We start from the raw sequence: 53,984 nt of genomic DNA, 5'->3' as shown, positions 1-53,984 counted from the left end.
GGCGGCTCTGGTCGTTCACCATCGGGAAGAAGCCGAAGTTGAACTCGTCGAGCGTGAGCTTGGGTGCGCGGTCGGCATCGTCGGGCAGCGCAAGCATGTACGTGCGGTCGGCGGCGAAGGCCAGCTCGGCCAGCGTGCCGGCAAAGCACGAACCTGCCTCGACCAGCGCGAACAGGCTGCGCGAAGAAACATCGAGGCGTGCCAGCGTGCGACGCAGCGCACCGATGGTTTCGCGCACCAGCCAGTGGTCCTTGTTGGCAAGCATCACGGCGTCCGACGCGAGCACGGCGGCGGCATCGCCTTCGGTCTTGAGCAGCCAGGTGCCGGTGTCGAGTTCGTTGGTGCGCAGGTTGAGGATGGCGTCGTCGAGTTCGCGGCACATCGCGAGCGGCCACCAGGCGGCGCCTGCGGCTTCGATGGCGGCGATGTCGGCCGGCTGCGCGCCGGTGGGCGCCTTGACGGTGATCGTGGCGGTGCGCTTGCTGCGGTCGATCTGCACGTTGACGTGCGAATAGGCGATGCCGTCGGCGCTGTCGGTGCGCTCGAGGCGGGTCAGGGCCACGCCCTTGCCGCCGGCGGGGCGGTCGCTGCCTGCGGCGAGCTGCGAAGCACGGTCTTGCACCGCAGCGGCGAACTGCGCGGGCTTGGCCACGGCGTCGACCAGGCGCCAGTCGACCGCGCGCTGGCCGCGCACGCCTTCGACGCTGGTGCAGAAGATGTCAGCGAGGTCATGGCGCACGTGGCGCTTGTCGGTCACGCGGGTCAGGCCGCCGGTGCCGGGCAGCACGCCGAGCAGCGGCACTTCGGGCAGCGACACGGCGGAGGAGCGGTCGTCCACCAGCAAAATCTCGTCGCAGGCCAGTGCCAGTTCGTAGCCGCCGCCCGCGCAGGCACCATTCACGGCCGCGAGGAACTTCAGGCCCGAATGCTTCGAGGAGTCTTCGATGCCGTTGCGCGTCTCGTTGGTGAACTTGCAGAAGTTGACCTTCCACGCATGGCCCGAGACGCCGAGCATGAAGATGTTGGCGCCCGAGCAGAAGATGCGGTCCTTGCCGCTGGTGACGATCACGCTGCGCACTTCGGGGTGCTCGAAGCGCACGCGGTTGAGCGCGTCGTTCAGCTCGATGTCCACGCCCAGGTCGTAGCTGTTGAGCTTCAACTTGTAGCCGGGGCGGATGCCGCCGTCTTCCGCAATGTCGAGCACGAGGCGCGCGATGGCACCGTCGAAGCTCAGGGACCAGTGGCGGTATTGGCCGGGCTCGGTGCGGTAGTCGACGCGCGGGGGCGCCTGGAGCGTGGTGGTGTCGGTCATGCGGAAGTCTCCTGTGGGGCAGTGTTCGGAAACCGTGAACAGGAAAGATAGTGCACTTTCTTGCTCCGATGACATGCATCATGCTGCATGCAAATAGGCAAGTCAATGCCTAGTGCACTTTTTTTCAGATTTCAGGCGCCTAGACCAGTCCCATGGACTGCCGGGCGACGGAGCGCAAGGCCTGGAAGCTCTGCGACAAAGTCCTGCCGCTGGTGTCCACCGACAGATCGGCCTTCGAATAAAAGGCGGCCCGGCCGTTCAGGATGCGGCGCAGGTCTTCCATCGCTTCCTTGCTGGCGGCCATCGGGCGGGTGTCGCCCTGCGCGGCCACGCGACCCATGTGCTCCTCGGGCGCGGCCTGCAGCCACACGGTGGTGCAGTGCGCGAGCAGTTCGTTGAAGGTGGCCGGGTCTGACACGATGCCGCCGGGCGTGGCGATGACCACCTCGCTGTAGATCTGCACAGCCTCCTCGAGCGCGCGGCGCTCGTAGCGACGGTAGGCGTTGGTGCCGTACAGGTCGTGGATCTCGCGCACGCTGCAGCCGGCGAGCTTCTCGATCTCGCGGCTCAGCTCGATGAAGGGCAGCTCCAGGTCTTCGGCCAGCATCTGCCCCAGCGTCGACTTGCCCGCGCCGCGCAGCCCCACGAGGGCGATGCGCCGGTGCCGCGCCGGGTCGACCGAGGCGGTGCCCAACAGCTCGCCGAGCGCCACGCGCACGCGGCGCAGGTCGGCTTCGCTGCGGTGCTCGAGCAGTTCGCGGATCAGCAGCCACTCGGGCGAGCTGGTCGTGACGTCACCCACCAGTTCGGCCAGCGAGCAGTGCAGCGCACCGGCCACCTGCTGCAGCACCAGGATCGACGCGTTGCCGATGCCGTATTCAAGATTGGCCAGGTGGCGCTCCGACACGTCGGCCGAAATAGCCACCGCCTTGCGCGTGAGGCCGCGCTGCGCGCGCAGGTTGCGCACGCGGTCACCCAGCGCCACCAGCAGCGGATTCTTCGCCTCCCCTGCGACGGCGTGGCCCTGGGCACCGTTGCTGCCGTTGCCGCTTTCCAGCGCGGCGGCCAGCCCCGCGTCTACATGCTCATTCATGCAATTCCTCGTTCTTCGCCGGGATTGTGCGCGCTCAGGGTAAACACCATAGATGCACTATATTGCTTGACACTCATTGTCTCGATGCTTATTGTTCGGCCACACGCAAGATACTGCACGCGCAGTGATCCTGCAAGGTAGTTCCAAAGTTCGAGGCCCCACGATGTCCGACAGCAGCACTCCCGCCACCGGCAAGGAAGCATTTCACCAGCTGATCGCCGGCCTGACCGCCGAGATTGCCAGCAGGCCGCTCGACGGCACGCTCGACCAGTGGCTCAACGCCACCCACGGCGCGGGCAGCGCCAGCTTCGAACAACTGCGCCAGGCCTGCATCGGCGGCGTCGCCGAAGGCTGGCTCTGCGAACGCGAAGGCGGCGGCATCAGGTACGGCCGCGTCTTCAAGGCCGAAGACGCGCTGCATCGCTTCTCGGTCGACGTGGTCGACATGAAGGACATCGCCGGCCCGCACCACACGCATCCGAACGGCGAGATCGACCTGATCATGCCGCTCGACGACAGCGCCGCCACCTTCGACGGACGGCCCGCGGGCTGGTGCGTCTACGGGCCCGGCACCGCGCACCGCCCGACCGTGGCCAGTGGCCGCGCGCTCGTCCTGTATCTGCTGCCCGAAGGGCAGATCAAGTTCACCGTATGAAGCACTCCCCCAGGCTTGCCCACTTCGTGTGGCCGCCAACCCCCTCGCCGGGGGCAACACCAGCGGCCCGGCAAAGCCGGTTCCGCGGTGTTCCCCGAACCTGCCCACGTTGAGACCCATCGAATGACCGAGCTCCTTTCCAACTACGTCGCCGGCCGCTGGCAAAGCGGATCGGGCGCCGGCACGCCCCTGTTCGACCCGGTGCTGGGCACCGAACTCGCGCGCGTCGATGCCACCGGCATCGACCTGCCCGCGGCCTTTGCCTTTGCACGCGAACAGGGTGGCGAGGCGCTGCGCGCCCTCACCTACCGCCAGCGCGCCGCCTTGCTCGCAGCCGTCGTGAAGGTGCTGCAAGCCAACCGCGACGCGTACTACGAGATCGCCGCCGCCAATTGCGGCACGGTGAAGAACGACTCGGCCGTCGACATCGACGGCGCGATCTTCACGATCGGCCAATACGCGAAATGGGGCGACGCACTGGGCGACGTTCGCGCGCTGCGCGACGGCGAAGCCGTGAAGCTCGGCAAGGAACCGGTGTTCCAGTCGCAGCACCTGCAGGTGCCAACACACGGCGTGGCGCTGTTCATCAACGCCTTCAACTTCCCCTCTTGGGGCTTGTGGGAAAAGGCTGCGCCCGCGCTGCTGTCGGGCGTGCCCGTGATCGTGAAGCCCGCCACGGCCACCGCCTGGCTCACGCAGCGCATGGTGAAGGACGTGGTCGATGCAGGCGTGCTGCCCACTGGCGCGCTCTCCATCGTCTGCGGAAGCTCGGCCGGCTTGATGGACGCGCTGCAGCCCTTCGACGTGGCCTCGTTCACCGGTTCGGCCGAGACGGCCGCAGTGATCCGCTCGCACCCCGCCGTGGCCGAGCGCTCTGTGCGCGTGAACATCGAGGCCGACAGCCTTAACAGCGCCCTGCTGCTGCCCGGCGCCGCACCCGGTAGCGAGGCCTTCAACCTGCTCGTGCGTGAAGTGGTGCGCGAGATGACGGTGAAGTCAGGCCAGAAATGCACGGCCATCCGCCGCATCCTGGTGCCAGCCGAGGTGTACGACGCGGCGGCCGAAGCCATCGGCGCCAAGCTCGCGGGCATCACGGTCGGCAATCCGCGCAACGAGAGCGTGCGCATGGGTTCACTCGTGAGCCGCGCGCAGTTGAACGCAGTGCGTGAAGGCCTCGACGCACTGGCCGCGCAAACAACTGTGCTGCACGATGGCCGCAACAAGCCGCTGATCGACGCCGACCCGAACATCGCCGCCTGCATCGGCCCCGTGCTGCTTGGCGCGCGCGATGCAGATGCAGCGCAGCGCGTGCACGACGTGGAAGTGTTCGGCCCCGTGGCCACGCTGCTGCCCTACCGCGACCTCGCGCACGGCATTGCGCTGGCGCATCGCGGCCAGGGCTCGCTCGTCACCTCTCTATATGGCAGCGACGACGCAGCTCTGGCGCAAGTCGCGCTGTCGGTCGCGTCGAGCCATGGCCGCGTGCACGTCATCACCCCCGAAGTGGCACAGGCCCATACCGGCCACGGCAACGTGATGCCGATGTCGCTGCATGGCGGCCCCGGCCGCGCGGGCGGCGGTGCAGAGCTCGGCGGGCTGCGAGCGCTCGATTTCTATCACCGCCGCAGCGCGGTGCAGGCGAGCCCCGGCGTCATCGCCGCGCTCGGCCTCTAGAACAAGAACACGGCCGAAGGAGACAAGACCATGACCCTGCCCACACGATTCAACTTCGCCGAGCATCTGTTCGCCCTCAACCGCGGCCGCGCCGAACGCACCGCCTACATCGACGACCGCGGCACGCTGAGCTACGGCCAGCTCGAAGACCGCGCGCGCCGCCTGGCCGCCGCGCTGAAGGCAGCCGGCATCCGCCGCGAAGAGCGCGTGCTGCTGCTGATGCTCGATGGCAACGACTGGCCTGTGAGCTTTCTCGGCAGCCTCTATGCCGGCGTCGTGCCGGTCGCTGTCAACACGCTGCTCACGCCCGACGACTACGCCTACATGCTCGACCACAGCCGCGCGCAGGCGGTGCTGGTGTCGGGCGCGCTGCTGCCCACGCTGCAGGAGGCGATGGCGCGCGGCGGCCATGAAGTGCACACGCTGATCGTGTCGCAGCCCACGGGCGCCCTGCCTGACGGTGCGAAGGAATTCAATGCCGCGCTCGCCGCCGTCGAGCCCCTGGCGTCGCCCGTGACAACCGCTTCCGATGACCCGGGTTTCTGGCTGTACTCCTCCGGCTCCACCGGCAAACCCAAGGGCACGGTGCACACGCACGCCAACCTGTGGTGGACGGCCGAGCTCTACGGCAAGCCCGTGCTCGACCTCACCGAGAACGACGTGTGCTTCTCGGCCGCCAAGATGTACTTCGCGTACGGCCTCGGCAATGCGCTGACCTTCCCGCTGTCGGTCGGCGCTACCGTGGTGCTGATGGCCGAGCGACCCACGCCCGACGCCACCTTCCGCCGCTGGGTGGAGCACAAGCCCACAGTGTTCTTCGGCGCGCCCACGGGCTTCGCGGGCATGCTCGCATCGCCCAAGCTGCCTGCGCGCGAAGCGGTGGCGCTGCGCATGTGCTCATCGGCCGGTGAAGCCTTGCCGGGCGAGATCGCTCAGCGCTTCAAGGCGCACTTCGGCTGCGAAATCATCGACGGCATCGGCTCGACCGAGATGCTGCACATCTTCATCTCCAACCGCCCCGGCGACATCCGCTACGGCACCACCGGCAAGCCGGTGGACGGCTACGAGGTCGAGTTGCGCGGCGAAGACGGCCGCCCGGTGTCCGACGGCGAAGTGGGCGACCTCTACATCCGCGGCCCCAGCTCGGCCCTGATGTACTGGGCCAACCGCGAGAAGTCGCGCGAGACCTTCCAGGGCGGCTGGACCAAGAGCGGCGACAAGTACACACGCGACGCGGATGGCTACTTCACCTACGCCGGCCGCAGCGACGACATGCTCAAGGTCAGCGGCATCTACGTGTCGCCCTTCGAGGTCGAGGCCACGCTGATGCAGCACCCGGCCGTGCTCGAAGCGGCAGTCATCGGCAAGGAAGACGCCGAAGGGCTGACCAAGACCAAGGCTTTCGTGGTGCTGAAAGACGGCAGCGCGGCAACCGAGGAAGAGCTGAAGGCCTTCGTCAAGGAACGCCTCGCGCCATATAAATACCCGCGCTTCCTGGAGTTCGTGAGCGAGCTGCCGAAGACGGCGACCGGCAAGATCCAGCGCTTCAGGCTGCGCGAGCGCGAGAAGCAGGCATGAGCACGCCCGAGTTCGCCGCCATCGACTGGCGCGGTCGCACTGTGCGCATCGAGTGCCAGTGGATTGCCCCTGAGCGCACCGACGCTCCGCTCATCGTGTTCCTGCACGAAGGCCTCGGCTCCGTCGCCATGTGGAAGGATTTCCCCGCGCGAGTCTGCGAAGCCGCCAGCGCGCGAGGCCTGGTCTTCTCGCGCCCCGGCTACGGCCGCTCCACCCCGCGCGCCGACGACGAGATCTGGGACGTCGACTTCATGCACCGCCAGGCGCACGAAGTGCTGCCCGCCCTCTTCACCGCGCTGGGGCTCGGCGATGAAAAGCTCTGGCTCTTCGGCCACAGCGACGGCGGCTCGATCGCGCTGCTGTACGCCTCGCGCTTTCCCGAAAAAGTCGAAGGCCTGATCGTGCTCGCTCCGCATATCTTCGTGGAAGACAAGACCGTCGCGAACATCGAGATCGCCCGCACCGCGTACCTGGGCACCGATCTGCCGAAGAAGCTCGGCCGCTACCACGACAGCGCCGACTCCGCCTTCTGGGGCTGGAACCGCATCTGGCTGCACCCGCCCTTTCGCGACTGGAACATCGAGGCGGAGCTCGACACCATCCGCTGCCCCGTGCTTGCCGTGCAAGGCATCGACGACGAGTACGGCACGCTTGCGCAGATCCGCGGCATCGCCGCGCGCGTCAGTGGTTGCGAGCTGCTCGAAATCCCTGAATGCGGGCATTCCCCGCATCGCGATCAGCCGGATCGTGTCATCGTCGCGGCCACTTCTTTCATCACCAAAAACAGGAGACAGACACCATGACCATTCCCACCTCCGTGCGTACAGCCCGACTGGCCCTCACGGCCATCGCTTTCGCCGCGCTGGCCTCGGCCGCCGGCGCCCAGGGCACCGGCAAGCTCAAGGTCGGCCTGATGCTGCCCTACAGCGGCACCTACACCGCCCTGGGCGTGGCCATCGAGAACGGCTTCAAGCTCTACGTCGACGAGCAAGGCGGCAAGCTCGCCGGCCGCGAGATCGAATACTTCAAGGTCGACGATGAGTCCGACCCCGCCAAGGCCACCGACAACGTCAACAAGCTCATCAAGCGCGACAACGTCGACGTGATCGTCGGCACCGTGCACTCGGGCGTCGCGATGGCCATGGCCAAGGCCGCCAAGGAAAGCGGCACCGTGCTGATCGTGCCGAATGCCGGCGCCGACGCCGTGACCGGGCCGATGTGCGCGCCCAACATCTTCCGCAGCTCGTTCAGCAACTGGCAGCCGGCCTTCGCCATGGGCGAAGTGGCGGCCAAGCAGCAGGGCAAGAAGAAAGCGATGACCATCACCTGGAAATACGCTGCCGGCGACGAGTCGGTCAACGGCTTCAAGGAAGGCTTCGAGAAGAACGGCGGCAAGGTCGACAAGCAGCTCACGCTGCCCTTCCCCAACGTGGAGTTCCAGGCGCTGCTGACCGAGATCGCGGCGGCCAAGCCCGATGCGGTGTACGCCTTCTTCGCGGGCGGCGGCGCGGTGAAGTTCGTGAAGGACTACCAGGCCGCAGGCCTGAACAAGACCATTCCTCTGTACGGCCCCGGCTTCCTGACCGACGGCACGCTCGATGCGCAGGGCGAATCGGCACAAGGCATGCTGACCACGCTGCACTACGCCGACGGCTTGAACACCGCGCGCGACAACGCCTTCCGCGTCGGCTATGCCAAGGCCTTCAAGCTGCAGCCCGACGTGTACGCCGTGCAGGGCTACGACGCGGCGCAGATGCTGGGCGTGGGCCTTGCCGCCACCAAGGGCGACATCGGCAAGAAGGCCGAGTTCACGGCCGCCATCGAGAAGGCCAGGATCGACAGCCCGCGCGGCACGTTCACGATGAGCAAGTCGCACAACCCGGTGCAGGACATCTACCTGCGCAAGGTCGAGGGCAAGGAAAACAAGCTGGTGAGCACGGCCATCAAGGGACTGGCCGACCCAGCCCGCGGCTGCAGGATGTAAATAGGCTCACCCCCAGGCTTCGCTCACTTCGTGTGCTGCGCCAACCCCCTTGCAGGGGGCGACACCTGCGGCCCGGCAAAGCCGGTTCCGCGGTGTCCCGCGCAGTGCATTCCCATTGAACAACGATCCCGCCCAGAGAGAACCTCCTCGTGGATTTCGGCACCTTCCTGGTCCAGTGTCTGAACTCGGTTCAGTACGGACTCCTCCTCTTCCTGGTGGCCTCGGGGCTGACGCTGATCTTCGGGATCATGGGCGTCATCAACCTCGCCCACGGCAGCTTCTACATGATCGGCGCGTACATGGCGTTCGCGCTCGCGCCGCTCTTCGGCGACCAGTTCCTGCTGATGCTGGTGGCCGGCGTGGTGCTGGCCGCCGTGTTCGGCTACCTGCTCGAATGGGCCTTCTTCAGCTACCTCTACCAGCGCGACCACCTGCAGCAGGTGCTGATGACCTACGGCTTGATCCTGGTGTTCGAGGAACTGCGCTCCATCCTGGTGGGCAACGACGTGCACGGCGTGAAGGTGCCCGCATGGCTCGACGGAAGCTTCGCGCTGGGCAACGTCATGAGCTACCCGTGGTATCGCCTCTTCGCCTCGGCCGCCTGCATCGTGCTGGCCGTGGGGCTGTACTGGGTGGTCAACCGCACGCGGCTGGGCATGATGATCCGCGCCGGCGCGAGCAACCGCGACATGGTGCGTGGCCTGGGCATCGACGTGAAGCGGCTCTACCGCATCGTGTTCGCGGCCGGCGTGGCGCTGGCGGCGCTGGCCGGCATGATCGCCGCGCCGATGTCCTCGGTGTACCCGAACATGGGTGCGAGCGTGCTCATCATCTGCTTCGTGCTGGTGGTGATCGGCGGCATCGGCTCGATCACGGGCGCGCTGGTGGCCTCGCTGCTGGTGGGCTTCGTCGACACCTTCGGCAAGGTGTTCTTCGCGGACCTCAGCGGCATCGGCATCTATCTTCTGATGGCCATCGTGCTCATATGGAAGCCCGAGGGGCTGATGGGGAGGCGGCCATGACAGCCATGAAAAAAAACGCCTTTCTCCTGCCCGTAGCCTGCGCGGTGGCCATCGGCATCGCCGGTCCGTTGCTGGGCAACTATGCGTCGGACTTCATCGTGAAGGTGATGATCCTGTCGATCTTCGCGCTGAGCCTGGAGCTGCTGGTGGGCATGACGGGTCTCGTGAGCCTGGGCCACGCGGCGTTCTACGGCATCGGTGCGTACATGACCGTGCTCGCCTCGGGCAGCGAGGGCGGCAACTTCGCGCTGCTGCTGCCGCTGGCCATGGGCGCGGCGGCGCTCTATGCGCTGTTCGTCGGCGCCCTGAGCCTGCGCACGCGCGGCGTGTACTTCATCATGGTGACGCTGGCCTTCGCGCAGATGGCCTTCTTCGTGTTCCACGACACCAAGGTCGGCGGCGGCAGCGACGGCATCTACATGTATGTACGCCCTGCCATCGGCGCGCTCGACATGGAGAACCGCACGGTGCTGTTCTACGTGGTGCTGGCGTCGCTGGTGTTCACCTACGGGCTGCTGGCACTCATTCGCCGCTCGCGCTTCGGCGCAGCGCTGGCCGGCATCCGCGTGAACGAGCAGCGCATGCGCGCGGCAGGGTTCGCGGTGTATGGCTACAAGCTCGCGGCCTTCGTGCTGGCCGGTGCGCTGGCCGGGCTCGCGGGTTTCCTGCTGGCCTCGCGCGACGGCGTGGTCAACCCGGAGCTGATGGCATGGCACAACTCGGGCGAAGTGCTGCTGATGGTGATCCTCGGCGGCCTCGGCCATCTGCGCGGCGCGGTGATCGGCGCCATCGCGTTCACGCTGCTGAAGGAAATCTTCTCGACGCATGCGGTGATGGGCCCGCTGGCGGACCACTGGCAGCTGACGCTGGGGCTGACGATCATCGTGTTCGTGGCGCTGCTGCCCAAGGGGCTGATCGGCCTGGTCCAACGCCTGTCGCCGAAGGGGGCCGCATGACGACCGCACTGCTTTCCGTCGAGGGCCTCACGCGCCGCTTCGGCGGCCTCACGGCCGTCAATGCCGTCACGCTCGACCTGCACGTTGGCGAAGTCCATGCGGTGATCGGCACCAACGGCGCGGGCAAGTCGACGCTGATCAACATGCTCTCCGGCGAGATCGAAGCCTCCGAAGGCCGCATCGCGCTCGACGGCGTGGACATCACCGGCCGCGCCCAGTCGAAGCGTGCGCGCGACGGCGTGGGCCGCAGCTACCAGCGCACGACCATCTTCCCGGAGTTCAGCGTGCACGAGAACTGCCGGCTCGCCGCGCAGGCGGCCACGCCCAAGCCCTGGGCGTTCTGGCAATCGTCGAAAGATTGCGCCACCAGCAACGCATCGGCCGACGCGGCGCTCGAAGCTGCCGGCCTCGCCCATGAAGCGGGCCGCATCGCCGGCACCATGAGCCACGGCGCGCAACGCCAGCTCGAAGTGGCGATGTGCCTGGCGACCAACCCGCGCGTGCTGCTGCTCGACGAGCCGCTCGCCGGCATGGGCGCGGAGGAAACCGACCGCATGCTCACGCTGCTCGCGCGGCTGAAGGCCACGCATGCCATCCTGCTGGTGGAGCACGACATGGACGCGGTCTTCCGCATTGCCGACCGCATCACGGTGATGGTGAACGGCACCGTCATCGCCACAGGCAACCCCAAAGAGATTCGCGAGAACCCCGAAGTGCGCACCGCCTACCTCGGAGAAGACCACTGATGCTCATCGTCCGCGACCTCAACACCTACTACGGCAACAGCCACATCCTGCGCGGCGTGCACGCCGGCATTCCGGCGGCCACATCGGTCGGCCTGCTCGGGCGCAACGGCATGGGCAAGACCACGCTGATCCGCACGATGATGGGCTACGTGCGCCCCGCCTCGGGCGAAGTGCAGGTCGACGGCCGCACCGTCACCGGCCTGCCGCCCGAGAAGATGGCGCGGCTGGGCATCGGCTACGTGCCCGAGGGCCGCGGCATCTTCCCGAACCTGTCGGTGCGCGAGAACCTCGTGATGAGCGAACGCGCCGGCATCGACGGCCGGCGCGAGTGGACCTTCGACCGCGTGATGGCCACCTTTCCGCGACTTGCCGAGCGGCTGTCGCACGGCGGCCAGCAGCTGTCGGGCGGCGAGCAGCAGATGCTGTCCATCGGCCGCGCACTCATGACCAACCCGCGCCTCCTGATACTCGACGAGGCCACCGAAGGCCTGGCGCCGCTGATCGTGGCCGAGATCTGGCGCGTGATCGGCGAGATCCGCGCGACCGGCATCGCGACGCTGATCGTGGACCGCGACTACCGCAAGGTGTTGGCGCACACCGATCTTGCGGTGGTGATGGAGAAGGGACAGATCGTGCGGCACGGAGCCTCGGCCGATCTGCTGGCCGAGCCGCAGGCGCTGGAAGAACTGCTGGGCGTGTAGAAGGGGTGCGCCCGCATGCGGTTGCGGCTGACGCAGTGAGCAATCAGGCCACGCGCTGCTTGAGAACTGCCGGTTCGATGGCCGGCGCTGGCCAGAGCTGCAGGTGGTAGCGATCGCCGCCTTCCAGTCCGTCTTCGGAAAGCGTGTCCAAGCCCGCATAGCAGGCACGCAGCCTGTAGGTTCCGGGCGCAACGGGGATGCGCGCTGCATCGGGAAAGTAGTCGGTACAACCGGCAATGACCAGGTTGGCGCTCTGCGTCACCAGCGTGCATTCGACGACATGCTCCCACTGATCGAGATCGAGCGGGCTTTCCGTATCGAGGATCTCGACGGTGACGGGCACGTCCATGTTGCGAACGGTGCCGATGCCGACGACGCCGGCTTCGGTCGCAAGCATGCGTTCCACGGCTTCGTCTGTCCACGCATCGGAGAGGTCGCCATCCGCGGCCTCGTCCTGGATGTAGAACTGGAAGTAGTCGGCAAAGATGCTGAATTCATGCATGGGGCGTACTCCGATTCCCTTTTGCTATTCGATGAAGCGCCGCAGCCCTTCAAGATCGATCACGGTGATGCCACCGTACTCGATCCGCAGGAAGCCCGCTTCCTTCAGCCGGTTCAGCGCCGCATTGCACCGCTGACGCGACACGCCCGAGAGATTCGCAATCTCCTCCTGCGAGGTCTGCAGGTGCGGCTCGCTGCCCGGATGCAGCCACGGGTGGAACAGCCCCGCCAGCGCGCGCGCCACCTGGCTGTCGGCATCGAGCAGCCGGTGCGCCGCGTAGTTGCCCATGAACCAGTGCAGCCGCTCGTTGATCTGCTGCAGCAGGAAGTGGTCGAAGCCGCGCTGCGTGCGGTGCAGCCACTCGAAGGTTTCGAGCGGCAGCTGCGCCACGCGGCTCGGGCGCAGCGCGATGATGTCGGCCGAGCGCGGCAGCGCCCGCAGCAGCGTGCCTTCGCCGAACCAGCTGCCGACCGAGAGCCCGCCGAAGGTCACGGAGCGTCCGTCGCTCGAGGTGATCGACCACTTGAGCAGCCCTTCGAGCGTGCCGTACCAGTGCAGCGGCGTGTCGCCGCGCCGGCACAGCGCGGCACCCGCGGCCACGTCGACCTCGCGTATCTCGTCGAGCACGCGCTCGCCCGCCGCCACGTCGAGCAGCGGGAACCAGGCCGAGCCCTGGAGCAACTGGGGAATCGTGAGCGATGCCGCCTGGATGGCGGGCCTGGTCGTGGGCATCTTCTTTTTACTGCGCGCCCTTGAGCTGTTGCAGCTCGGCCTGCGCTTCACGCAATTTTTCTTCGCGGTCTGCGATCTTGTCGGCACGGCCCTTGTGCTGGGCCTCGCGCAGGTCACTCTCGCGTTCTGCCACCTTGCGTTCCTGGCTGCGAATGCGCCGCTGATGCTCTGCCGCCAGCTTCGCGTCGCTGCAGGTGCGGCGCACTTCGCCCAGCGCCTTTTCGAGCCCGCGCACGCGCTGCTTCTGGCCCTTGGCCTTGGCCGCCTCGATGTCGCGGCCAATGGCCTCGCGCTTGGCTTCGCAAGTGGTGGGGTCTGCCGGTTGCGCGAGCGTCCAGGTCGAGGTCAGCGCGGCCGCGGCGGCCAGGAGGATGGGCAGTAGTCTCATTGGTTCTCCTTGATGCGCGCAATGGCGCTGGGGCGACTTTAGCGTTTGGCGCAGCGTAAACCCTGCCCCCAAATGTCGTCGCGATGACTGAGTGCAAATGCGCTCCAAAAAATAATGACGCGCCCCCATGAAAGACACCAGGAGTCCCCGAGCATGTCGAAGCGCAAAGTGATCGTGACCATCGCCCCCACCGGCGGCATGGCGCACAAGTCGCAGAACCCCCACCTCCCCACGCAGCCCGCCGAAATCGCTGCCGACGTGCTGCGCTGCTGGAACGCCGGCGCCAGCGTGGTGGCCATCCACGCGCGCCGCCCGGACGACGGCGCCACCTGCAATGCCGACGTGTACCGCGACATCAACAGCCGCATCCGCGCGGGCGGCAGCGACATCGTCATCAACAACTCCACTGGTGGCGGCGTGCACGGCGACATGGTCAAGCCGCTGGCCGGCGAGCGCTGGGAGATCGCGTGGGAAGAGCGCATCAAGGGCATGGACGCCGGCGCCGAGATGTGCACGCTCGACGCGACCACGCTCAACCTGAGCTTCGAAGGCAAGCAGATCCTGATGGACACGCCCATCACCCGCGGCCGCGAACTGGCCGCCGGCATGAAGGCGCGCGGCATCAAGCCCGAGTGGGAGGTGTTCAGCCCCACGCACATCCTGCAGGACACGACCACGCTGATCCAAGAGGGTCATGACGACGAGCCCTACTTCATCAACCTGGTGATGAACGTGCACCGCAACTTCCAGAACGCGATGCCCTACTCGCCGCGCTTCCTGCAGATGATGGTCGACATCCTGCCCAAGGGCAGCATCTTCTGCGTGAGCGGAATCGGCCCCTCGCAGCTTGAAGCCAACGTGGCGGCGCTGCTGCTGGGCGGCCATGCGCGCGTGGGCCTGGAAGACAACCTCTACTTCCGCCAGGGCGAGCTGGCCACCAACGTGCAGCTCACCGAGCGCATCGTGCGGGTGATACGCGAGCTCGACATGGAGGTGGCCACGCCAGCCGAGGCGCGGCAGATGATGGGCCTGCCGCGCGTGGGCACGCCACGGCCCGAGTTCGCGCTGGGCTGACGACGAAGAAGAACCAGAACAACGAACGAACGGAGACAAGCACATGAACATTTCCCGCACCGCCCTGGCCCTCGCCCTGGGCACGGCTTTCGCAGCAAGCGCCTCTGCCCAGGTGTCCGACGACACGATACGCATCGGCTTCATCAGCGACATGTCGGGCATCTACCGCGACTACGACGGCCCGGCCGGCGCAGAGGCCATCCGCATGGCCATTGCCGACATGGGCGGCGCCATCGGCGGCAAGAAGATCGAGCTGGTCACGGCCGACCACCAGAACAAGCCCGACATCGCCGCCGCGAAAGCACGCGAGTGGTTCGACGTGCAGAAGGTCGACATGCTGATCGCCGGCGTCAACTCGGGCGCGGCCATTGCGATGGCTGGCGTGGCAGCCGACAAGAAGAAGCCGTACTTCGTGGTGGGCTCGGGCGCGTCGAGCCTCACCAACGAGTACTGCTCGCCTTACACGGTGCACTACGCCTACGACACGGTGGCCATGGCACGCGGCACTGCGAGCGCGGTGGTCAAGGCTGGCGGCAAGAGCTGGTACTTCGTGACGGCCGACTACGCCTTCGGCGCGGCGCTGCAAAACGACGCGGCCAAGATCGTGCAGGCCAGTGGCGGCACGGTGGCGGGCTCGGTGAAGCATCCGCTGGGCGCGAGCGATTTCTCGTCGTTCATGCTGCAGGCGCAGGGTTCGAAAGCGCAGGTGCTGGCGCTGGCCAATGCGGGCGGCGACACGGTCAACGCCATCAAGTCGGCGGCGGAGTTCGGCATCAGCAAGAACATGAAGCTGGCCGGCATGATCATCACCATCAACGACGTTCATGCGCTGGGCCTGAAGAGCTCGCAGGGCATGTACCTCACCGACAGCTGGTACTGGAACCAGAGCCCCGAGGCGCGCGAATGGGCGCGCCGCTTCTTCGACAAGCACAAGCGCATGCCCTCCTCCTTCCATGCCGGCGACTACTCGGCCGCGCTGCAGTACCTGCAGGCCGTGAAGGCCGCGGGCAGCGACGATGCCGACAAGGTGATGGCGCAGTTGCGCAAAACGAAGTTCAATGACATGTTCGTCAAGGGCGGCTGGCTGCGCGACGACGGGCTGATGGTGCACGACATGCACCTGATGCAGGTGAAGACTCCGGCCGAGTCGAAAGAACCATGGGACTACTACAAGGTGGTCGAGCCGATCCGCGGCGAGGCCGCATGGACCACGAAGACAGAAAGCCGCTGCGCGCGGTGGAAAGCAGCATGAGCACATCTTCTGTTTCGAGCGTGAAGCGCGTGGCGGTGGTCGGCACCGGGGTGATCGGTGCGAGCTGGGTCGCGTACTTTCTCGCGCACGGGCTCGACGTGAACGCGACCGATCCGTCACCCGGCGCCGAAGACCGGCTGCGCGCTGCGGTGGCGCAGCACTGGCCCACGCTGGAGCGCTTCGGCCTGGTGCCGGGTGCATCGGTAGACCGGCTGCGCTTTCACGACAGCCTGGAAGACGCCGTTTCGGTGGCCGACTTCGTGCAGGAGAACGGCCCCGAGCGCATGGATTTCAAGATCGACCTGTTCCGCCGCATGGATGCGGCGGCGGCGCCGGAAACGACTCTTGCGTCGAGCTCGTCGGGCCTGGCGATCAGCGGCGTGCAGTCGGGGTGCGTGCATCCACAGCGCGTGGTGCTGGGCCATCCGTTCAATCCGCCGCACCTGATTCCGCTGGTGGAGGTGATCGGTGGCGAGCAGACCTCGGCCGAAGCCATCGAGCGCACGATGGCGTTCTACGCCGCCATCGGCAAGCGGCCGATCCACGTGAAGCGCGAGGTGAAAGGCCACATCGCGAACCGGCTGCAGGCGGCGCTGTGGCGCGAAGCCTTCCACCTCGTCAACGAAGGCGTGGCGAGCGTGGCCGACATCGACACGGCCATCGCGCACGGACCCGGCCTGCGCTGGGCGGTGATGGGGCCGTTCATGAACCTGCATCTCTCGGGCGGTGCGGGCGGTATCGAGCACGTGCTCGCGCACCTGGGTGGGCCGATCGAGGACTGGTGGAAGGACCTGGGCGCGCCGTCGATGACGGCAGATCTCAAGCAGAAAGTGACGCAAGGCGTGGCCGACGAACTGGGCTCACGCCGCACCAGCGACCTTGAAGCTGCGCGCGACACCCTGCTGTTAAACCTGATTCGCGCGAAGGCAGAGACCGGCAAGCTCGACTAGATGAAAGCTTGCTTTTCGATTTTTCGCGTTGTTCGTTCGGGGTGCGATCACGCCGACGGGGGACATTCGCGGAGGGGAGTACCCGGTGTCATTCGCACTAGCCCTGAACAAACCCCGGAACACTGAAATGACCGACTTCCTCAATGACGAGAGCCTGATCGCCCCACCCCGCACGGTGCGCATCGACTTCGACGACGGTTCGTTCGCATTGCGCTCGCCGATGGCGCTGAAGCCTTACGCACGCTGCATCGGCGAATGGCTGGAACGCTGGGCCGCGGAAACGCCCGACGCACTGGCCTTCGCCGAGCGCGACGAAACAGGCGAAGGCTGGCGCAAGCTCGACTACCGTGCGCTGCGCCAAACAGTCGGCTCCGTGGCGCAAGGCCTGCTCGACCTGAACCTGCCGGCAGACCAGCCGGTCGTGATCCTCTCGGACAACGCCATAGACCACGCCGTGCTGATGCTCGCGACCATGCACATCGGCCGCACCGCGTGTTCGCTCTCAAGCGCCTATTCGCGCATGGCCAAGGACCCTTCGCGGCTGCACGGCATGCTGCAGGCGCTGAAGCCCGCGTTGATCTATGCATCCGACGCCAAGATATACGGCGCATCGCTCGCGGGCTGTGGCGTGGAAGCGGTCACGGTGTTCAGCCGCAACGCCGATGCGCATCCCGGTGCGATCGGGTTTGAACGATTGCTCGCAGCGAAGGAAACACCCGCCGTCATGCAGGCCTTCGCCGACGTGCTGCCCGATACGCACGCCAAGTACCTGCTGACCTCCGGCTCCACCGGCAAGCCCAAGGTGGTCATCAACACGCACCGCATGCTTTGCGCCAACCAGCAGATGATGGCGCAGACCTGGCGCTTCCTCGCGCAGGAAAAGCCGGTGCTGGTCGACTGGCTGCCCTGGAGCCACACCTTCGGTGCGAACCACAATCTGCACATGGTGCTGTGCCACGGCGGCGCGCTCTACATCGACGAGGGCCGGCCCGCGCCGGGGCTGATCGAGAAGACGGTGCGCAACCTGCGCGAGGTGAAGCCCACGCTGCTGTTCAACGTGCCGCGCGGCTTCGACATGCTGCTGCCCTTTCTCGAAGCCGACGACGCGCTGGCCGCCGAAGTGTTCTCGCGGCTAAGGCTTGCCTTCTATGCGGCGGCGGCGCTGGCGCCCTCCACCTGGCAGCGGCTCGAAGCGGTGGCAAAGCGCGTGCGGCCCACGCGGCCGCTGTGGCTCACCACCTCGTGGGGCGCGACAGAGACCTCGCCCGCCATCACCTCCGCGCACTGGAAGCTCGACGGTGCCGGCTGCATCGGCGCGCCGCTGCCGGGGCTGGAGCTGAAGTTCGTGCCCAACGGCGAGAAGCTGGAGATGCGCGTCAAGGGCGTCTCGGTGTTCCCCGGCTACCGCGATGCGCCGCGCGAAACGGCGCAGGCTTTCGACGAAGAGGGCTACTACCGCATCGGCGACGCCGGCTTTCTCGCGAACCCGGCGCAGCCCGCGCATGGCGTGATCTTCAACGGCCGCGTGGCGGAAGACTTCAAGCTCTCGACCGGCACCTGGGTGTCGGTGGGCACGCTGCGCGTGAAACTGGTGTCGATGCTCGCGCCGCATGCGCAGGACGTGGTGCTCACCGGCCACGACCGCGACGAGATCGGCATGCTGGTGTTTGCGAGCCCGCAAGGCGCGGTGCTGCCGCCGGAGGCCATGGGTGAGCGCATCGCCGGCGTGCTGCGTTCGCTGCGCGACGAAGGCGCGGGTTCCTCGCAATGCCCGGCCTGTGCACTGGTGCTGGCCGAGCCGCCGAGCCTCGATGCGGGCGAGATCACCGACAAGGGCTACATCAACCAGCGCGCGGTGCTCACGCGACGCGCGGCGGACGTGGCACGCCTGCACGCCCTTGCCGATGACGACCCGCAGGTGGTGCGGCTGCGCGTCTGATCAAGAAGATCACGAAGGCTGCTCGAACAGCGCCAGCAGTGTGTTCTTCAGCCACTGGTGCAGCGCGGAGGTCTCGTGCCGCTGGTGCCAGAACAGTTCGATGACGCGTGCCGGCGCCTCCAGCGGTACGGGCATGCGGCGCAGGCCGGCCAGGCGCGCAGGCTCGAACTTCTCGGACCACGGCAGCACCGCGATCAGGTCGGAGCGGCGCACCACTTCGTACGCAGCTCCGTAGTGGTTCACCGTCGCGACCAGGTTGCGCTGCAGCCCTCGACTGTGCAGGAACAGGTCGTAGGTCGGCGTAGTCTTGCCGACAAGGCTCACGTCCACATGGCGCGCCGCGAGGAATTTCTTCAGCGGAATCCTGTCGGCGCGCGCCAGCGGATGCCCGGTGCGCATGACGCAGACGAAATCGGGTGACCACAGCGCCCTCGACTTGAGAAACGCCGGCCGCTGCACTTCCTCGTTGTAGACGCTGATCGCGAAGTCCGCCTTGTTGTCGGCCAGCACCTTGTCGAAATCCACCAGTGTGTTGGGAATCGCGTGAATCAACATCGACGGCGCCGCCTTGCTGAGCTTGCTGGCGAGCCGCGGCACCACGATGCCCGAGACGTAATCAGACATCGCGATGCTGAGGCTGGCGGTGCTGCGCAGCGCATCGAAGCGCTCCAGGTCGAGCGTGCCGCGAATCGCATGCAGCGATTGCGACAGCGGCTCCCACAGGTCGATGGCCCGCCGCGTCGGGTTGACGCCAGCCCCGCTGCGCACGAACAGCGCGTCGTCGAAGGTCTCGCGCAGCCGGCGCAGCGCATTGCTGACCGCGGGCTGCGTCAGCGACAGCTTGCTGGCGGCACGCGTGACGTTGCCCTCGGTCATGAGGGCCTCGAACACCTTCAGGAGGTTGAGATCGGCGGAGCGGTAGTTCATCGTGCGGCCTGACCATTCACTGAATCAATAAACACAATCACACGTATAAATTTGTCGTGATATCCCCGCGATCCTACGATCTGCCGCTTCTCTGCACCACCGAAGTCGAGGGATTCACATGACCATGCTGTCGGCCCGCATCGAGCGCCTGCCGTTCTCCGGTTTCCATCGGCGCCTGCTCCTCATGGGAGGACTGGGCTACACCTTCGACGCGATGGACGCCGCGGTGATCGCCTTCGTGCTGCCGGTGCTGCGCACCGAATGGGGGCTCAGCAGCGTGCAGATCGGTGTGCTGGCCAGCGCGAACTTCATCGGCTTTTTCTTCGGCGCCCTCGCGTCCGGCACCTGCGGCGACCTGTTCGGGCGGCGCGTGGTGATGATGTCGGCACTGGCGATCTACTGCGTGGCGTCGCTCTTCAGCGGCATGGTCGACAGCTGGACGGTGTTTCTCGGGCTGCGCATCGTGGCCGGCTTCGGCGCCGGCGCCGAGAGCGCGATCATCGCGCCCTACCTGTCGGAGTTCGTGGCGCGCCGCTACCGGGGCACCTTCACCGGCGCGCTGGCGGGCTTCTTCTCGTTCGGCTTCGTGGCGGCGGCGCTGCTGGGCTACTTCATCGTGCCGGCGCATCCGCAGGGCTGGCGCATCGTCATCTTCATCACCGCGATGCCGGTGGTGCTGCTGCTGTGGTGGCGGCGCGCGCTGCCCGAATCGCCGCGCTGGCTGGAAAGCCAGGGGCGGCAGGCCGAGGCCGGGACCATCGTGGACGCGATGGAGTCCGAGACCGTGCAGCGCGGCCTTGCGCTGCCGGCGCTCAACGCAGAGGACGTGGCCGCGCCGCCGCCCAGCAACAGCCGCGGCAGCCTGCTGAAGAACTACGCCACGCTGGTCTCCAGCAAGCTCATCCGCATCAGCACCATGACCTGGCTGATGTGGCTGGCGATCACCTTCAGCTACTACTCGTTCTTCACCTGGATTCCGAGCCTGCTGATCCAGAACGGCATGACGATCACCAAGAGCTTCGGCTACTCGCTGGTGATCTACCTCGCGCAGATTCCGGGCTACTTCTCAGCCGCGTGGCTCAACGAGAAGATCGGCCGGCAGGCCACCATCGTGAGCTACATGCTGCTGGGCGGGCTCTCGGCGCTGGGGCTGGCCTTCACGCACAGCGACGGGCAGATCATGGCGGCGGGCGTGCTGCTGTCCTTCTTCATGAACGGCACCTATGCGGGCGTCTATGCCTACACGCCGGAGGTTTTTCCGACACAGGTACGTGCGACGGGCTCCGGCCTGGCGTCGGCCATCGGGCGCATCGGCGGCATCACGGCGCCGATCCTGGTGGGCTTCATCTATCCGGCGCTGGGCTTCGCGGGGGTGTTCGGCATGACGACGGCAGTGCTGCTGCTGGGCGCGGCGGCCGTCACCTTCATGGGCATCCCGACGCGCGGCCGTTCGCTGGAAGACATTGCGGCCGCCGAACTTTCCTGACTCAGGGCATCCATGCAACCCAAGCTTCTCGATGAATCGCTGTCGGCCGTCGCGCGCGCGCATGCCGACACGCAACAACCCCAGGCCACCTTCGACGCGCTCGAGAAGGCGGTGGCCGCGACCATCGGCCACCGGCTCTTCACCATCCTGGTGCACCACCGCGAGGCGCGCGAGTCGGAACGCATCTACACCAACATGCGCGAGGCCTACCCGGTGGGCGGGCGCAAGCCGATCACCGATTCCCCGTGGATGCAGCAGGTGATGCAGCGCGGCCTGCCCTACATCGGCCGCAACGCCGACGACCTGCGCGACGTGTTCTACGACCACGAACTCATCGTGTCGCTGGGTTGCCACAGCGTGCTGAACATTCCGCTGCGCTGGCGCGGCGAGACACTGGGCACGCTCAACATGCTGCACGAGGAAAACTGGTACGACACCGGGCACGTCGAGCCCGCGCGCGTGTTCGCGCAGCTGGCGCTGCCCGCCGTGATGGCACAACAGACCAAGGAGTCCATGGCATGACGAACACCGTGCTTTTCAAGAACGCCAACCTGCTCGACCCGCAGCGCCCCGAGCTGCTGGAAAACCACCACATCCTGGTCGAAGGCGGCGTGGTCCGCGAGGTTTCCGACAAGCCTATTCACAGCCCCTCGGCCCGCACGATCGACGTGAAGGGCAAGACCGTGATGCCCGGCCTCATCGACCTGCACGTGCACGTGATCGCGGTGGAGCTCAATCTCTCGCGGCAGGTGCACATGCCCAACGTGCTCATCACGCTGCGCAGCGTGCCCATGCTGCGCGGCATGCTGCGCCGTGGCTTCACCACGGTGCGCGACGCGGGCGGTGCGGGCTTCGCGTTCAAGCAGGCGGTGGAATCGGGGCTGGCGCAGGGTCCTCGCCTGTTCGTCTCCGGCCGCGCACTGAGCCAGACCGGCGGGCACGGCGACATGCGCGCGCGCTCCGACTACCTGATAAGCAACGACGGGGCGTGCGCCACCTGCGTGCGCGTCGGTGCGCTGGCGCGCGTGGTCGACGGCGTGGACGCGGTGCGCCGTGCCGTCCGCGAGGAGCTGCAGATGGGCGCGGACCAGATCAAGATCATGGCCTCCGGCGGCGTGGCCTCCCCGACCGACCCGGTGGGCGCCTTCGGCTACAGCGAGGACGAGATCCGCGCCATCGTCGAAGAGGCCCGCGGGCGCGGCACCTATGTGATGGCACACGCCTACACCGCCGAGGCCATCGCGCGGGCCGTGCGCTGCGGCGTGCGCACCATCGAGCACGGCAACCTTGTCGATGCGCCCACGGCCGAACTCATGGCGCAGCTCGGCGCGTATGTGGTGCCAACGCTGGTCACCTACGACGCATTGGCCAACGAGGGCGAGAGCTTCGGGCTGCCGAAGGAAAGCGTGGCCAAGGTGGCCAGCGTGCGCGAGGCCGGCCTGCGCTCGCTGGAGATCTACAAGGCAGCGGGCGTGAAGATGGGCTACGGCTCCGACCTGCTGGGCGAATCGCAGCGCCTGCAGAGCGACGAGTTCCGCCTGCGCGCTGAAGTGCTGTCACCCGCCGAGGCCATTGCCAGCGCAACGACGGTCGCGGCCGAGGTGCTGGGCATGAGCGACCGCCTGGGCCGGCTGGTGCCCGGCGCGCTGGCCGACCTGCTGGTGGTGGACGGCAATCCGCTGCGCGACGTCGGCTGCCTGCTGGGCCAGGGCGAGCGCATCCCACTGGTCATGAAGGAAGGCGTGGTGCAGTTCGACGAGCTGGGCACCGTCCACTGAAGGGCTACGGCAGCGCCAGCCACTTGCGCCAGAGGACCAGCGCCTTGTCCTGGTAGCGACGGGTGGCGGCGAGCAGCGCGGCGCGCGGTTCGGGCGACATGAGTTCGGCCGGCAGCAGCGGATCGCGGATGAGGTGCGCGATCACGGCACGCCCCAGCAGCAGCGACTCGCGCGTGGCCACTTCGAGCCGCTGGGTGCGCAGCCGCCTCTCGCTGCGTTCCAGGCCCGCCTGCAGGCGGCTGCAATCGGCCGTCAGCGCGCGCACATTCCAAAGCTTGCGTGCGGCGGCCTGCGCGGCATCGTCCAGATCGGCCAGCCGGAACACCAGGGCGGTACGCGACAGGCCCAGGGCCGCCAGCTGCACGCGCTCGCCTTCCAACCCACCCGCGAGATTGTCGGGCCGGATGTTCAGCCCCGGCCGGAGCGCCGCAAAGCCGCGCAGCGACAGCGCAAGAGCGTGATGGCGCCACGCTGTCTTGTCGGCGCGCGGCACGCCGGCGTCGTGCACGGCGAGCCAGTCGCCGTGCCATGCGACGGCCTGCGCCTGCTTGTGCCGCCAGTCGTCGACCGCGCGCGACAGTGCCGGGCCCTTGCGGTTGAGTGCGTAGCTGCCTCGCTCGCCGCGCGCGATCTTGCCCTCGGCCGCGAGCCGCGTCAGGCCCACGCGCAGCGTCGATTCACCGATGCCCATGAGCTCGCCCGCGCGGCACAGCGCCTGCGAACTCAGCGTGCCGCCGTCAGCCACCAGCAGGTCGAGAATCAGCTCCGGCGCGCTGGGGATGGCGACCGGCACATTACATACTTTGTCCATAATTGCGAAACAGAGAAATATTTCCTACGATGCAACCGAGCGACCGCTAATGTAATTTAGCCCGAAAGGATGCACGCATGGCCATGCAGTACGTGGCGTACGACGTGGACCGCACGGTCTGCACCATCACGCTGAACCGCCCGGAAAAGCGCAATGCGGTCGATGGCGTGGTGGCCGCCGAACTGCGCGAGGCTTTCGAGCGCTTCGAGGCCGACGACGCGCTGCGCGTCGCGGTGCTGGCCGGCGCGGGCGGCAACTTCTGCGCGGGCGCCGACCTCTCGGCCGTAGGTGACCCGGCCCGACGCAACGAGCTCGATACCGAAGGCGGTGGCAGCGGCCCGATGGGGCCGACGCGCATGGCGCTGTCGAAGCCGTTGATCGCGGCGGTGAACGGCTATGCGGTGGCGGGTGGCCTCGAGCTCGCGCTGCTGGCCGACCTGCGCGTGGCCGACGACGACGCGGTGTTCGGCGTGTTCTGCCGCCGCTGGGGCGTGCCGCTGATCGACGGCGGCACGGTGCGGCTGCCGCGCATCGTGGGCATGGGGCGCGCGCTCGACATGATTCTTTCGGGCCGTCCGGTGGGCGCGCCCGAGGCGCTGGCGATGGGTTTGATCAACCGCGTGACGCCGCCCGGCGGTGCGCTGGCCGCCGCGCAGGAGCTGGCTCACCAGCTCTCTGCATTCCCGCAGCAATGCATGCTGGCCGACCGCCGCTCCGCCTACGCGCAGTGGGACATGCCGCTGGCCGAGGCGCTGCGCCGCGAGGGTGCGCAGGGCGTGCCGATGGTTTTCGCCGAAGGCGAAGCCGGCGCGGCGCGCTTCGCCGGTGGCGCCGGTCGCCACGGGGAGTTCAAGCGCTGAAGAAGCGCAGCGTGCTACGCAGCGCCTTGGCGAAGCGCGGGTCGGCCATGGCGCCCACGTTGAAGCGCGACCAGCGCGACACCTGCGTCGAATCGACGCTGAAGATGCGCCCCGGCGCCATCACGATCTTGCGTGGCAGCAGCTCCTTCGCAAAGGCCAGTGAGTCGGCCACGCCGGGCAGCGCGGCCCACACGTAGAGCGACTGCGGGGTTCGCGCGAACACCTCTGCGTCGACCGAGTCGAACAGCTTGATCGCGTTGCGCGTGGCTTCGCCGAGCCGCGCCTGCAGGCGATTGAGGTGCCGCTGGTAGTGGCCCTCGCTCAGGATGACGTCGACCGTGCGCTCGCAATACTCCGAACTGCTCACGTGGATCAGTGCCTTCAGGTCCGCGAGGTCGCTCGCCAGGTCGGCGCCGCAGGCGATGAAGCCCACGCGCAGCGCTGCGGAGAACGACTTGGAGAAGCTGCCGATGTAGATCGTGCGTTCCAGCTGGTCGAGCGCGGCCAGGCGCGGCAGCGAGGTGGGCTTGAAGTCGGCCAGCGGATCGTTCTCGACGATCAGCAGGTCGTGCTTCTGCGCGAGCTGCAGCACGCGGAAGGCCTTGGCGGGCGAGATGTCGGAGCCCGTGGGGTTGTGCGCGATCGACTGCGTGAAGAACAGGCGCGGGCGCTCGGCAACGAGCAGGCGCTCCAGCGCCTCGAGGTCGGGCCCGTCGGCCAGACGCGGCACGCCCAGCACCTGCGCGCCCGCGAGCTTGAGCTTGCCGAAGAGGGGGTAGTAGCCAGGGTCGTCCACCAGCACCTTGCCGCCGGGAGGCACGAAGTAGCGGATGACGATGTCCATCGCCTCGTTGGCGCCGTGCGTCAGCACGATCTGCCGCGGCTCGGCGCCGATGCCGAAGTCGGCCAGCTTGCGCACGAGATGGTCGCGCAGCGGCGCATAGCCGAAGCGGCTGCCGTAGCGGAACAGCGCGCCGAGCCCCGTGCGGACCACCTTCGGGTGGTACTTGTCGAGCCGAACGTCGGCCAGCCATTCGACCGGTGGAAAGCCATCGCCCACCGCAATGGCGTCGGGCTGGGTCTTGAGCTGCTCGCGCATGAGCCACACGATGTCCATGGCGCGACCGAGACTGCCGGCGTCTTCTTCCACCGGCTTGACCACCTGCTGCGGCAGCACGAAGTAGCCCGAACCGCGGCGCGGCTCGACCAACCCGCGCGACACCAGGAGCTCGAAGGCGGCCACGACGGTGTTCTTGGCGTAGCGATGAAGCTGCGCAAGCTCGCGCAGAGAAGGAAGCTTGTCGCCGGCCTTGTAGGCGCCGCTGGCGATCTGGCGCGCAAGAGTCTCTGCGAGCGAATCGGCAATCGTGGTCATGGGCGCCGACTGTGACACAGCGGCCCGCTTTCGCGCACCACTGTCCGCACTGTCCCGCCAAACTGTGCCTTCCACCGGCGGTACAGCCGACCTAAATTGCCTGCTCCCAAATTCATCTTCCGAAGAGACAAGCAACGATGGTCGCCGATTCCCGCATTCCCAACTTCCGCGCACTCACGCCCGCGCAGCGCCTGGCCCACATCGCGCAGGCCGCATCGCTCTCCGGGGATGAAGTGGCACTGCTTTCCCAGCCCGGCGCCCTCCGCGTAGACCGCGCCAACGGCATGGTCGAGAACGTGATCGGCACCTTCGAGCTGCCGCTGGGCGTGGCCGGCAACTTCACCGTCAACGGGCGCGACTACCTCGTGCCCATGGCGGTGGAGGAGCCCTCGGTGGTGGCCGCCGCCTCCTTCATGGCCAAGCTGGCGCGCGAGGGCGGCGGTTTCGAGGCTTCGAGCACCGGCCCGCTGATGCGCGCACAGGTGCAGGTGATCGGCATCACTGACCCGTACGGCGCGCGACTGGCGCTGCTGCGCGCGCGCGACGAAATCCTTGCCGTGGCGAACAGCCGCGACAAGGTGCTGATCGGCCTGGGCGGCGGCTGCCGCGACATCGAGGTGCATGTGTTCGGCGACACGCCGCGCGGCGCGATGGTGGTGATGCACCTGATCGTCGACGTGCGCGACGCGATGGGCGCGAACACGGTCAACACCATGGCTGAGGCGGTTTCGCCGCTGGTCGAGAAGCTCACGGGCGGCACGGTGCGGCTGCGCATCCTGTCGAACCTGGCCGACCTGCGGCTGGCGCGCGCACGCGTGCGGCTGGCACCCTCGGTGCTGGCCACGCGCGAGCGCAGCGGCGAAGAGGTGGTCGAGGGCGTGATCGACGCATACACCTTCGCGGCCATCGACCCCTACCGCGCGGCGACGCACAACAAGGGAATCATGAACGGCGTCGATCCCGTGATCGTCGCGACCGGCAACGACTGGCGCGCAGTGGAAGCCGGCGCGCATGCCTATGCCTGCCGCAGCGGGCGCTACACCTCGCTGACCACCTGGGAGAAGGACACCGCGGGAGCGCTGGTCGGCACCATCGAGATGCCGATGCCGGTGGGCCTGGTCGGCGGTGCAACCAAGACACACCCGCTCGCACGGCTCGCGCTGAAGATTCTCGACGTGAAGTCGGCACAGGAGCTGGGCGAAGTCGCGGTGGCCGTGGGCCTCGCGCAGAACCTCGGCGCGCTGCGCGCGCTCGCCACCGAAGGCATCCAGCGCGGCCACATGGCGCTGCATGCCCGCAACATCGCGCTGGTCGCGGGCGCCACCGGAGACGAGGTCGACAGCATCGCGAAGCAGATGGCGGCCGAGCACGACGTGCGCACCGACCGCGCGGTCGCACTGCTCGAAGCGCTGCGCAAGAAGTAAGCAGACGAGCACCGCGGCGGCCACGCAAGACGGCCGTCAGATAACCACAGACGGAGACATCGAAAAATGAGTGCAGACAGTACAACGCCCGCCCGCTGGCGGCTGGTGGAGATATGGGGCGACACGGCCGACCTGGGCCACCTCGCGTGGTCGATCGTCATCGGCATCGCGGTGAGCCTCACGGGCTACCTCGTGGCCAGCCGCGTGCTCATGAGCACTGTCGGCACGCCCGAGCTGGCACGGGCCTACGCCATGCTCGCCGGCCTGGGCGGCTGCGTGGTGTCGGGCCTGATCTGCGCAAAGCTCTTCACGCCGAAGCGCGAAGTCGTCGAAGGAGCAGCGGCCGATCCGCGCTGGCGCGAAGAGGTGCTGGCCGAACTGGCCGGCGAGCAAGGCGACCTCGGCTCGGTGGACGAACTGCCGCCTGCCGTGGTGCGCGAGATGAAGGAACTCGAAATCCACGACCTGTTCGCGTCGTACAAGCCCCGCGCTCGCCGTACCGAAGGAGCCGCGCCATGATCGATGCCGCACTCCTGAACCAGATCCTCGTGGCCACCGGCATGGGCCTGGTCGGCGCCGTCGTGTTCGCGGCCATCGGCCTGGTCTCGGGTACCGACGAGACCACCACGCTCGCGCCGCTCACCCAGCTGGTGGTGCTGCTCGGCGTGCCGCCCGAAGGCGTGTTCACCTTCTTCCTGGCGGCGGCCGTGGCCAAGCACATGACGCATGCGGTGCCCACCGCGCTGCTGGGCATTCCGGGCGACACCATGGCCACGCCGCTGCTGCAGGATGCGAACGTGCTGCGCAACCTCGGCGTGCCGCACATCGCGCTGCGCAAGATGGTGTCGGGCGCGATCATCGCGGCCTTCATCGCGGTGCCGCTGGCCGTGCTGTTCGCGGTGCTGCTGGCGCCCTACGGCGCGGCCATCACCAAGGCGGCCCCGTGGATCTTCGTGGTGGCGGCCGTGGCCATCGCGTACTTCTCCAGCGGGCGCTGGGCCTCGGTGGCCACGCTGGTGCCGTTCGTGATGGTGATCGTGGCGCTGCAGGCGCTCACCGGCAAGTACGGCGTGAAGCTCGGCATCAGCTACTTCCTGGGCATCGCCATCGGGCCGCTGGTGGCCGACCTGTTCTCGGTGATCTCGCCGGCGGCGCGCGCACGCATGAAGCGCGACAAGGTCCGCACCTTCTCGCTCGCGCCCGACGTGAAGGGCTGGTCGGGCTACTTCCCGAATCCGTTCAAGGTGCTGGACCGCACGCAGGTGAAGTGGACCTTCGCGACGGCCGCGATCTCCAGCGCCACCTTCGTGTTCAGCCCGGTCGCGATGACCGTGGTGCTGGGCGAACTGGTGGGCTCGCGCATCAAGCATGCGTACCACCGGCTCACCACCACTCTGGCCGCGCGCAACGGCGTGACCGAGGCCACCTACATCGCCGAGGCGCTGATCCCGCTGATCGCCATCGGCCTGCCGCTGAGCCCTGTGGCGGCCGGCCCGGCCGCGCCGCTGTTCAACGCGCCGCCGGTGTTCACCATCGATGCGGCCACCGGCCAGACGCACAACCTGCACAACCTGCTGAACCACTGGGAGTTCCTGGGCTACGGCATGCTGGCGGTGGTGCTCGCTGCCCTGGTGGCCTATCCGTTCACGATGAACTTCGCGCGCCGCGCGGCGCTGTTCGTGTCGCGCAAGGTGAGCCACGAGGCGATCATCGCGACCTTCGTCGGGCTGATCGTGGTCATCAGCGTATGGGAAGGCCAGCTGCTCGGGCTGCTGGTGATCCTGACGATGGGGCTGCTGGGCGGGCTGCTGTCGCGCGCGATCGGGTTCAACACCGGCGTGCAGTTCATGGGGTACTACACGGCGGTGCTGACGGTGCCGGCGGCGATCAAGGCGTTTGCCTAGGGCCGGTGCGCGGCCTGGGCGCCGGCTTGGGCTTGGGCTTCGGCTTGCTCCCGCCGAACATCTTCTCCACCTGCTGCCCCACGCGCGCCCCGATGGCCGTGCCCACGCCCGGCAGCACCGCGCTGCCGATGGCCGCGCCGGTGAGCGCGGCGCCGGTCAGCGAGAGCTCGGGGTCGCTCGCGGTGCCGCCGATCTTCAGCGGCACGCCGATCACGCCGTCGACAAGGTCCACCGCGATCTCGCCGTCGAGCTTGCGGTTGAAGAGCTTCAGGTTGCCGCTTGCCGTGAGCACGCCCGAGCGGGCCTTGAGGTTGGTGTACTGGATCACCACGCCGTCTTCCGTGCCCTGGGTGTCGACTGTGCCGGTGAGCTCGTCCAGCTGCGTCGTGCCCCCGCGGCTGACGCCTGCAGTGGCGACGGCCTTGGCCACGTCCAGCTTGGTGAGCGTGGCGGGCTGCACCGAGAAGGTGGTGCGGGTGTGCAGGCTGCGGATCAGCGCGCCCAGTTCCTCGGAGCTCCCGGCCTCGGCCACGAGCGTGGTGTTGCCCGAGAACTTGCCAGCCACCGAGGTGCGGCGGTCGAAGGCCTGCACCAGGCTCTCGATGTCGATCTGGCGCGGCTCCAGTTCGGCGGAAAACTGCAGCTTGCCGTCGGGCAGTGTCTCCAAGCGGGAGACGCCGTTCCAGGTGCCTCCGCCCGCGTCGATGCGGGTGCGCCAGCGGTCCTGTCCGGCCTGGCGGTCCAGGCGCAGGCGCACGGGTGGCGTGACACTGGCGCGCTCGAGCCGGGCCTGGCGCGGGCGCCAGCCGGGGTCGAAGCGGACGTCGCCGTCGTAGGCCAGCGAGATGTCGCGCCGGTCGATCCAGACCACGTCGCGCCAGCGCAGCAGTTCCACGGGCACGGGTGCGAGCGTCCATGGCGCGGGCAGCGCGACGACGTTGCCGCTGCCCTCCTGCGGCTTGGGCCCCTTGCCGCGGAACGCCCGCACCGAGGCGCGCGGCAGCACCAGGCTTTCGATTTCGATCTCGTCCACGGCAATGACGCGCTGCAGCAGCGGCGCAAGCTGCAGCCGCAGGGTGGCTCGGCGCAGGGTGATGGGGCGCGGCTGGTCGGTGGCGATGTCGGACAGCACCAGCACGGGCACCGGCAGCAGCGACCAGTGGGCGCCGCCCACCTTCAGGGCAACGCCGAAGCGCTTCTCGAAGCCCTCGGCGATCTTCGCGGCCACCTCGTCGTCGGTGGGCAGGCGCGCGCTCACCACCCACACCAGCGCGCCCGCGCCCAGCAGCAGTGCGACGGCAATGCCAATGAGCCAGCGGCGGACGGGGTGCTTCATCGATTCAAGGTAACACGCAAAGGCGACTCGGTTTGTCAGTCGCCATCGCTATAGTTTTGGCCACTGTTACAGGCACAAAGAAAGAAGCACGCCATGCGTATCTGGAAAAAAGAAATCTCCGTCGAGGCGCTGACACGCAACCACGTGGGCACCGTCGTATCGGCACTGGGCATGGAATTCCTGGAGGTGGGCGACGACTTCATCCGCGCCCGCTGTCCGGTGGACGAACGCACCCGCCAGCCCTACGGCATCCTGCACGGCGGCGTGTCGGTGGTGCTGGCCGAGACGCTGGGCTCCTGCGGCGCCCACTACTCGGCCCCCGAAGGCGACCGCGCCGTGGGCCTGGACATCAACGCCAACCACATCCGCTCCGTCACCAGCGGCTGGGTGATCGGCACGGCGCGGCCGGTGCACCGCGGACGCACCACGCAGGTCTGGCAGATCGACCTGACGAACGAGGCGGGCGAGCTGACCTGCGTGTCGCGCATCACGATGGCGGTGCTGCAGCCGCGCTGACCGGCGGGAGCGCCTGCCGCTCCTTCCTTCTTCTCCTGCGGGTGTGGTGTTCAGCGCGGGGTTCATCGACCACAATCACGCCCCACCAACAACCAACAAGAGGAGACAAGAAATGTTCAACTGGACTGAACGGCCCGCGTCCTCGCTGGCCAACGGCGCGGTCATCGCGCCTGACGAGCGGCTGCCCTGGCTGCAGACCGGCGCCATGGGCGTGCAGCACGTGATCGCGATGTTCGGCGCCACGGTGCTGGCGCCGATCCTGATGGGGTTCAGCCCCAACATCGCGATCCTGATGAGCGGCATCGGCACGCTGATCTTCTATTTCGTCACCGGCGGCAAGGTGCCCAGCTACCTGGGCTCGAGCTTCGCCTTCATCGGCGTGGTGATCGCGGCCAGCGGCTATGCGGGCAAGGGGCCAAACGCCAACATCGCGGTGGCTCTGGGGGGCATCGTGGCCTGCGGGGTGGTGTACATCCTGATCGGGGCCATCGTGCAGGCCGTCGGCACGGGGTGGATCGAGCGCTTCATGCCGCCGGTGGTCACGGGCGCGGTGGTGGCGGTGATCGGCCTCAACCTGGCGAGCGTACCGATCAAGAACATGGCGGCCAGCAACTTCGACTCGTGGATGCAGGCCGTGACCTTCCTCTGCGTGGGCCTGGTGGCGGTGTTCGCGCGCGGCATGCTGCAGCGCCTGCTGATCCTGGTGGGGCTGATCCTGGCCACCGTGGTCTATGCGGTGCTGACCAACGTCATGGGCATGGGCAAGCCGGTCGATCTGAGCGGCATTGCCAACGCGGCGTGGTTCGGCCTGCCGACCTTCACGACGCCGGTGTTCACGGCCAACGCGATGCTGCTGATCGCGCCCGTGGCGATCATCCTTGTGGCGGAAAACCTCGGCCACCTGAAGGCGGTGACGGCCATGACGGGCCGCAACCTCGACCCGTACATGGGCCGCGCCTTCATCGGCGACGGCATTGCCACGGTGGTGAGCGGCGCCGCAGGCGGCACGGGCGTGACCACTTACGCCGAGAACATCGGCGTGATGGCGGCCACGCGCATCTACTCGACGGCGGTGTTCGTGGTGGCGGCCGTCATCGCGCTGGTGCTGGGCTTCAGCCCCAAGTTCGGCGCGCTGATCCAGGCGATTCCGCTGCCGGTGATGGGCGGGGTGAGCATCGTGGTGTTCGGCCTGATCGCCATTGCCGGTGCCAAGATCTGGGTCGACAACAAGGTCGACTTCTCGCAGAACAAGAACCTGATCGTGGCGGCCATCACGCTGATCATCGGCACGGGCGACTTCACGCTGAAGTTCGGCGACTTCGCTCTCGGCGGCATCGGTACCGCGACCTTCGGCGCGATCATTCTTTACGCCCTGCTGGGCCGTTCGAAGAACTGAAGCGAAGCCCCCGGAAAAGTGCAACCTCATGAAAGAAGTGTTCTCCGAGGGGCCTGTTGCGGGGGCAGGTCACCGGGGTTTGGCCCGCGCCCGTTAGACTCCAACGCTTTTCGCACCGACGTTTTCCAATGGCCGATGTCTCCGCCGCGCGCACCAAGGCGGTTTTCGAATTCAAGAGCGCCACGCTGCCGCTGATCGCAGTGATCCTCAAGACGTCCGACCTGGACGTGCTGGCCGAGGCACTCGACGCCCAGCTGGCGGATTCGCCCGACTTCTTCGAGCAGGAGCCGGTGGTGATCGACCTCTCGCTGCTGCAGGAAGCACAGGGCGAGGGTGGCGAAACCGTCGGCGACATCGACTTTGCCGCCCTGCGCAGCCTGCTGGCGCGCCACCAGACCCAACCCATCGCGGTGCGCGGCGGCAATGCCGGGCAGAACGCCGCGGCCCGGGCTGCCGGCCTTTCGGTGGCGGCCATGCCTGCAGCCCCCGCACCCCGCGCCCCGGCGCCACCGGCCGAGGCCCCCACCTCGGAGGCCCCGCAGATCGTGCGCGAGGTGCCGGTGCCGGCCAACGGCACGCTCTTGATCGACAAGCCGCTGCGCTCGGGCCAGCAGGTGTACGCCCGGGGCGGCGACGTGGTGGTGACGGCGGTGGTGAGCTTCGGCGCCGAGGTCATCGCAGACGGCAACGTGCATGTGTACGCACCGCTGCGCGGCAAGGCCATTGCCGGCGCACGGGGCAACACCGAGGCGCGGATCTTCTCGACCTGCATGGAAGCGCAGCTGGTGGCCATTGCGGGCATCTACCGGACCAACGAGGTGCCGCTGCCCGACACGGTGCTGGGCAAGTCGGCCCAGGTGCGGCTGGACGGCAAGAAAATTGCGATCGACGCTATTCCATGACCCGGATCACCGGCTCACGGAACGCGGCGACCCTGACAAGCAACAACTGAATCGAAACAAGAAGGAATGGCCATGGCCAAAATTGTGGTGGTGACTTCGGGCAAGGGCGGCGTCGGCAAGACGACGACGAGCGCCAGCTTCGCGTCGGGCCTCGCGCTCGCGGGCAAGAAGACGGCGGTGATCGACTTCGACGTGGGCCTGCGCAACCTCGACCTGATCATGGGCTGCGAACGCCGCGTGGTGTACGACCTGATCAACGTCATCCAGGGCGAAGCCAACCTGAGCCAGGCACTCATCAAGGACAAGCAGTGCGACAACCTGTTCGTGCTGGCCGCATCGCAGACGCGCGACAAGGAAGCGCTCACGCAGGAAGGCGTGGAGAAGGTGCTGACCGACCTCGCCGCGATGGACTTCGAATACATCGTCTGCGACTCGCCCGCGGGTATCGAGACCGGCGCCATGATGGCCATGCACTTCGCCGACGAGGCGCTGGTGGTGACCAACCCCGAGGTTTCTTCGGTGCGCGACTCGGACCGCATCCTGGGCATGCTCAGCAGCAAGACCAAGCGCGCCAAGGACGGCAGCGAGCCCATCAAGGAGCACCTGCTCATCACCCGCTACAACCCGAACCGGGTGGCGGGCGGGCAGATGCTGTCGCTCGAAGACATCCAGGACATCCTGCGCATCAAGCTGATCGGCGTGATCCCCGAGTCGGAAAGCGTGCTGCACGCTTCCAACCAGGGCGTGCCCGCGATCCACGACAAGGAAACCGACGTGGCGCAGGCCTACAGCGACGTGGTGGCGCGCTTTCTCGGCGAAGACAAGCCGATGCGCTTCGTCGACGCCGAGAAGCCGGGCTTCTTCAAGCGGATTTTCGGAGGCAAGTAGTCCATGTCCTTTCTCTCGTTCCTGCTGGGCGAAAAGAAGAAGACTGCCAGCGTCGCGAAGGAGCGGCTGCAGATCATCCTCGCGCACGAGCGGTCCAGCCTCAGCGGCAAGAAGCGGCCCGACTATCTGCCCGAACTCCAGCGCGAGCTGGTGGCGGTGATTTCCAAGTACGTGTCCATCAACGCGGAAGACATCAAGGTGCACCTGGAGACCCAGGACAACCTCGAAGTGCTCGACATCAAGATCGAGCTGCCCGACCCGACTCCTGCGCCGGCGCGCTGAGCGGAAAGAAGCGAAAGCGCACGGACGGGTCCTGCAGGACCCGTTCTGCCAATGCGCGTTCCCACGCGAGGTAGTCGGCCCAGGCCGCATCGCGGCGCGGACCGAACACGCGCATCACCGAGCCCCAGTCGTCGTCGAAGGGGGTCAGCAGCTGGGCCGCCACGAAAGCGGTCGCGAGCGGCCTGCCGGAAGCCTTCCAGCCCTGTGTTCCGCCCTGGAGCCAGGTGAACACCGCCCCCGAACCTGGCCAGCGCTGGTGCGCATCGCGCGCCACGCGGGCGGCGGCCGTGCCGTCGGGCGAAGTGAAGACCAGCGTGCGACCAGCCACGGCGTGCGAAGCCAGTGGCGCCAGCGAGGCCGGCAGCATGTAGAGCGCGCCCGGCAGGTGGCCGCGCTCGTAGCCGAGGCTGGGGCCGACGTCGATCACCGTGACGGCGCCGTTCCTGCGCAGCTGGGCCAGCGCGTCGGGGGCGAGAGGCGAAGGGGCATCGTTCACTGTCGCTGCGGTGGCAGGCGGTGCCTGGTCCGGCGCCAGCTCGCCTTCGTAGACGTAGATCTCGGCCTGGTTGAGCTGCGTGAGCCAGAAGCTGGTGATGGCGGCGCGCAGCCGATGCGCCGGATCGTCGAGCAGCACGATGCGCGCGCCACGCGTGCCGACGAGGTTCTCGAAATGCATCAGCAGCTGGCCACCCGGTACCTGCTGCACGCCTGTGCCCACGAAGGCCGGGTCGGCGGTAGGCCGCACGTCAAAGACGTAGAGGGTGCGGTCGTTGTCGTCGCGCCAGCGGGCGAGCTGTGCGGCGTCGGCCACGGGCAAGGCGAAGCGTTCGAGCAGGTCGTCGGCGATGCGGCGCAGCACTTCGGGGGATTCGGGCGGCAGTTCGTCGCTGGGGGCTGCGTTCTGCACGGTCGGTGCGCCCTGCAGGCCCCAGGCCATGACGCCGTCCTCGACGAACACTGCATCGGGCGCGCGGCCCAGCAGCCGCAGCGTGGTCGCGCCGACGATGCCGCGTGTGCGGCTGAAGCAGTTGATGGCCCAGAGATGGTCGTCGGCCCCGTGCGGCTCGAAGCGGCGCAGCGCCAGCTCGGTGCCTGCGTGATTGCGCGCGCCGGGCAGCGAGAGAAATTCGAACTCGGCGCGCGGCCGCGCATCGACCAGCGTGGTCGGCCGGCCTTCGCGCTGGCGTGCGCGCAGCGCCTCGATGGGCAGTGCCGGCGTGCCGTAGTGCAGCCGTGCGCGGTCGCCGAAGGCCTTGACCAGCGTGCCGTAGCCGTCGATGGCGGGCAGGCCTTCGGTCACCCAGCGCTGCAGGCCGCCGTCGAGCGTGCGCACGTCGGTGTAGCCCAGGCGCGCGAGCACGGCTGTGGCCGCCTGTGCAACGCCGTCGGGCGCGTTGTAGTCGTCGTAGAGCACGACGGGCGTGGAGCGGCGCGGCACCAGCGTGCCGACCTGCAGCTCGAGCCCGCTGAAGGGTGCGTTGCGCGCGAGGTTGGGGTGGCGCTGGACGAACCACCGGGTTTCGCGCACGTCGAGCAGCGCCAGCTCGGCTGCGGGCTCTTGCAGCAGCAGAGCCTGCAGGTCTGCGGGGGTGACGGTTTTTGCCCTGGTCGGATTCATGTGTACTTGCTTTCGGGGCGCGTGCGCATGACACCGGGTACTCCCCTCCGCGAATGTCCCCCGCCGTCGGCGTGATCGCACCCTGAACAACGGCAAAGACAGCAAGCGTAGACCGCATCACGCCAATGCGGGAAGGAAGTTTCACGCCGATGCATATGCGAAATGCGCGCATGCAGACAGGTTCTTCATGCCTAGCATCGCAGTCCTTCGCACCATGACAACGACTGCCGATCCGTCCATCGCCCTGGCACGCACACGCCGGCACTGGTGGTGGCACTACGAAGTGCCCACGCTGCTGCTGGCCACCGTGCTCTATGCCGCATGGGCCGCGTTGCTGTGGTGGCATGCAGCGCTGCCGGGCTGGGCGCTGTTCCTTGCCGGCGGCTTTCTCGCGCAACTTCACTTCTCTTTGCAGCACGAGAGCATCCATGCGATGCGCCACCTGCCGAAGTGGCTGCGCCACGCGGTGGTGTGGCCGCCGCTGAACCTGTGGCTGCCGTATCCGTTCTACAACCGCGGCCACAGCTCGCACCACGTCAACTTCCACCTCACGCACCCGGAGCGCGACAACGAAAGTGCCTACCACTCCGCGCCTGCGTGGGCGGGCTACGGCCTGGTGTGGCGATGGATCTACATGGCCAACCAGACGATCGCGTTCCGCGTGGTGCTGGGGCCGTTCCTGCGGCTGTGGAAGCTGGTGCGCTTCGAAACCGCCCAGGTGCTGTCGGGCAATTTCTCGCGCCTGCCGACGTGGCTCTGGCATGCGCTGAGCGTGGCGCCGGTGCTGTATTACGTGACCGCCGTCTGCGGCATGGGCTTCGGCGAGTACCTGCTGTATTTCGTGTACCCGGGGATGATGCTGGGGTCGCTGCGCACCTTCACCGAGCATCGCTGGGCCGATACGCCGCACGAGCGCGTGGCCATCGTCGAATCGAATCTCGTGTTCGGGCTGCTGTACCTCTTCAACAACCTGCACCACGTGCACCACCGCGCGCCCACCATGCCCTGGTACGAGATACCGGTGTACTTCCGCAGGCATCGCGCGGCGGTGCTCGCGGCGAACGGCAACTTCTACTACCGGGGGTATGGGGAGATCGTGCGGCGGCACCTGTTCAGGCCGGTGTTCACCCCTGTCCACCCCACCTGGTAGCGCGGGTTCAGTCCGCCGCCGCGAAGCGCGTGACCTGCGCCAGTACCTCGGCCTCCTTGAGGATGCGGCGATGCCCCCAGCCCTGCGTAGCCACGAGCCGGGCGCCCGCTATCGCGTCGCGATACGCCTCGGCGTCGGCAAAGCGGTTCACGCGATCATCGCGGTCATGGACGATCAACGTGGGCTGCGCGATGCGCGGGCCCACCGCCGCTGGCTCCAGTTGCGGCATCAGCACGCCTTCGCGCGATTCGAACAGCCGCTGCATCGACAGGCGCGTGGCTTCGTTGAGACCGAAGGTGTGCGCGAAGTAGCGCGTGTATTCGCGCGGCGAAGCGGGCGGCGCGAGCAGCACGAGGCGCTCTGCCGGCAGGCCGCGCGCCGCAGCGAGCGCAAGCCCGTTGGCGCCAAGCGAGTGCGCGACTGCGGCACGCAACGCGTGGCCATCTGCCACGAGCCGGGCCGTGACGTAGGCAATGGCGCGCGCGAACTGCGGCGAGTTGCTCATCGTGCCCGCGCTGCGGCCATGCGCCGGCAGCTCGAGCAGCACGGGCCGCAGGCCCTCAGCCGCCACGGCCTGCGCGAGCGGCAGCATCTGCCCCGCGTGCCCGCCCCAGCCATGCACCAGCAGCACCACCGGCGCCGACTCGGCACCCGAGTCCTGCGCAGCCAGGTGGTAGATGCCGACGCTCGCGTCTTCGAAGGCCCAGCCCTCGCGCCGCCATTCCGCGCCGGGGCCCTGGCCGCGGTAGAGCCACTTGGGCGGCAGCGGCGTGCCGAACAGGCGGTAGGCGGCGCGCACGCCCAGCGCGGGCCAGAGCCGCTGCGACGTGGTCAGGCCGAAGCGCAGCGCGCGCATCGTGCGGCTGGGCTTGTAGTAGTTCGACTGCGCGGCATGGCCGGCGGCCGGGGTGGAAGTGCTCGTCATGGCGTAGCGTTCTTTCAGGGCGTTCAGTACCAGACCCAGTCCTGGTTGCTTCGGGGCAGGCTGCGCAAGGTGTCGCGAAGGCCCTTGGCACCAACGACGAGCGCGTAGGCGGCAAGAAAGAGGGCAATGATCAGCATGGTGCTTCTCCTGTTTATCGCACGACTGTGCGAAATTCTGGCAAATGGAAACGTGAGAGATCCGCCTGCTTCGTGAACAGGTCAGGCGAGGTAGCTGGAAAGAAGCCGCTGCCAGGTCTGCATGGCGCGGTCGGCCGCCTGCGGATCGCGCAGGAAGCGCGCGTCGTGCAGCTGGGTCATGGTCAGGCCGTTGATTTCGCTCACGAGCTGTGCGGGGTCGGTGTCGGCCTTGAGCTCGCCGGTCTCGATGGCTTGCAGCACGGTGCGGCGCAGCGCAGCGCGCCAGCGGGTGATCTCGCCCAGCAGCATGTCGCGCAGCTCGCCTTCGCGGTCGTCGAACTCGAAGGCGCCGGCTGTGTAGAGGCAACCGGTGTGCATTTCGACGTCGCGCGTGCGGGCGATCCAGCGCGCGACGATCTCGTTGAGCCGGGGCAGGCCCTTGGGCTTTTGCATGGCGGGCACGAACACCTCGGCCAGGAAGCCGCGGCCGTACTCTTCGATGACGGCCTTCTGCAGCGCCTCGCGCGAACCCACGCGCGAGAACACGCCGCTCTTGGACAGGCCCAGCCGGCTGGCCACGGCCTGCAGCGTGATCGCTTCCAGGCCTTCGGCCAGCGCAAGGTTCATCGCCGCGCCGACGATGGCGGCGCGGGTGAGTTCGCTTTTCTGGGTCTTGGCGTCCATGCGGCGAACTTTAGCACAGTCGTGCGAAATTTCAAACAGCCACTCCGGGAGCGCCTTAAAGATGTTTTACTCATGTGAAACCAACAAACGCATCGTTCCCCGAATAAGCACTTCTGCCGAGAATCGCCGGTCGGCCCCAACCGGGGCCCTGATGACTCCTCCGCGCCAGATGAACTTCCAACAACTGCGCTCGGTACGCGAGGCCGTTCGTTGCGGCTTCAACCTGACCGAAGTCGCCCACACCCTTCACACCTCCCAGCCCGGCGTGAGCCGGCAGATCCGCGAGCTCGAGGAGGAACTCGGCATCGAGCTCTTCGTGCGCGCCGGCAAGCGGCTCACGGGGCTCACCGAGCCCGGCGGGCACGTGCTGCCGATCATCGAGCGCATGCTGATGGAGAGCAGCAACCTGCGCCACGCAGGCCAGGAGTTCGTCGCGCAGCAGAGCGGCCTGCTCTCGGTGGCCGCCACGCACTCGCAGGCGCGCTATGCAATGCCGGTGGCGGTGCAGGAATTCCGCGCGCAGTTTCCGAACGTGAAGCTGCACCTGCACCAGGGCTCTCCCAAGCAGATCGCGCAGATGCTGCTCGACGGCGAAGCCGACGTGGGCATCGCCACAGAGGCTCTGGGCGACTATCCGCAGCTGGTTGCCCTGCCCTGCTATCGCTGGACGCATTCGGTGATCGTGCCGCCGGAGCATCCGTTGCTCGACGCCCCGCTGACGCTCGAAGCGCTCACGCGCTATCCGCTGATCACCTACGACACGGGCTTCACGGGCCGTTCGCGCATCGACGAAGCCTTCGAGCAGCGCGGGCTGCAACCCAACATCGTGCTGGCCGCGATGGACGCCGACGTGATCAAGACCTACGTGCAGTTGGGCCTGGGCATTGGCATCGTCGCCGGCGTGGCCTACGAAGCCGAGCGCGACACGCAGCTGCGCGCGCTCGATGCGGGTCGGCTGTTCGGCATCAACCTCACCAAGCTCGCGGTGCGGCGTGGCACTTACCTGCGCAAGTACGTCTATGCCTTCATCGAGTCGTTCGCGCCGACGCTGACGCGCGCGGTCGTCGAGAAGGCTCTGGGCGACGAGGCCAGGGCCTCTCACTACGAAATCTAGAGCCTGTCCAGAGGCTGCGGCGTGGTGTGTACTGCGGACGACAGAATGGTTAAAAAAGAAGAATGCAGCTTCACACAAGGGGCGTACATTCGGGTTAATTCCCTGGCTTCCTGGAAACGGATCAGCAATGGCATCGACCCCGCAGCAGCAGCAACAGCAAACAAGGGCCGCCCTCAAGGCGGCCAATGCAGCCGAGCGGCGTGAGAGATTGAGACGAGCCTTGCCCGCAACGGTAGAGCTGCTGCAAAGCCGCCAGGCAGACCGCATCGACGATGCCGACATCGACGCGTATGTGAGCCTCAACTGGCTCGAGTGGCATGGTGGCGGCCTGCGGTTGACCATCACCGGGCGCAATGTGTGCGCCCAATCGGCGCCCACCGCGCTGGTCTGAAGACCGGCTCCGGCGTTCCATCAAAAGAAAAACCGCCACAGTTGCCTGTGGCGGTTTTTGTGCTGTCTGCCCGACTGGCCGTCTGTTTACTGGCCAGCGATGATGTTTGCGATCACACCGGTGGCGATTGCCGCGAGCACGAAGTCTCCGCCCACGCCAACCCATTGATAGCCACGGGGCGGCTGCTGCAGGCGGTAGGCACGCCAGTCTTGCACCACGTAGTTGCGGCCACGGTACTCGGGCGGCACGCGGCCACCACGGCGCCATTCGGCATGCGGCTGCGGGAAGCCACGGCGATCGAACTGGCGGCCGTCGCGGAAGTCCTGGTTGCCGCGGTAGTAACCGCCTTGCGGACCACCCCGGCGGTCGAAATTGCGGTCGCGCTGTTCATAGCGTCCGTCGCCTGGACGGCCATCGCCCGGACGACCATCGCCATGACGGTCTTGCGCAAAGGCGCTCCCTGCGGCCATGCACATCGCGAGCGCTGCTGCGGCGACTGCCATGCTCTTTGAATTGCTGATCATCTGGAACTCCTTCATGCGTTGATGACGAGTCCATTGTGGGCCGCACTTGTGTCCGCTTCGGGCACTTCAGGTCGCGGTCAGGTGAAATCAGGTAAGCGCTGGTATCCGCGCGGCGCCTTGTCCTTCAAGCCGCTCAACCCGGCGTGTAGCAGTTGACCACCATGCCGCATTCGTACGCCGTCGAACGCAGCAGCCGCAGCTTGTGGCCCTTGCGCTGGTCGTGGAACACCGAACGCCCCGCGCCCACCGCCATGGGGTTCACGAAGAACTGGAACTCGTCGACCAGCCCCGCTGCAACCAGCGCGGATGCGAAGCCGACACCGCCGATGGTGATGATGTCCTTGCCCGGTTCACGCTTCAGCGCATTAACCTCCTCGGCCATGCCGCCGCGCGCGATGACGGTGCGCTCCCAGCGCGAGGCCGCGAGCTTGTCGGTGAGCACCACCTTGCGTGCATCGACGATCTTCTGCGCAAAGGCGTAGTGCGGGTTCGCGGGAAAATTCTTCGCCGCGCGACCCCAGTGATCAAGGTAGCCCTCTTCCGCGATCAGCCGGCTCAGCAGGATGGTGTCTATATCTTCGAAGACGGCGTTGAAGTCTTGCTTCAGTCTGTCGTCCCAGGCCCAGCGCTCGCCCCAACCCCACAGTTGCCAGTCGAGGTTGCCATTGGCCGGTGAGACATAGCCGTCGACCGACATCTGCATCTGGAGGATGAGCTTTCTCATACCGGTTCTCCTTCGTGAGGACTGAAACAACCGCTTGTTGAATGCAAGCAGTGCCAGTATGCAGAAGAAGATGCAGGCCGAGCTGCGCAAGGCACATCTCGGCGGGCACTAACGTCGATACAAGATGCTCAAGGGTGCGGCAACGGCCAGCTCATCCGCCGACCAGGCTGTTGACCTGGTCGCTGCGCGAGCTGCTGCCGTGCTTCACGTGACGGTCCAGCGGTGGCAGGTCGAGTTCGATCAGTGCGCCATGCGCACGTGCAAGGTCGAAGGTGCCGGTAGATTGCGGCCTGTCGGTATGCAGCACCAGCGCATACGGGCCCTCACCGCGCGCCGCAATGCGTTGCGCGAGGATGCCGCTGCCCTCCTCCGCATCCGGCACATTGTTGTTCTCGCGCGGCGATGAAAGCACGAGCACGCTGCTTCCCAACGCGATGATCGCCACCCGCACGTTGCTGCCGGGCACCGCCACGGGCTCGCCGATGTGCGTGTCGGCATCGTCAGGCACGGTGCCGAGCAAGGCGCGGTAGCGCGCCAGCGTGGCGTCGAGATCGCGCACCGCAATGGCCAGGCTCGCCACACCGAGCGCGCCGTTGGCATGCACGCGCACATCGCCTTCGGGCACGCGCAATGCGCGCGGCGTGAGGTCGCCGCACAGGAAGGGCAAGTCGGCAGACGGGGCGCGCGCCGTCTGCCAGCGCAGGCGCTCGCCATCGGGGCGCACGCGGCCGCCGTCGAGCGGGCCATCGAGTGCGAGCCCCCGCGCCTTCGCGTCGGCCACGGTGGCGGCGGTATCGCGCGGCAGCAGCGCGAAGTCGACAATGCCTTCGCCGTGGCGTTGCAGCAGCTGCCACCAGCGTTCGGTGGGCGACGGTTCTCGCCATGCGATCAGCTCGAAGTAGCTGCCGTCGCCGAACACCACCAGCGCGTTGTGCGTGGCACGGCCCGGATGGTCGCCGCCGCGCAGCACATGGAAGCCCAGCGCGCCGTAGTCGGCGATGGTGCGTTCGAGGTCGTGCACCGCGATGACGATGTGGTCGAGTTTCAATGACATGTGTTTTCTCCCGTGGATGGCCGGATCAGGAAGCAGTGCGCGCCGCGCCATCACCGCCAAGGTAGGCATCGCGGATGCGCGCATCGGCCAGCAGCTCGCGCGCCGGGCCCGAGAGCACGATGCGCCCCGTCTGCAGCACATAGCCGTGATGCGCAATCTGCAGCGCGAGGCTCGCGTTCTGCTCGACCATGAACACCGACACGCCCTGGCTGTTGATGCGCGCGATGAGTTCCAGCACCTTGTCGACGTACAGCGGCGACAGGCCCATGGTCGGCTCGTCCATGCAGATGAGCTGCGGGCGGCCCATGAGCGCGCGCGCCATCGCCACCATCTGCTGCTCGCCACCCGAGAGCGTGCCGGCCTGGAACTCGATGCGCTCGGCCACGCGCGGAAACAGCTCCAGCATGCGTTCGAGGTCTTCGGCCACGGCCTTGCGGTCGCTGCGCGCATAGGCGCCCATCAGCAGGTTCTCGCGCACGGTCATTGCGGGAAACAGGCGGCGCGCTTCGGGCACCGAGCCTATGCCGCGGCGGATGATCTGCGGCGTGCTCAGCCCGAGCATCGATTCGCCGTTGAAATTGACTTCGCCCGAGCGCGGCTTGAGCAGGCCGAGCACGATCTTCATTGTTGTCGACTTGCCGCTGGCGTTGCCGCCGAGCAGGCTGACGATCTGGCCCTTGCGCACTTCGATGTCGAGGTCGAAGTGGGCCTGGACGGGGCCGTAGAAGCTGTTGATCTTCCTGAGCTGGAGCAGGGGCTGCAGCGACCCGCTGGAAGCAGGTGCAGCGGCGCGTTCGGGCAGCCCCTCGTCCCTGCCCTCTCCCCAGAGGGGCGAAGGAGAAAGACCGGTGCGCGCGACGGTGGCGATCATGCGGGCACCGCCTCTCCGACATGGCGATGGCCCAGGTACGCCTCGATCACCGCCGGGTCGTTGCGCACTTCGTCGGGCAGGCCTTCGGCGATCTTGCGGCCGTCGTCGAGCACGGCCACGCGGTCGGACAGCTGCATCACCAGGTCGAGCTTGTGCTCGATCAGCAGGATGGTCTGGCCGCGCGCCTTCAGGCCGCGGATGATCTCCAGCATCTCCGCCGTCTCGCTCTCGTTCATGCCAGCAGTGGGCTCGTCGAGCAGCAGCAGGCGCGGCTTGAGCGCCAGCGCCCGTGCGATCTCCACGCGGCGGCGGTTGGCGTACGAGAGGCTGTACGCGGGATGGTCGATGCGCGGTGCGAGGCGTTCGCCGAAGAGCGCGATGATTTCTCGTGCCTCCTCACGCAGCGCCTGTTCTTCGCGACGCACGGCACCGGGCTGCACCAGCGCGAGCGCGAGTTCGGCCAACGCACCCAACCCTGGCACACCACCGATGCGAGGTTTCACGGCGCGCAGCCGCGTGTGTGCGCCGACCAGCACGTTGTCGAGCACCGAGAGGTTCGCGAACACACGCCCATGCTGGAAGGTGCGCGCCAGCCCGCGCTGCGCGAGCTGCTCTGCCGGCAGTCCGGTGATGTCCTGTCCGTCGAACAGCACCTGCCCCGCGTCGGGCTTGTCGAGGCCGGTGACAAGGTTGAACAGCGTAGTCTTGCCCGCGCCGTTCGGCCCGATCACGCTCAGCAGTTCGCCCTCGCCCACGTGCAGGTCGACGGCATCGACGGCCGTGAGCCCGCCGAAGCGGCGTGTGAGGCCGCGTATCTCAAGCAGCGATGGCATCGGCTTCCTTCTTCGCCGCTTGCGCCTTCGAGTTGACCAGCTTCACCTCGGCGCGAATGGTCTGCGGATTGCGCAGCAGGTTGAGGATCGGGCAGTTGCGCTCCACCGCCTCGAACAGCGCGTCGATATCTTCGCGGCTCGCGGACGAATCGATGTGCACCGTGTAGCCGATCTCGTGCGGCCAGATCGGCGTCTTCTCATGGCCCGGCTTGCCGCCGCGCGGATCGATGATGCCGGTCACTTCCACTTCGAGGCTTTCGAGCGGCACCTGCCGTTCGGCCGCCTGGATCAGGAAGATGTGCGTGACGCAGGTGCCGAGCACGCCCAGCTGCAGCTCGGGCGAGCTGGGGCCGAGGTTGTAGCCCGCGAAGTCCGGCGGGCTGTCGCTGATGATCTGGTGCTCGCGGATGCGCAGGCGGCGCACGCCGCTGCGGCCTTCTGCCTTCACGCTGGCCTTCAGTTGCACAGGCTGCGCGGTGCCCGCTTCGACGGCGGCATTGCGTGCCAGCACGGCGGCACGTTTCTCGGCGAGGTAGTCGTTGAGGTTGCTCATGGTGATGTGTTCTTTCAGACGGTGCCCAGCAGGCCTTGCGGGCGGAAGCGGATCAAGAGAAGCAGCGCGACGCCGTAGATCAGCATGCGGTACTCGGCCGTCACGCGGAACAGCTCTGGCAGGCTCACGAGCGCGACCGCGCCGAGCAGAGCGCCGCTGATGTTCCCGAGCCCGCCGAGAATCACCATCGTCAGCGCGAGGATCGAGATCTGCGAGCCGAAGGTCTCGTGGTTGATGTACGAGTACATGTGCGCAGTGAAGGCACCGCTCACGCCGGCCGCGAAACCGCCGAAGCCGAAGGCCAGCGCCTTGTAGCGATCGGGGCTCACACCGTAGGCGCGCGCGGCCACTTCGTCTTCGCGCACCGCGCGGAAGGTGCGGCCCAGGTGCGAACGCAGCAGACGCCATTGCAGCAACGCCAGCAGCACCATCGCGCCGAACGATGCCCAGTAGACGGCCTCGTTCGACGATGCATCGCGCCCGAACAGCGAGAGCGGCGGAATGCCCGAGACGCCGATGGGCCCGTGCGTGAGGCTTTCCCAGTTGAGGATGGTGAGCGCCACGATCTCGCCGATGCCGAGCGTGGCAATCGATACATAGTGGCCACGCAGCCTGAAGGCAGGGAAGATCAGCGCAGTACCGATCAGCGAGGTGAGGATGCCCGCGAGCACGATGCCCGTGCCGACCGGCAGGTGCAGGTCGAGCACCAGCAGCGACGATGCATACGCGCCGATGGCCAGCAGCCCCGCATGGCCCAGCGAGATCTGCCCGATGGTGCCGGCAACGAGCGTGAGGCTCAACGCGAGCGCACCGTAGAGCCACGCATTGGTGAGCGTCTGCAGCAGGTACGGCGATGGATCGAAGAGCGGCAACGCCACCGCTGCTACAAACAACGCAAGGAGCAGACGCCGCGGCACATGCCACGGCTTGCTCGGTGCGATGAAGGTGCCCGTCAGCGGCTCCGGCGGCAACGCGCGCTTGCGTCCGAACAACCCGTTGGGCTTCCACACCAGGATGACCAGCAGCAGCGCGAAGGCAAAGAGATTTCGATACGGCGTGCCGAGGATCGCCACGCCATAGCTTTCGATCAGCCCCAACAGCAGGCTGCCGACGATGGCGCCCGGCACGTTGCCCACGCCGCCGACCACGGTGGCCACCACGCCCTTGAGCGTGGCCTGGAAGCTCATCGCCGGGCTGATGTTGTTGTAGTACATGCCCACCAGCAGGCCCGAGAGACCGCCAAGCGCGGCGGCGATGGCGAACACGGTCTGGTTCACGCGGTCGACGTCCACGCCCATCTGCTGGGCCGCGTCGCGGTCTTGCGCGGTGGCGCGCACGGCCCAGCCGAGCTTCGTGAAACGCAGGAAGACGAACAGCACGGCCGCGCTCGCGATGCCGATGCCCGCGATCAGGATGTCGAGCGCGCCGATGGTGCCGGTGCCGATCTGCAGGCGCCAGTCGGGCAGCTGCGTGGGCAGCGAGCGCGGGTCGGGGCTGAACACCAGCTGCACGACGATGTCGAGCACGAAACTGATGCCGATGGTCGCCAGCAGCGGCGCGATGCGTGCCGCGCCCTGCAGCGGGCGCAGGCCCACGCGTTCGATCAGCATGCCGAGCGCGCCCGAGCCGAGCACCACCAGCAGGATGGTCACCGGCAGCGGCGTGTGCAGGAAGGTGATCGACGCCCAGCCGATGTACGCGCCCACCGTGTACACCGAGCCGTGCGCGAAGTTGATGAGGTGCGAGACGCCGAAGATCAATGCGAGGCCGACCGCCAGCAACGCATAGATGTTGCCGATGATCAGGCCGTTGACGGTGTAGTCGAAGAAGGAGGTGAAGCTCATCGACTACCTGGCCACTGCCACGGCTGCCTTCTCGTCGACCTGCGCCCACTTGCCTTCTTTCACGACGAGGTTGACGCTCTTCACGCCGATCACGCGGCGCGTCTGCGGGTCGAAGCTCGCCTTGCCGAAGATCACGCTGGGCACGTCCTTGATCTTGTAGAACGCGTCGCGCACGGCCTTGCGGTCGGCCCTGGGGCCCGCCTGGCGCAGCGCTGCGGCGGCGTACACGACTGCGTCATAGGCATAGGCGTTGAAGGCGTCTGGCTCCTTGCCGTACTTCGCGCGGAAGCTCTTCACGAAGTCCTGCACCTCGGCGCGAGGCTCCTCTGGATAGAAGGCGGTGTTGGTGTAGATGCCGTTCACCGCCGCGCCACCGAGCTCGATGAACTTCGGCGAATACACCGAGCCCACCGCCGCGATGGGCTGCTTGAGACCCACGCTGCGCACCTGGCCCGCGATGAGCGCGCCGTCGGGATAGTAGGAGATGAGCACCAGCCCGTCGGGGTTGGCGTCGCGCACGCGCACCAGCGTCGAGCGGAAGTCTTTCTCATCCGCCTGGTAGCCCTCGGCAATCGCGAGCTGCGCGCCGCGTTCCTGCGCGGCCTTCACCAGCACGTCCTTGCTGGTGCGGCCCCAGTCGGTGTTGAGGTACAGCACGGCGATGCGCTTGAAGCCCAGCGTCTTCACCGCGAGTTCGGCGAGCAGCGGCTGCGCGTCGGCCTGGCTGATCGAGGGACTCCAGATGTAGTCGCCGCCCTTGGTGAAGTCGGGATGCGAGTTGGTGAAGCCCAGCTGCACCAGGCCCGCGCGCTGATAGATGGGCGAGGCCGCCATCGAGGCCGGGCTGGAGAAGTCGCCGAGCTCGATGAGCACGCGCTTGTCGTTCACCAGCTTCTGCGCAATGGCCACCGACTGGCGCGGATCGCTCTGGCTGTCCTCGAAGTTGTAGGCCAGCGGCCGGCCGTGGATGCCGCCCTGCGCGTTGATGTGTTCGAGGGCAAGGTCGAAGCCCGCCTTCCACTGCGCACCGTACTGCGCGTTCTGCCCGGTGAGCGGACCGCTCACGCCGAACCACACGGGCTCGCCGGTGGCGGGCGCGGCCCAGGCGACGACGGGCGCGGCCAGCAAGGCCATGGAGAGAGCGGCCACATGACGCAGGAAGCGGTGGCGAGTGAGCAGCGGCATGGTGTCGAACCCCGGAGATGAATGAAGGTGCAGGGCAACGATTCTTCGCCTGCGCCCACCGGCCGGGAACGAACAAAAACGGGGAGGCTTATGCGCTTTCCGAGCAAAGGGACAAGCGCCCGTGCGCCCTCAGGCTGCGTTTAAGCTGCGCGCCACATGAAGCGACGACACCTCCTCCACCTGCTGGCCGGCGTGCCTGCCATCACCCTTCTGTCGGCCTGCGGCAAGCGCAAGGCGTCGGCCACCGCGCTGAAATCCGATGCCCACGTGCTGGCCCTGGGCGACAGCCTGACCCATGGCTATGGCGCACCGCCCGACGCAGCCTGGCCCGTGAAACTGGGCGCGCTCACGGGCTGGCAGGTCGAGAACGCGGGCGTCAACGGCGACACCTCTGAAGGCGCGCTGCAGCGCTTGCCGGGCCTGCTGAGTGCCCAGAGCTACGACGCGATCCTGATCGGCATCGGCGGCAACGACATGCTGCGCGGCGTGTCGGCCTCGGCAACGCGCGACAACCTCGTCGAGCTGATCACCCAGGCGCGTGCGCACACGCCCTACGTCGCCGTGCTGGCCACGCCGGCGCCCGACGCCATGCGCGCGGCCGTCGGCTCGCTCAGCGATGCGCCGTTCTACGAAGAGGTGGCGAAGTCGCAGCAGGCGCTGCTGGTCGCCAATGTGTATTCGAGCGTCCTGTCGGATTCGTCGCTGCGCTCCGACCGCATCCATGCCAATGCACGGGGCTATGAAAAGGTCGCGCAGCTTCTGGCGGATCAGCTCAAGGCTGCCGGCTGGCGCTGATCAACCGTTGATCAGGTCGACGTAGGCGCCCTGCACCAGCTGGTCGATGCTGATGCCGAGCTGCGACATGAGTGCGTGTGCTTCGGCTGTGCCGGCTTCGGCGGACTCGCCCTCTTCCAGCACCACTTCGAGTTCGAGGAATTCTCCGAGGCCTTCGACACGGTCGAGATGCACACGCGTGCGGCCCACGATGAATAACCGGCGCTGCTTGCGAACCCGGCCGGCCTGTCCCCATGCGAGCGTGAGCGATTCGCGCAGCACGTCGGGCGTGCTGCAGGGCGTGATCAGGTAGAACGACTCCTTCGGTCCGGTGCTGTTCGCGCGGCGGTAGAAGATCAGCTCGGCACGGTCGGGCGCGAAGGTGCGCAGCTTGAGGCGGTCGGCGCTGTCGTTGCAGCGGAAGAAGGTGTCGTCCTGCGCGATCTCGATGGGGCCCTGGTCGGCCAGCGTTAGGGCGATGCTTGCGACGCGGTCTACGCTGTCGATGCGGGCCTTGATCTCGATGTTTCTTGCCATTTGTGCCTTGGAGGTTTTGTTCGGGGTGCGTGCGAATGACACCGGGTACTCCCCTCCGCGAATGTCCCCCGTCGGCGTGATCGCGCCCCGAACTGACCCGCGAGGATCAAGGCGCGTTGCCTTGCGGACCGACAGGCGGCGGCGCAGCGCGACCGCTGGAACCGGGTGACAACTTGCGGCCAAAGGCCTCGCCCACGTTGCGCACCGGTCGGCTGGCCTTCTCCGACACGTTGTTCACGCCACGTCGCGTGGCAGCGTCTGCGCGGTTGACTCCGCGGCCCGCGGCGTTGGTGCCGCGCTGCACGCTGCCCACGACCTTGCCGCTGCGGGAGGGCGACTTGATGGTGTGGGCGCGTTGCGCCTGGGGCGGGTTGTCCGCGCTCTGGGCCTGTGCACCGGCTGGCAACCACAGCGCGGCAGCCATCGTCACGGCGAGCGAGGTGCGAAGGGTGTTGATCGGGAATTTCATGGGGCCTCCTTGGTGTCGGTGTCGTCTGCTTCGGCTTCTGCAGCGGCTGCGCGTGCCATGCGCTCGCTCTTCCAGTAGACGTCGTCGCCGCCGTTCATTCGGTTGAGCACGCGTGCAAGCACGAAGAGCAGGTCGCTGAGCCGGTTGAGGTACTGGCGCAAGGCGTCGTTGAGTTCGGCCGTCGCGCCGAGTGCGACCACGGCACGTTCCGCGCGCCGCGCCACCGTGCGGCACACATGCGCGAGCGATGCCGCGCGCGTGCCGGCGGGCAAGATGAATTCGGCCAGGCGCGGCAACGCGGCGTTGTGCTCGGCCAGTGCGTTGTCGAGCTGCAGCAGCGCATCGGCCTTCAGCAACGTGAAACCCGGCATCGACAGCTCACCGCCGAGGTTGAAGAGCTGGTGCTGCACATCGACCAGCAGCTCGCGCACGGGCTCTGGCATGGGCTCGCACAGCAGCACGCCGATGTGCGAGTTGAGTTCGTCCACGTCGCCCATCGCGTGCACGCGCAAGTGGTCTTTCGGCACGCGCGTGTTGTCGCCGAGGCCGGTGGTGCCGTCGTCGCCGGTGCGGGTGGCGATCTGGGAAAGTCGGTTGCCCATGGAGGCTCCTGTTCTTACTGATCGACGGTCGATGCGTCGATCTTGCCCGCCAGCCATTGCAGGCCCGCAAGATGCTGCTGGTCGTGGCTGCAGAGGTAGTGGATGAGGCTGCGCATCGTGAGCGGGCCGTAGCCTTCGAACACCGCGGTGCGCGCGAGCTGCGCGTCGCTCAGGCTGGAGATGATTTCCATCGTCTGCACGCGTGCCAGGCGGAATTCGGCCAGCACCTTCGCCGCATCGGCGGTGCCGTAGTTGCGCTCGATGGCCAGCGGTTCGCTGTCGATGGAGGCGAGCGTCGGGTGCGCCTCCTGCAGCGTGCGGCGAAAGCGCACGTGGTAGCCCTCGATCTCGATGTCGCGCACATGGCAAAGCTGCTCGATGGCGGTGAAGGCCTCGCTGGGCACGCCCTCCCACGAGGGCGGCGCCCAATGCCTGTAGGCGGTGGGAATGGCCGCGTAGTGGGCCTCCAGTTGCGACGGGAAGGCCGCGAGAGCGCAGAGGGTCGTGGGGTTCATGTTTTTTCCGAAGCGCATTATGGTGCTCGCTCCGTAAAATGGCCGATCACCCTCACCCGCCAGGAGACTCCCGATGAACGCCCCGACCCAAACCTCGCACCTGATGCCGGAGCTTCATCTGCGCGACGTCCCGGCCAGCCTGATCGACGGGCTGAAGGCCCGCTTCGGCGCCAACTGCTCCACGGCCATGGCAGTGCGCACGCAGCACGGGCGCGACGAGTCTTCCTTCGACGCACCACCCCCCTCCGCCGTGGTGTTCGCAGAGAGCACGCAGGACGTGGCCGACGCGGTGAAGCTCGCGAGCGAGCACAGCGTGCCCGTCATTCCCTTCGGTGTGGGCTCCTCGCTCGAAGGCCACCTGCTGGCGGTGCAGGGCGGCATCAGCATCGACGTGTCGCGCATGAGCAAGGTGCTGTCGATCAATGCCGACGACCTCACGGTAACGGTGCAGCCCGGCGTCACGCGCAAGCAGCTCAACGAAGAGATCAAGAGCACAGGCCTGTTCTTCCCCATCGACCCGGGCGCCGACGCTTCCATCGGCGGCATGACGGCCACGCGCGCCAGCGGCACGAACGCGGTGCGCTACGGCACGATGCGCGAGAACGTACTGGCGCTCGAAGTGGTCACTGCTGCCGGCGAGGTCATCCGCACCGGTACCCGCGCGAAGAAATCTTCGGCCGGCTATGACCTCACGCGCCTCATGGTGGGCAGCGAAGGCACGCTGGGCGTGGTCACCGAGATCACGCTGCGCATCTACCCGCTGCCCGAGGCGGTGTCGGCGGCGATCTGCTCGTTCCCGAGCATCGAGGCCGCGGTGCGCACGACCATCGAGACCATCCAGCTGGGCGTGCCGATCGCGCGCGTGGAACTGATCGACGTGAACACGGTGCGCATGGTGAACGCATACGCCAAGCTGAACCTGCGCGAAGAGCCGATGCTGCTGATGGAATTCCACGGCTCGCCTGCCGGCGTGAAGGAACAGGCCGAGACGGTTCAGGAGCTCGCGAGCGGCCATGGCGGCAACGCATTCGAATGGGCCAGCACACCCGAAGAACGCACGCGCCTGTGGACCGCGCGGCACAACAGCTACTTTGCCGCGGTGCAGTCGCGCCCCGGCTGCCGCGTGATCTCGACCGACACCTGCGTGCCGATCTCGCGCCTGGCCGATTGCCTGCTCGACTCGGTGGCCGAGGCCGATGCGAGCGGCATTCCGTACTTCCTCGTCGGCCATGTGGGCGACGGCAATTTCCACTTCGGCTATCTGCTCGACCCGAACATTCCCGAAGAGCGCGTGAAGGCCGAAGAGCTGAACCACGCGCTGGTGAGCCGCGCGCTGGCGCTCGAAGGCACCTGCACCGGCGAGCATGGCGTGGGGCTGCACAAGATGGACTTCCTGGTCACCGAAGCGGGCGTGGGTGCGATCGACATGATGCGCACGATCAAGCGCGCGCTCGACCCGAAGAACATCATGAACCCGGGCAAGATCTTCAGCCTCTGACCCGTTCGCTCAGGCGTTCAATGAAAAAGCCCGGCGGCTCGCAAGAGCGCCGGGCTTCTTTGATTTGCTTGCGGCAGCTGCCGCGCTATCAGTTGGTGCTGTTGCTGCGGCGGCGTGCCGGTGCCTTCTCCGCAGGCACATAGGTCTGCGACGGCGCAGCGCCGCCATCCACGCCCAGACGCCCACCACCACCAAGGCCCTGGCCACGCACCGTCTGCGCCTTGTAGTTGCGCAGCGAACGAACCATCTGGTTGAAGGCGTCCATGAAGGCTGCGGCAATCACCTTGCCCTGCGCCGTATTGGTGTAGCCACCCACGCCGCCGCCGCCGCTGCGACCGGCCAGCGCACCGAAAGCGCCGAAGTCGGTCTTGGAGGCGCTGCCTTCTGCGGCCGCAACCTGCACGCCCGAACGGTTGTCGATGAGGGTCAGCAGCGCGCTGGCTTCCTTGGTCTGCATGCTGCCGCCGAGGGCCGCGAGGGCTCGGCCACGGCCGCCACCCACCAGGCCGCCGAGCGCGCCGCCGACGCCGCCGGCATCGCTGTTGCTGAAGACGATTTCGGGCGACAGGCCGTAGTCGGACGCCACCATCTGGCCGCGACCGAAGTTGCTGCCGCCGCGCATTTCACCCGACTGCTGCAGCGCGCGTTCGCGCGTCATGGCGTTCATGCCGGCCGCGCCACGTTCGACCACGATGAAGCAGTTCGATTGCTGCACCAGCAGGCGCAGCAGGTTGGCCGTGGGCGGCAGCTTGTATTCGCCGGTGAGGATGGTGTACCAGCCAGCGCTCTGGTTCTCGATCAGAGAGACCGTGCCGAGCGGCGATTCGCAGCGCTCGAGCTGGCTGCTCGCGTTGTCGGTGGCGCCGCCTGCTGCGCTGCCGGTGGCCATGGTCTTGGCCGACTGGCTGCCCATTTGCATATCGGTCGTGGCGCAACCGGTGAGGAGAACTGCGCCGACGGCAATGGCCGCGAGCGGGAACTTGGTGAGCTGCATGGTGGACTCCCTCTGTTTGTTCAGAGATCTGGGATTGAAAAAACCAGCGGTCGAGGATACGCGCAAAGGATTGCAGGAATCAATCAAACGAACGCCAGTCCCCGAGTTCACAACACTAGGCCGTTCGGCGGATGCGCTCGATCAATCCGTTGAGTGCTTCGATGGAGCCGAAGTGGATGGCGAGCTCGCCGCTTTCCTCGATGCGGCCGCCGCGCTTGCTGCGCTTCTTGATGCGCACCTCGACCTCGGCGGTGAGCAGGTCGGCCAGTTCTTCTTCCACGCGCTGCAGGTCGCGCGACTTTTCGCCGTCGTTGCCGCGGCGCGAGGGCGTGAGCGTGAACTCGGCCGCGAGCTTCTTTACCAGCGCCTCGGCTTCGCGCACCGACATCTTCTTGGCCGCAATCTGGTTGGCCGCCGTGATCTGCGTGCCACGGTCCAGCGACAGCAGCGCGCGGGCATGGCCCATGTCGATGTCGCCGGCCATCAGCATCTGCTGTGCGGGCTCGGCCAGGTTCAACAGGCGCAGCAGGTTGCTCGCCGCGCTG

The 53,984-nt window shown here is 67.3% G+C and carries 56 protein-coding genes (2 of these 56 running past the window's edge); 30 read left to right on the top strand and 26 right to left on the bottom strand.

Annotation, left to right across the window (positions count from 1 at the left end; genetic code table 11):
- Both boxC and BMW87_RS12420 read right to left on the bottom strand, forming a co-directional pair.
- A protein-coding gene (boxC, locus tag BMW87_RS12425; protein WP_093076555.1) for a 2,3-epoxybenzoyl-CoA dihydrolase crosses the window boundary here: on the bottom strand, nt 1-1,312 show its 5' portion. Its footprint begins 365 nt before the window's first position; 1,312 of the gene's 1,677 nt are visible here — the first part of the coding sequence; it begins with the start codon at nt 1,310-1,312; its stop codon lies off the left edge, out of view.
- 139 nt (nt 1,313-1,451) lie between these two features.
- Nucleotides 1,452-2,405, bottom strand: a complete 954-nt coding sequence (locus BMW87_RS12420; protein ID WP_093076554.1) for a helix-turn-helix transcriptional regulator — start codon at nt 2,403-2,405, stop codon at nt 1,452-1,454.
- A gap of 163 nt (nt 2,406-2,568) precedes the next feature.
- Here BMW87_RS12420 and BMW87_RS12415 point away from each other — a divergent pair, with 163 nt between their 5' ends.
- The 9 genes from BMW87_RS12415 to BMW87_RS12375 all read left to right on the top strand — a co-directional run bounded on the left by BMW87_RS12415 (nt 2,569) and on the right by BMW87_RS12375 (nt 11,721).
- Nucleotides 2,569-3,060 (top strand): DUF4863 family protein, encoded by a 492-nt coding sequence (locus tag BMW87_RS12415; protein WP_093076552.1) that lies wholly within the window; start codon nt 2,569-2,571, stop codon nt 3,058-3,060.
- A gap of 123 nt (nt 3,061-3,183) precedes the next feature.
- Nucleotides 3,184-4,734, top strand: a complete 1,551-nt coding sequence (locus BMW87_RS12410; RefSeq protein WP_093076551.1) for a 3,4-dehydroadipyl-CoA semialdehyde dehydrogenase — start codon at nt 3,184-3,186, stop codon at nt 4,732-4,734.
- Between the two features lie 30 nt (nt 4,735-4,764).
- Nucleotides 4,765-6,312 (top strand): benzoate-CoA ligase family protein, encoded by a 1,548-nt coding sequence (locus BMW87_RS12405; RefSeq protein WP_093076549.1) that lies wholly within the window; start codon nt 4,765-4,767, stop codon nt 6,310-6,312.
- On the top strand, nt 6,309-7,115 hold the full coding sequence (locus tag BMW87_RS12400) for an alpha/beta fold hydrolase (protein WP_093076547.1): 807 nt from the start codon (nt 6,309-6,311) through the stop codon (nt 7,113-7,115). The genes BMW87_RS12405 and BMW87_RS12400 overlap by 4 nt, the downstream gene beginning before the upstream one ends.
- Nucleotides 7,112-8,296 (top strand): ABC transporter substrate-binding protein, encoded by a 1,185-nt coding sequence (locus BMW87_RS12395; protein ID WP_093076546.1) that lies wholly within the window; start codon nt 7,112-7,114, stop codon nt 8,294-8,296. The genes BMW87_RS12400 and BMW87_RS12395 overlap by 4 nt, the downstream gene beginning before the upstream one ends.
- A 149-nt stretch (nt 8,297-8,445) precedes the next feature.
- The gene (locus BMW87_RS12390; RefSeq protein WP_093057064.1) at nt 8,446-9,318 is read left to right on the top strand and encodes a branched-chain amino acid ABC transporter permease; all 873 of its coding nucleotides are present in this window, start codon (nt 8,446-8,448) and stop codon (nt 9,316-9,318) included.
- Between the two features lie 5 nt (nt 9,319-9,323).
- Nucleotides 9,324-10,274 carry a branched-chain amino acid ABC transporter permease gene (locus BMW87_RS12385; RefSeq protein ID WP_371258807.1) on the top strand — a complete coding sequence of 317 codons (951 nt, stop codon included), beginning with the start codon at nt 9,324-9,326 and terminating at the stop codon, nt 10,272-10,274.
- The gene (locus BMW87_RS12380) at nt 10,271-11,020 is read left to right on the top strand and encodes an ABC transporter ATP-binding protein (protein ID WP_093057066.1); all 750 of its coding nucleotides are present in this window, start codon (nt 10,271-10,273) and stop codon (nt 11,018-11,020) included. The genes BMW87_RS12385 and BMW87_RS12380 overlap by 4 nt, the downstream gene beginning before the upstream one ends.
- Nucleotides 11,020-11,721: an ABC transporter ATP-binding protein gene (locus BMW87_RS12375; protein WP_093076543.1), complete on the top strand. Its 702-nt coding sequence runs from the start codon at nt 11,020-11,022 to the stop codon at nt 11,719-11,721. Before BMW87_RS12380 ends, BMW87_RS12375 begins: the two co-directional genes overlap by 1 nt.
- A 43-nt stretch (nt 11,722-11,764) precedes the next feature.
- Here BMW87_RS12375 and BMW87_RS12370 read toward each other — a convergent pair whose 3' ends face one another.
- From BMW87_RS12370 to BMW87_RS12360, 3 genes are read right to left on the bottom strand one after another with little or no spacing between them, the layout of a single operon-like run.
- A complete protein-coding gene (locus BMW87_RS12370; protein ID WP_093076541.1) occupies nt 11,765-12,223 on the bottom strand; it encodes a hypothetical protein in 459 nt (152 codons plus the stop codon).
- A gap of 24 nt (nt 12,224-12,247) precedes the next feature.
- Nucleotides 12,248-12,955 carry a Crp/Fnr family transcriptional regulator gene (locus tag BMW87_RS12365; RefSeq protein WP_093076540.1) on the bottom strand — a complete coding sequence of 236 codons (708 nt, stop codon included), beginning with the start codon at nt 12,953-12,955 and terminating at the stop codon, nt 12,248-12,250.
- A gap of 7 nt (nt 12,956-12,962) precedes the next feature.
- Nucleotides 12,963-13,343 (bottom strand): DUF1090 domain-containing protein, encoded by a 381-nt coding sequence (locus BMW87_RS12360; RefSeq protein ID WP_143062577.1) that lies wholly within the window; start codon nt 13,341-13,343, stop codon nt 12,963-12,965.
- Between the two features lie 153 nt (nt 13,344-13,496).
- Between BMW87_RS12360 and BMW87_RS12355 the strand changes: the two genes are divergently transcribed.
- The 4 genes from BMW87_RS12355 (at nt 13,497) to BMW87_RS12340 (ending at nt 18,558) form a co-directional block, all read left to right on the top strand.
- Nucleotides 13,497-14,417, top strand: coding sequence for a beta-keto acid cleavage family enzyme (locus tag BMW87_RS12355; protein ID WP_093076537.1), 921 nt, complete (start codon nt 13,497-13,499; stop codon nt 14,415-14,417).
- Nucleotides 14,418-14,460: 43 nt separating this feature from the next.
- Nucleotides 14,461-15,669, top strand: a complete 1,209-nt coding sequence (locus tag BMW87_RS12350; RefSeq protein ID WP_093076535.1) for an ABC transporter substrate-binding protein — start codon at nt 14,461-14,463, stop codon at nt 15,667-15,669.
- Nucleotides 15,666-16,619 carry a 3-hydroxyacyl-CoA dehydrogenase NAD-binding domain-containing protein gene (locus tag BMW87_RS12345; RefSeq protein ID WP_093076668.1) on the top strand — a complete coding sequence of 318 codons (954 nt, stop codon included), beginning with the start codon at nt 15,666-15,668 and terminating at the stop codon, nt 16,617-16,619. Before BMW87_RS12350 ends, BMW87_RS12345 begins: the two co-directional genes overlap by 4 nt.
- 127 nt (nt 16,620-16,746) lie before the next feature.
- Nucleotides 16,747-18,558: a feruloyl-CoA synthase gene (locus tag BMW87_RS12340; protein WP_093076534.1), complete on the top strand. Its 1,812-nt coding sequence runs from the start codon at nt 16,747-16,749 to the stop codon at nt 18,556-18,558.
- A 9-nt stretch (nt 18,559-18,567) separates the two neighbouring features.
- On the opposite strand, the gene BMW87_RS12335 is transcribed toward BMW87_RS12340, so the two are convergent.
- Nucleotides 18,568-19,485 carry a LysR family transcriptional regulator gene (locus BMW87_RS12335; RefSeq protein WP_093057074.1) on the bottom strand — a complete coding sequence of 306 codons (918 nt, stop codon included), beginning with the start codon at nt 19,483-19,485 and terminating at the stop codon, nt 18,568-18,570.
- Nucleotides 19,486-19,603: 118 nt separating this feature from the next.
- Between BMW87_RS12335 and BMW87_RS12330 the strand changes: the two genes are divergently transcribed.
- Genes BMW87_RS12330 through BMW87_RS12320 form a run of 3 tightly spaced genes read left to right on the top strand, consistent with a single transcriptional unit; the run spans nt 19,604 to nt 22,749 of the window.
- Nucleotides 19,604-20,971 (top strand): MFS transporter, encoded by a 1,368-nt coding sequence (locus tag BMW87_RS12330; protein WP_093076532.1) that lies wholly within the window; start codon nt 19,604-19,606, stop codon nt 20,969-20,971.
- A gap of 12 nt (nt 20,972-20,983) precedes the next feature.
- Nucleotides 20,984-21,493: a GAF domain-containing protein gene (locus tag BMW87_RS12325; protein ID WP_093076531.1), complete on the top strand. Its 510-nt coding sequence runs from the start codon at nt 20,984-20,986 to the stop codon at nt 21,491-21,493.
- Nucleotides 21,490-22,749, top strand: a complete 1,260-nt coding sequence (locus BMW87_RS12320) for a metal-dependent hydrolase family protein (RefSeq protein WP_093076529.1) — start codon at nt 21,490-21,492, stop codon at nt 22,747-22,749. The genes BMW87_RS12325 and BMW87_RS12320 overlap by 4 nt, the downstream gene beginning before the upstream one ends.
- Nucleotides 22,750-22,753: 4 nt before the next feature.
- Here BMW87_RS12320 and BMW87_RS12315 read toward each other — a convergent pair whose 3' ends face one another.
- Nucleotides 22,754-23,560, bottom strand: coding sequence for a PaaX family transcriptional regulator (locus tag BMW87_RS12315; protein WP_093076528.1), 807 nt, complete (start codon nt 23,558-23,560; stop codon nt 22,754-22,756).
- Nucleotides 23,561-23,637: 77 nt separating this feature from the next.
- Here BMW87_RS12315 and BMW87_RS12310 point away from each other — a divergent pair, with 77 nt between their 5' ends.
- The gene (locus BMW87_RS12310; RefSeq protein ID WP_093076526.1) at nt 23,638-24,420 is read left to right on the top strand and encodes a crotonase/enoyl-CoA hydratase family protein; all 783 of its coding nucleotides are present in this window, start codon (nt 23,638-23,640) and stop codon (nt 24,418-24,420) included.
- Here the strand turns inward: BMW87_RS12310 and BMW87_RS12305 are convergent.
- Nucleotides 24,410-25,795, bottom strand: a complete 1,386-nt coding sequence (locus BMW87_RS12305; RefSeq protein ID WP_093076525.1) for an aminotransferase-like domain-containing protein — start codon at nt 25,793-25,795, stop codon at nt 24,410-24,412. The genes BMW87_RS12310 and BMW87_RS12305 overlap by 11 nt on opposite strands.
- A gap of 137 nt (nt 25,796-25,932) precedes the next feature.
- Here BMW87_RS12305 and BMW87_RS12300 point away from each other — a divergent pair, with 137 nt between their 5' ends.
- From BMW87_RS12300 to BMW87_RS12290, 3 genes are all read left to right on the top strand, one after another.
- On the top strand, nt 25,933-27,219 hold the full coding sequence (locus BMW87_RS12300; protein ID WP_093076523.1) for a hydroxymethylglutaryl-CoA reductase, degradative: 1,287 nt from the start codon (nt 25,933-25,935) through the stop codon (nt 27,217-27,219).
- Between the two features lie 66 nt (nt 27,220-27,285).
- On the top strand, nt 27,286-27,738 hold the full coding sequence (locus tag BMW87_RS12295; protein ID WP_093076522.1) for a hypothetical protein: 453 nt from the start codon (nt 27,286-27,288) through the stop codon (nt 27,736-27,738).
- Nucleotides 27,735-29,123 carry a tripartite tricarboxylate transporter permease gene (locus BMW87_RS12290; RefSeq protein ID WP_093076520.1) on the top strand — a complete coding sequence of 463 codons (1,389 nt, stop codon included), beginning with the start codon at nt 27,735-27,737 and terminating at the stop codon, nt 29,121-29,123. Before BMW87_RS12295 ends, BMW87_RS12290 begins: the two co-directional genes overlap by 4 nt.
- Here BMW87_RS12290 and BMW87_RS12285 read toward each other — a convergent pair.
- Nucleotides 29,107-30,459: an AsmA family protein gene (locus BMW87_RS12285; protein WP_093057084.1), complete on the bottom strand. Its 1,353-nt coding sequence runs from the start codon at nt 30,457-30,459 to the stop codon at nt 29,107-29,109. The genes BMW87_RS12290 and BMW87_RS12285 overlap by 17 nt on opposite strands.
- Before the next feature lie 93 nt (nt 30,460-30,552).
- Between BMW87_RS12285 and BMW87_RS12280 the strand changes: the two genes are divergently transcribed.
- The 5 genes from BMW87_RS12280 (at nt 30,553) to minE (ending at nt 34,443) form a co-directional block, all read left to right on the top strand.
- Complete coding sequence (locus BMW87_RS12280; protein ID WP_093057085.1) at nt 30,553-30,975, top strand: hotdog fold thioesterase; 423 nt, start codon at nt 30,553-30,555, stop codon at nt 30,973-30,975.
- A 112-nt stretch (nt 30,976-31,087) separates the two neighbouring features.
- Complete coding sequence (locus BMW87_RS12275) at nt 31,088-32,371, top strand: solute carrier family 23 protein (RefSeq protein ID WP_093057086.1); 1,284 nt, start codon at nt 31,088-31,090, stop codon at nt 32,369-32,371.
- Between the two features lie 128 nt (nt 32,372-32,499).
- Nucleotides 32,500-33,273: a septum site-determining protein MinC gene (minC, locus tag BMW87_RS12270; RefSeq protein WP_093076519.1), complete on the top strand. Its 774-nt coding sequence runs from the start codon at nt 32,500-32,502 to the stop codon at nt 33,271-33,273.
- A gap of 72 nt (nt 33,274-33,345) precedes the next feature.
- Nucleotides 33,346-34,161, top strand: a complete 816-nt coding sequence (gene minD, locus BMW87_RS12265) for a septum site-determining protein MinD (RefSeq protein WP_093057168.1) — start codon at nt 33,346-33,348, stop codon at nt 34,159-34,161.
- A gap of 3 nt (nt 34,162-34,164) precedes the next feature.
- Entirely contained in the window at nt 34,165-34,443 is a 279-nt protein-coding gene (minE, locus tag BMW87_RS12260) for a cell division topological specificity factor MinE (protein WP_093057088.1), read from the top strand.
- Here minE and BMW87_RS12255 read toward each other — a convergent pair.
- The gene (locus BMW87_RS12255) at nt 34,400-36,061 is read right to left on the bottom strand and encodes a rhodanese-like domain-containing protein (RefSeq protein WP_093076517.1); all 1,662 of its coding nucleotides are present in this window, start codon (nt 36,059-36,061) and stop codon (nt 34,400-34,402) included. The two genes, minE and BMW87_RS12255, sit on opposite strands and share 44 nt — an antisense overlap.
- A 214-nt stretch (nt 36,062-36,275) precedes the next feature.
- On the opposite strand from BMW87_RS12255, the gene BMW87_RS12250 reads away from it, so the two are divergent.
- On the top strand, nt 36,276-37,211 hold the full coding sequence (locus BMW87_RS12250) for a fatty acid desaturase (RefSeq protein WP_093076516.1): 936 nt from the start codon (nt 36,276-36,278) through the stop codon (nt 37,209-37,211).
- Nucleotides 37,212-37,218: 7 nt separating this feature from the next.
- Here BMW87_RS12250 and BMW87_RS12245 read toward each other — a convergent pair whose 3' ends face one another.
- A complete protein-coding gene (locus BMW87_RS12245; protein WP_093076514.1) occupies nt 37,219-38,136 on the bottom strand; it encodes an alpha/beta fold hydrolase in 918 nt (305 codons plus the stop codon).
- Nucleotides 38,137-38,354: 218 nt separating this feature from the next.
- On the bottom strand, nt 38,355-38,957 hold the full coding sequence (locus BMW87_RS12240; RefSeq protein WP_093076513.1) for a TetR/AcrR family transcriptional regulator: 603 nt from the start codon (nt 38,955-38,957) through the stop codon (nt 38,355-38,357).
- A 169-nt stretch (nt 38,958-39,126) separates the two neighbouring features.
- On the opposite strand from BMW87_RS12240, the gene BMW87_RS12235 reads away from it, so the two are divergent.
- Together BMW87_RS12235 and BMW87_RS12230 are read left to right on the top strand one after the other, a co-directional pair.
- Entirely contained in the window at nt 39,127-40,071 is a 945-nt protein-coding gene (locus BMW87_RS12235; protein ID WP_093076511.1) for a CysB family HTH-type transcriptional regulator, read from the top strand.
- Nucleotides 40,072-40,198: 127 nt separating this feature from the next.
- Entirely contained in the window at nt 40,199-40,462 is a 264-nt protein-coding gene (locus BMW87_RS12230; protein WP_093057093.1) for a hypothetical protein, read from the top strand.
- A gap of 86 nt (nt 40,463-40,548) precedes the next feature.
- Here the strand turns inward: BMW87_RS12230 and BMW87_RS12225 are convergent, their stop codons facing one another.
- The 8 genes from BMW87_RS12225 to BMW87_RS12190 all read right to left on the bottom strand — a co-directional run bounded on the left by BMW87_RS12225 (nt 40,549) and on the right by BMW87_RS12190 (nt 48,050).
- Nucleotides 40,549-40,986 carry an RcnB family protein gene (locus BMW87_RS12225; protein ID WP_093076666.1) on the bottom strand — a complete coding sequence of 146 codons (438 nt, stop codon included), beginning with the start codon at nt 40,984-40,986 and terminating at the stop codon, nt 40,549-40,551.
- 133 nt (nt 40,987-41,119) lie between these two features.
- On the bottom strand, nt 41,120-41,710 hold the full coding sequence (locus BMW87_RS12220; RefSeq protein WP_093076510.1) for a dihydrofolate reductase family protein: 591 nt from the start codon (nt 41,708-41,710) through the stop codon (nt 41,120-41,122).
- Between the two features lie 151 nt (nt 41,711-41,861).
- The gene (locus BMW87_RS12215; RefSeq protein ID WP_093076508.1) at nt 41,862-42,764 is read right to left on the bottom strand and encodes a VOC family protein; all 903 of its coding nucleotides are present in this window, start codon (nt 42,762-42,764) and stop codon (nt 41,862-41,864) included.
- 25 nt (nt 42,765-42,789) lie between these two features.
- A complete protein-coding gene (locus BMW87_RS12210) occupies nt 42,790-43,635 on the bottom strand; it encodes an ABC transporter ATP-binding protein (RefSeq protein WP_256216735.1) in 846 nt (281 codons plus the stop codon).
- On the bottom strand, nt 43,632-44,468 hold the full coding sequence (locus BMW87_RS12205) for an ABC transporter ATP-binding protein (RefSeq protein ID WP_093076507.1): 837 nt from the start codon (nt 44,466-44,468) through the stop codon (nt 43,632-43,634). The genes BMW87_RS12210 and BMW87_RS12205 overlap by 4 nt, the downstream gene beginning before the upstream one ends.
- On the bottom strand, nt 44,452-45,021 hold the full coding sequence (locus BMW87_RS12200; protein WP_093076505.1) for an OsmC family protein: 570 nt from the start codon (nt 45,019-45,021) through the stop codon (nt 44,452-44,454). Before BMW87_RS12200 ends, BMW87_RS12205 begins: the two co-directional genes overlap by 17 nt.
- A 14-nt stretch (nt 45,022-45,035) precedes the next feature.
- Nucleotides 45,036-46,865, bottom strand: a complete 1,830-nt coding sequence (locus BMW87_RS12195; protein ID WP_093076504.1) for an ABC transporter permease — start codon at nt 46,863-46,865, stop codon at nt 45,036-45,038.
- Between the two features lie 3 nt (nt 46,866-46,868).
- Nucleotides 46,869-48,050: an ABC transporter substrate-binding protein gene (locus tag BMW87_RS12190; RefSeq protein WP_093076502.1), complete on the bottom strand. Its 1,182-nt coding sequence runs from the start codon at nt 48,048-48,050 to the stop codon at nt 46,869-46,871.
- Nucleotides 48,051-48,206: 156 nt separating this feature from the next.
- Between BMW87_RS12190 and BMW87_RS12185 the strand changes: the two genes are divergently transcribed.
- A complete protein-coding gene (locus BMW87_RS12185) occupies nt 48,207-48,845 on the top strand; it encodes a GDSL-type esterase/lipase family protein (RefSeq protein ID WP_093076501.1) in 639 nt (212 codons plus the stop codon).
- Here BMW87_RS12185 and BMW87_RS12180 read toward each other — a convergent pair whose 3' ends face one another.
- The 4 genes from BMW87_RS12180 to BMW87_RS12165 all read right to left on the bottom strand — a co-directional run bounded on the left by BMW87_RS12180 (nt 48,846) and on the right by BMW87_RS12165 (nt 50,947).
- Nucleotides 48,846-49,361: a class IV adenylate cyclase gene (locus BMW87_RS12180; protein ID WP_093076499.1), complete on the bottom strand. Its 516-nt coding sequence runs from the start codon at nt 49,359-49,361 to the stop codon at nt 48,846-48,848.
- A 106-nt stretch (nt 49,362-49,467) separates the two neighbouring features.
- The gene (locus tag BMW87_RS12175; RefSeq protein ID WP_093057102.1) at nt 49,468-49,830 is read right to left on the bottom strand and encodes a hypothetical protein; all 363 of its coding nucleotides are present in this window, start codon (nt 49,828-49,830) and stop codon (nt 49,468-49,470) included.
- On the bottom strand, nt 49,827-50,432 hold the full coding sequence (locus BMW87_RS12170; RefSeq protein ID WP_093076498.1) for a cob(I)yrinic acid a,c-diamide adenosyltransferase: 606 nt from the start codon (nt 50,430-50,432) through the stop codon (nt 49,827-49,829). The genes BMW87_RS12175 and BMW87_RS12170 overlap by 4 nt, the downstream gene beginning before the upstream one ends.
- 14 nt (nt 50,433-50,446) lie before the next feature.
- Nucleotides 50,447-50,947 (bottom strand): DinB family protein, encoded by a 501-nt coding sequence (locus BMW87_RS12165; RefSeq protein WP_093076663.1) that lies wholly within the window; start codon nt 50,945-50,947, stop codon nt 50,447-50,449.
- Between the two features lie 73 nt (nt 50,948-51,020).
- Between BMW87_RS12165 and BMW87_RS12160 the strand changes: the two genes are divergently transcribed.
- Nucleotides 51,021-52,445: an FAD-binding oxidoreductase gene (locus tag BMW87_RS12160; protein WP_093057104.1), complete on the top strand. Its 1,425-nt coding sequence runs from the start codon at nt 51,021-51,023 to the stop codon at nt 52,443-52,445.
- 88 nt (nt 52,446-52,533) lie between these two features.
- Here the strand turns inward: BMW87_RS12160 and BMW87_RS12155 are convergent, their stop codons facing one another.
- Both BMW87_RS12155 and BMW87_RS12150 read right to left on the bottom strand, forming a co-directional pair.
- Complete coding sequence (locus BMW87_RS12155; protein WP_093057105.1) at nt 52,534-53,439, bottom strand: CsgG/HfaB family protein; 906 nt, start codon at nt 53,437-53,439, stop codon at nt 52,534-52,536.
- A 115-nt stretch (nt 53,440-53,554) separates the two neighbouring features.
- Nucleotides 53,555-53,984, bottom strand: partial view of a ParB/RepB/Spo0J family partition protein gene (locus BMW87_RS12150; protein WP_093057106.1) — the 3' portion only. It continues 533 nt past the right edge of the window; 430 of the gene's 963 nt are visible here — the last part of the coding sequence; the start codon falls outside the window, past its right edge — the gene reads right to left on this strand; the stop codon is at nt 53,555-53,557.

The sequence above is a fragment of the Variovorax sp. OV084 genome, from assembly GCF_900111625.1.
Taxonomy (GTDB): Bacteria; Pseudomonadota; Gammaproteobacteria; order Burkholderiales; family Burkholderiaceae_C; genus Variovorax.
This window is presented reverse-complemented; position numbering and strand designations above follow the sequence as displayed.

What these genes read in the sequence shown, in the direction of transcription:
- minC (WP_093076519.1), top strand. Translation starts at nt 32,500, where the DNA reads ATGGCCGATGTCTCCGCCGCGCGCACCAAGGCGGTTTTCGAATTCAAG.
- BMW87_RS12230 (WP_093057093.1), top strand. Translation starts at nt 40,199, where the DNA reads ATGGCATCGACCCCGCAGCAGCAGCAACAGCAAACAAGGGCCGCCCTC.
- BMW87_RS12365 (WP_093076540.1), bottom strand. Translation starts at nt 12,955, where the DNA reads ATGCCCACGACCAGGCCCGCCATCCAGGCGGCATCGCTCACGATTCCC.
- BMW87_RS12240 (WP_093076513.1), bottom strand. Translation starts at nt 38,957, where the DNA reads ATGGACGCCAAGACCCAGAAAAGCGAACTCACCCGCGCCGCCATCGTC.
- BMW87_RS12380 (WP_093057066.1), top strand. Translation starts at nt 10,271, where the DNA reads ATGACGACCGCACTGCTTTCCGTCGAGGGCCTCACGCGCCGCTTCGGC.
- BMW87_RS12300 (WP_093076523.1), top strand. Translation starts at nt 25,933, where the DNA reads ATGGTCGCCGATTCCCGCATTCCCAACTTCCGCGCACTCACGCCCGCG.
- BMW87_RS12350 (WP_093076535.1), top strand. Translation starts at nt 14,461, where the DNA reads ATGAACATTTCCCGCACCGCCCTGGCCCTCGCCCTGGGCACGGCTTTC.
- BMW87_RS12225 (WP_093076666.1), bottom strand. Translation starts at nt 40,986, where the DNA reads ATGATCAGCAATTCAAAGAGCATGGCAGTCGCCGCAGCAGCGCTCGCG.
- BMW87_RS12190 (WP_093076502.1), bottom strand. Translation starts at nt 48,050, where the DNA reads ATGCCGCTGCTCACTCGCCACCGCTTCCTGCGTCATGTGGCCGCTCTC.
- BMW87_RS12200 (WP_093076505.1), bottom strand. Translation starts at nt 45,021, where the DNA reads ATGAGCAACCTCAACGACTACCTCGCCGAGAAACGTGCCGCCGTGCTG.
- BMW87_RS12285 (WP_093057084.1), bottom strand. Translation starts at nt 30,459, where the DNA reads ATGAAGCACCCCGTCCGCCGCTGGCTCATTGGCATTGCCGTCGCACTG.
- BMW87_RS12320 (WP_093076529.1), top strand. Translation starts at nt 21,490, where the DNA reads ATGACGAACACCGTGCTTTTCAAGAACGCCAACCTGCTCGACCCGCAG.
- BMW87_RS12235 (WP_093076511.1), top strand. Translation starts at nt 39,127, where the DNA reads ATGAACTTCCAACAACTGCGCTCGGTACGCGAGGCCGTTCGTTGCGGC.
- minD (WP_093057168.1), top strand. Translation starts at nt 33,346, where the DNA reads ATGGCCAAAATTGTGGTGGTGACTTCGGGCAAGGGCGGCGTCGGCAAG.
- BMW87_RS12325 (WP_093076531.1), top strand. Translation starts at nt 20,984, where the DNA reads ATGCAACCCAAGCTTCTCGATGAATCGCTGTCGGCCGTCGCGCGCGCG.
- BMW87_RS12340 (WP_093076534.1), top strand. Translation starts at nt 16,747, where the DNA reads ATGACCGACTTCCTCAATGACGAGAGCCTGATCGCCCCACCCCGCACG.
- BMW87_RS12210 (WP_256216735.1), bottom strand. Translation starts at nt 43,635, where the DNA reads ATGATCGCCACCGTCGCGCGCACCGGTCTTTCTCCTTCGCCCCTCTGG.
- BMW87_RS12370 (WP_093076541.1), bottom strand. Translation starts at nt 12,223, where the DNA reads ATGCATGAATTCAGCATCTTTGCCGACTACTTCCAGTTCTACATCCAG.
- BMW87_RS12395 (WP_093076546.1), top strand. Translation starts at nt 7,112, where the DNA reads ATGACCATTCCCACCTCCGTGCGTACAGCCCGACTGGCCCTCACGGCC.
- BMW87_RS12400 (WP_093076547.1), top strand. Translation starts at nt 6,309, where the DNA reads ATGAGCACGCCCGAGTTCGCCGCCATCGACTGGCGCGGTCGCACTGTG.
- BMW87_RS12420 (WP_093076554.1), bottom strand. Translation starts at nt 2,405, where the DNA reads ATGAATGAGCATGTAGACGCGGGGCTGGCCGCCGCGCTGGAAAGCGGC.
- BMW87_RS12345 (WP_093076668.1), top strand. Translation starts at nt 15,666, where the DNA reads ATGAGCACATCTTCTGTTTCGAGCGTGAAGCGCGTGGCGGTGGTCGGC.
- BMW87_RS12250 (WP_093076516.1), top strand. Translation starts at nt 36,276, where the DNA reads ATGACAACGACTGCCGATCCGTCCATCGCCCTGGCACGCACACGCCGG.
- BMW87_RS12215 (WP_093076508.1), bottom strand. Translation starts at nt 42,764, where the DNA reads ATGTCATTGAAACTCGACCACATCGTCATCGCGGTGCACGACCTCGAA.
- BMW87_RS12255 (WP_093076517.1), bottom strand. Translation starts at nt 36,061, where the DNA reads ATGAATCCGACCAGGGCAAAAACCGTCACCCCCGCAGACCTGCAGGCT.
- BMW87_RS12410 (WP_093076551.1), top strand. Translation starts at nt 3,184, where the DNA reads ATGACCGAGCTCCTTTCCAACTACGTCGCCGGCCGCTGGCAAAGCGGA.
- BMW87_RS12415 (WP_093076552.1), top strand. Translation starts at nt 2,569, where the DNA reads ATGTCCGACAGCAGCACTCCCGCCACCGGCAAGGAAGCATTTCACCAG.
- BMW87_RS12330 (WP_093076532.1), top strand. Translation starts at nt 19,604, where the DNA reads ATGACCATGCTGTCGGCCCGCATCGAGCGCCTGCCGTTCTCCGGTTTC.
- BMW87_RS12385 (WP_371258807.1), top strand. Translation starts at nt 9,324, where the DNA reads ATGAAAAAAAACGCCTTTCTCCTGCCCGTAGCCTGCGCGGTGGCCATC.
- BMW87_RS12170 (WP_093076498.1), bottom strand. Translation starts at nt 50,432, where the DNA reads ATGGGCAACCGACTTTCCCAGATCGCCACCCGCACCGGCGACGACGGC.
- BMW87_RS12405 (WP_093076549.1), top strand. Translation starts at nt 4,765, where the DNA reads ATGACCCTGCCCACACGATTCAACTTCGCCGAGCATCTGTTCGCCCTC.
- BMW87_RS12295 (WP_093076522.1), top strand. Translation starts at nt 27,286, where the DNA reads ATGAGTGCAGACAGTACAACGCCCGCCCGCTGGCGGCTGGTGGAGATA.
- BMW87_RS12305 (WP_093076525.1), bottom strand. Translation starts at nt 25,795, where the DNA reads ATGACCACGATTGCCGATTCGCTCGCAGAGACTCTTGCGCGCCAGATC.
- BMW87_RS12175 (WP_093057102.1), bottom strand. Translation starts at nt 49,830, where the DNA reads ATGAAATTCCCGATCAACACCCTTCGCACCTCGCTCGCCGTGACGATG.
- BMW87_RS12290 (WP_093076520.1), top strand. Translation starts at nt 27,735, where the DNA reads ATGATCGATGCCGCACTCCTGAACCAGATCCTCGTGGCCACCGGCATG.
- BMW87_RS12280 (WP_093057085.1), top strand. Translation starts at nt 30,553, where the DNA reads ATGCGTATCTGGAAAAAAGAAATCTCCGTCGAGGCGCTGACACGCAAC.
- BMW87_RS12375 (WP_093076543.1), top strand. Translation starts at nt 11,020, where the DNA reads ATGCTCATCGTCCGCGACCTCAACACCTACTACGGCAACAGCCACATC.
- BMW87_RS12160 (WP_093057104.1), top strand. Translation starts at nt 51,021, where the DNA reads ATGAACGCCCCGACCCAAACCTCGCACCTGATGCCGGAGCTTCATCTG.
- BMW87_RS12360 (WP_143062577.1), bottom strand. Translation starts at nt 13,343, where the DNA reads ATGAGACTACTGCCCATCCTCCTGGCCGCCGCGGCCGCGCTGACCTCG.
- BMW87_RS12310 (WP_093076526.1), top strand. Translation starts at nt 23,638, where the DNA reads ATGGCCATGCAGTACGTGGCGTACGACGTGGACCGCACGGTCTGCACC.
- BMW87_RS12315 (WP_093076528.1), bottom strand. Translation starts at nt 23,560, where the DNA reads ATGGACAAAGTATGTAATGTGCCGGTCGCCATCCCCAGCGCGCCGGAG.
- BMW87_RS12275 (WP_093057086.1), top strand. Translation starts at nt 31,088, where the DNA reads ATGTTCAACTGGACTGAACGGCCCGCGTCCTCGCTGGCCAACGGCGCG.
- BMW87_RS12185 (WP_093076501.1), top strand. Translation starts at nt 48,207, where the DNA reads ATGAAGCGACGACACCTCCTCCACCTGCTGGCCGGCGTGCCTGCCATC.
- BMW87_RS12165 (WP_093076663.1), bottom strand. Translation starts at nt 50,947, where the DNA reads ATGAACCCCACGACCCTCTGCGCTCTCGCGGCCTTCCCGTCGCAACTG.
- BMW87_RS12155 (WP_093057105.1), bottom strand. Translation starts at nt 53,439, where the DNA reads ATGCAGCTCACCAAGTTCCCGCTCGCGGCCATTGCCGTCGGCGCAGTT.
- BMW87_RS12245 (WP_093076514.1), bottom strand. Translation starts at nt 38,136, where the DNA reads ATGACGAGCACTTCCACCCCGGCCGCCGGCCATGCCGCGCAGTCGAAC.
- BMW87_RS12195 (WP_093076504.1), bottom strand. Translation starts at nt 46,865, where the DNA reads ATGAGCTTCACCTCCTTCTTCGACTACACCGTCAACGGCCTGATCATC.
- BMW87_RS12205 (WP_093076507.1), bottom strand. Translation starts at nt 44,468, where the DNA reads ATGCCATCGCTGCTTGAGATACGCGGCCTCACACGCCGCTTCGGCGGG.
- BMW87_RS12335 (WP_093057074.1), bottom strand. Translation starts at nt 19,485, where the DNA reads ATGAACTACCGCTCCGCCGATCTCAACCTCCTGAAGGTGTTCGAGGCC.
- BMW87_RS12180 (WP_093076499.1), bottom strand. Translation starts at nt 49,361, where the DNA reads ATGGCAAGAAACATCGAGATCAAGGCCCGCATCGACAGCGTAGACCGC.
- minE (WP_093057088.1), top strand. Translation starts at nt 34,165, where the DNA reads ATGTCCTTTCTCTCGTTCCTGCTGGGCGAAAAGAAGAAGACTGCCAGC.
- BMW87_RS12355 (WP_093076537.1), top strand. Translation starts at nt 13,497, where the DNA reads ATGTCGAAGCGCAAAGTGATCGTGACCATCGCCCCCACCGGCGGCATG.
- BMW87_RS12220 (WP_093076510.1), bottom strand. Translation starts at nt 41,710, where the DNA reads ATGAGAAAGCTCATCCTCCAGATGCAGATGTCGGTCGACGGCTATGTC.